Raw genomic sequence first — 53,893 nt, 5'->3', positions numbered from 1 at the left:
ACCGTGACTCGCTAGCTTGGGTTCAGGCCACCCGCCCGGAAGTACCCCGCTCGACGGAGCGGTCTCGTCACTGGGCATCGCAGGACACCTCATGCACGCTTTCCGTCCCTCGTGATCGGAGAACCTCATGCCCACGGCCACCGTAGCGCCGCCCTGGACGTACACCCTCCAACTTCCGCAGGATCCCCGGGCTCCCGGGGTCGCACGGGCCACCCTCCGTAACGTGCTCCGCGTCCACGGCATGGCCGAACTCACCGAAACCGCAGAACTGTTGGCCAGCGAACTCGTCACCAACGCCTACCAGCACTCCTCGGGGCCGTACTCCCTGCGCATGCGCGATGCCGGACGCAGCCGGATCCGCCTCGGGGTCTGGGACACCGAACCGCACATCCCCGCCCCCTTCCGCTGGAGCGCGAAGGGGCCCGACGAACTCAGCGAGCGCGGGCGAGGGTTGTATCTCGTCACCCTCTACGCCGAGAGCTGGGGCGCCTGCCCCCTGCGAGCCGGACTCCCGGGGCAGGGTGGCGGCAAGGTGCTCTGGGTGGAATGCGTCGCCAAGCCGGATTGTCAGTGGGACGACCTACTGTAACTGTGTGTAGTGGCGTTGGTGGCTTTCCGGCAATTGGGGGCGTGATGTCCGAAGCGTATGAGTGCCTCTCGCAGTGCGGTGAGACCGCCGCTGGGCGCGGTTCGAGACCCTCTCCGCGTGCGTGCTCGGCAGGTGCCGCGCCCGCTTCGCCGAGACGGAGGCCGAGACCTATGTCCGTTCCGCGACCACTGCGCCCACGTCCGGGAAATCTCCGTGACATCGCCGAGCAGATCGAAGAAGCGGCGGGTCTGCGGGCGCAGGTCCTGGGAGGGAGTCTCATGATGTCTCCGACTCGGCGCGGTAAGCACGCGGGAACGATCAGGCGGCTCCGTCGCCAGTTGGAGCCCACGCTGCCGCCGGGCACCGGAGCGTATGAGGTGACGTCGGTCGGTATGCCCGATGACCCGGACGGCTATGCGACGCCGGACCTCGTGCTGCTCCCCGACGAGTGGGACGAGGGCGACGCGTGGTTGGCCGACCCGGCGGATGCGGTGCTCGCCGTCGAGGTGATCTCACAGTCGGAGAAGGCGCGCGACATCAGTCAGAAGAACGACTCGTACGCCGTCGCCGGGGTGGCGGTCCTGTTGGTCATCGATCCCCGGCACGGGACGTGGGCTCTGCACAAGCGGCCCGAGAGCGGCTCGTACCAGGAGAGATCGGCCGGAAAGTTCGGGGAGGGTATCCCGTTGCCCGATCCCCTGGGCCTTGTCGTGGCGACGGACTCGTTCCCCCGGTACGGGACCGAGGCCATGGGGTGAGCCGTGCCTCCGAGGATTCGAACCGGCGCATGCTGCGGGCCCGGGACGCGATGGACCGGGCGTTCGCCCAGCCGCTCGACGTGTCGGCCCTCGCCCGGCTCGCCCATGTGTCCGAGGCGCACTTCTCTCGCACCTTCCGGGCCACGTTCGGTGAGACGCCGCACCGCTACCTGCAGCGGCGTCGCGTCGAGCGGGCGATGTTCCTTCTCCGGGAGACCGGCCGCAGCGTGACGGACATCTGCTTCGAGGTCGGCTTCGGCAGTACGGGGACGTTCAGCCGGACGTTCCGGGAGATCGTCGGCCGGTCTCCCCGCACGTACCGCAAGGAGGCGTTGGCGGTGAACGTCCCGACGTGCTTCGCGATGGCGTGGACGCGGCCGAGCTCCTGAGCGGTCGCATGGGCGTTGATGATGAGGCCGGGTGGCGGGGCGGCGCTCCCGGCCATCAGGACGCGGGGGATTGCCGCAGTCCTTGGATGAGGACGGCGATCAGGCGTCGGGGGTCGTAGCGGGGGTCGTTGTCGTGGCCGATGCAGAGATTGCCGATGCCGCGCATCAGCTCGTAGGGCTGGATGCCGACCCGGATCTCACCGGCCTCGGCCGCGGCGTCGAGCAGGTGGGCGCAGACGGGCAGCAGGCGGTCGAGAAAGTAGGAGTGCAGGGCGGCGAAGCGGTCGCTCTCCGACTGCAGCGCATCGGCGAGTCCGTGCTTGGTGACCAGGAAGTCGACGAAGAGGCCGATCCACTGACGCAGCGCGTCGAGCGGTGAGTCCGCGCGGGCCAGCAGGTTCGGGCCGGCCTCGGCGCACTCCTCGATCTGGTGGCGGTAGACGGCGGTGACCAGATCCGTCCGGGTCGGGAAGTGGCGGTAGACCGTGGCCACCCCGACGCCCGCCCGCGCCGCGATCCGGCGGATCGGCGCGTCTACGCCCGAGGTGACGAACACCTCGGCAGCGGCCGCGAGCACGGTCTGCTGGTTGCGCTGGGCATCCGCCCGTCTGCCTCGGGGCGCGGGCTCCCCTGTGGGGTCCTCAGCGGGGTCCTCGGTGGGCATCGACCACGCGCCTCCTCTCCGGTTGACAAAGTGGAACATCGTTCCGGATACTAAATGGAGCGACGTTCCGTTTAGGTTAGCCGACACGGGACGCCCCTGACCACCGTGCTCCTCGCCGGTCACTGGAGACCCGCAGGAGGCACGTGCCGTTGCACAGAAGGAGCCCTCGCCGTGAGCACATCCGCATCCGCATCCGCGTCCGCATCCGCCACCGACCCCGCAGCCGTCGGCGGCCCCGCTTCCGAGGCCCTGGGCGCGCCCGCCCCGGTCCTGTCCTTCAGCCCCGTAACCCTCTCCGTGCCCGACCGGCCCGTGGATCTCCAGGTACGGGTCTCCGCACCCGCGACCGGAACCGCACTCCCGGTCCTCCTCCTCTCCCACGGCCACGGCTTCTCGAACAACCTCTCCTCCCTCAACGGCTACGCACCGCTCGCCAACTTCTGGGCCGCACACGGATTCGTCGTCCTCCAGCCCACCCATCTCACCTCCGCGACCCTGAGGCACCTGGTCGCCGACGCCCCCGGGGCCCCCGACTTCTGGCGCTCCCGTGCAGAGGACATGACCCATGTCCTCGACCGGCTCGACGTGATCGAGGAGGCCGTGCCGCAACTCGCCGGGCGGATCGACCACAGCAAGATCGCCCTCGCCGGGCACTCGCTGGGCGGCTTCACCGCCGCCCTCCTGCTGGGCGCCGGGATCACCGACCCCGGCACCGGGGACGTGGTGCACCTCGTCGAACCCCGGATCAAGGCCGGCGTACTGCTCGCCGCACCCGGCCGGGGCGGCGAGGTCTTCAACGGGCCCATGGCCGGGCAGTGGCCGATCATCGGGGCCGTCGACTTCTCCACCATGACCGCACCGGCTCTGGTCGTCGCCGGGGACAAGGACGATTCCCGGCACTTCACGGAGATGGGGCCGGAGTGGCACGCCGACCCCTACACCCTCGCCCCCGGCCCCAAGGACCTGCTCACCCTGTTCGACGCGGAGCACGGGCTCGGCGGGATCGCGGGATACGACGCCGCCGAGACCACCGACGAGAGCCCCGAGCGCGTAGCCGCCCTCGCCCGGCTCACCGCCGCCTACCTCCGGACCCGGCTCCACCCCGGCGATCCGGCGTGGCAGATCACGTCCGAGGCGCTGACGACCGGCCCCGACGCGGTGGGACGGGTCACGTCCAAGTAGGTTCCCCGGCCGGACGGTCGGGCAGCCGATTGAGCAGTTCCGGATAAGTTTTCGCGCGGCCGTCCCCGTAGCGTGAACGTCATGTTCAACGCCATCACGCACTCGCAGATGTACGTCCTCGACCAGGACGAGGCCCTCGACTTCTACGTCGGCAAGCTCGGGCTGGAGGTGGCAGCCGACGTCGATCTCGGGTTCATGCGCTGGCTGGCCGTCAGCGTCCCGGGTCATCCGGAACGTCAGATCCTCCTGGAGAAGCCGGGCGCTCCGGCCATGTCCGAGGAGACGGCGGCGCAGGTCCGCGACCTGGTGACGAAGGGGGCCATGGGCGGCTGGCTCATCCTCACCACGGATGACTGCCGCAAGACGTACGAGACGCTGCTGGCCCAGGGCGTCGAGTTCACCGAGGAGCCCACTGAGCGTCCCTACGGTACGGACTGCGGACTCCGTGACCCGTTCGGCAACCGCATCCGCTTCACGCAGCCGAAGCAGCAGGCCGGCTGAGCTCGGCGGAACGGTAAAGCCTCCCGACGGCCACGGTGGTCGTCGGGAGGCTCGGGGGTGCGGGGTGGGGCCGGGGGTGCGGGGCGGGGCCGGGGGGTCAGGACTTCGAGTCCGCCTGCTTCATGGAGTCCACCGCGTCGGCCACCGTGCCGCTGTACAGGCCCAGCTTCGGGTCGAGGACCTTCACGTCGGGGCCGAGCGGGAAGTTGAGCTGCTCCGCGTTGGGCATGTGGTCGCCGTCGGCCAGCACGTTCAGCTCGTTGATCCAGGTCAGGGCGCCGCTCGCACCGCTCGGGTTGAGGTCGATCACGGCGATGGCGGCGGTCTTCGGCTTGACCGGGTAGGCGGGGGCGCCGCCCAGGCCGCTCGGGACGAGGGGCGTGACGTCGCCGCTGTGGTCGGCGGCGTCCGTGGCGCCCAGGCTGACGCGGGGGAAGTAGCTCAGGCCGCACGCGTTCGTGCCGGTGTTGTTGACCTCGATCACGTGCTGGGTGGCCGAGCCCTCGCGTGCGTACACCCGGACCGACAGGTCCTCGCTCTTGCACGGGTGCTTGTAGGCGTAGCTGTCGCTGGTGTCGCCGCCGGTGGTCGTGCCGGTCTTGGCGGTGCCGCCCTTGGACGTGCCCGTGCTGGAGGTGACCGTCTTCGCGGAGCCGCCGGTCGTCGCAGTGTCCGTGGTCTCGGCGGAGCCGGCGGGCTGCGAGGCGGCGCCCTTGGCGGAGTTGTCCGCCGGGCCGGCCGACTTCGTGCCGCTGCCGTCCCCACCGCAGGCGGTGAGGGCCAGGGCGAGTACGGCGGTCACGGCGGCGCCGAGGGTGGCGGTGCGCTTGCGGGTGTGGATCGTACGCATGTGAGTTCCCCGAGAAGGTGGCGGTCGAGTGGGCGGAGCTGCCGAGGCCCGGAACTTGCGGCGAACCGCTCCCCCTCCTGACCTGCTGACATGTGAAGCTTCCCGCCCGCCGCTCATGTTCTGCTAACGCCTCCCTGACGTCCCGCTGACGTTCCCCGGAATGGCGCTCGGCGCAGGGCCCCGAGGGGGCCGGCGTGATTGTGCCCCACGTCACGCGTGACTTTCGCGGTCTGATCACCGTTAGATGTGATGTGCCCAAGCCTGCCTTTTCGGCCGAGACCGCTGCCGTGTCGCCTCCGCCTCCCGCGCCCCTGCCCTTTCTGCTGACGCCGCGACAAGGGGAAGCGGCGCGTGAGCTCCTCTCGTACGTGGCCGGTCTGCCGCTGACCACCGTCGATGCGCAACTCCTCGCCGTCGTGGTGGCGATCCGTGCCGCGCGGGCAGGGGTCGGGAACCTCACGGGTACCGACCTGCGGTCGCTCCGGCTCGACCAGCCGGAGCAGGCGGTGGGCGAACTGGTCGCCGCCGGATGGCAGGTGCCCGACTCGCTGCTCAACGGGGACCCGGACAAGCCGGCCGGGATCATCGTCCCGGACATGGCGCCGGGGCCGGACCACGCGATGCCTCTGGGCAAGGGCACGCGGTCGAAGGTCTCGGGATGGGCCATGCGTACGCGGCTCGCCAAGCCCGTGAAGAAGGGCTCGCCGGCCGCGCGGCTCGCTGCGCTGTTCCTGGCGGCGTACTGCACCGACGAGCTCGTCGGCGAGGCACCCGCCGAGCTGCCCATCGCCTGCTACGCGGCCGTGCCCGCCCTTCTCGAGAAGGGGTTCCTGGCCGAGGTGTCCGGGCCGACGTACCGGCTCGGCCCGGCGGTGCGGCACCTTTCCGGTCTGTTCCGTACCCCTGAGGAGATCGCGGAGATCGCGGCCGAGGAGGCCGTGCGCAGGGCGGCGCGGGAGGCGGCGGCCGCCGCCGAACTCGTGGAGGTCACGCCGGCCCAGTGGTCGGAGTGGAAGTCCGGTGTGAGTCCGGCGCTGCTGCGGCACGTGGAGGCCGTGGAGCAGTGCGCGTCGTGCCGGTGCTCCTTCGGGCGGGTCGCGAAGGCGTTCATGTCCTCGCCCTCGCCCGTCCCCGCGCCCCGGCCGGCGGTGAGCGACCACGACACGTGGCGGGACGCGCACCCGGACTGCGGACGGGAGGCGGCCGAGTTCACCGTGGCCTTCCGGGCGGAGCACGGCCACGGGCCCTCGTACGGGCAGTTGTGCAAGGGGCTGGGCTGGAAGAAGCTCTCGCGCGCGCTGCGGGGGCAGGTCGTGAGCGGGATCCTCGCCGACGGCTGGCTGGCCGAGACCTCGCCCGTGCCGTGGACCCTGCGCCCGGGGAAGGCCGCCCAGGCACAGGGGATCGTGCTGCCGGGGCAGGCTGCGGCGGCCCGGAGCACGCGCTGAGGGTTTTCAGGAGTCCGGCGTGCTGGGGGCGCCGGTGACGCCGGGGGCCCCGGTTGTTTCGCTTCGCGCCGCCAGGATCAGCGTCGCGGCGATGAGGAGCGCGGTGATGATGCCCGTGACGAGGACCGGGGAGGGCGCGAACGTGGCGGCGAGGACAGCCACGACCGCCAGGGGGTGAAGTGCGTCGGCCGCGCGGCGCAGCCCGCCGGTGCGGTGGTGCAGCAGCCACACGAGCGTCACGAAGACGGCGACCGGGATGGTGTACGCCGCTGCTGCGGCCCGGTCGGAGAGGTGGCCGTGGCCGGTCGTGTGGGCCACGTTGACGGCGAGACCGGCGCCGACGGCTGCCGCGGACGCGAAGACCAGGTAGTGCCCGTAACCCCACAGCAGTGCCATGCGCAGGGTGGTGAGCCGGTCGTGCACGCTGGCACTGCGCGCGAAGTAGAGCCACCACAGGGCGAAGACGGTCAGGATGCCCCCGACGACCAGGGCGGCGAGGTCGCCGAGTTCCGCGTGGGAGTCGAGTGCGGCGCGTACGGCTCCGGTGGCGGCGGTGATGGACTCGCCCAGCACGATCAGGGTGAACAGGCCGTAGCGCTCGGCGATGTGGTGCGGATGCCAGGGAGTGGTGGCCGTGCGTTCCGCCCAGACGGGGACGGCGATCTCGGCCAGGACGAGGAAGGCGAAGGTGGCGAGGCCGGTGTCCTCGGGCAGTGTCAGGCGTACGACCCAGCCGACCTGGACGACGAAGACGCCGATGGCGTAGCGCAGGCAGGTGCGGCGTCGTTCGGGGTCGGACCGGGCGGCGCGCAGCCACTGGGTGACCATGGCCAGCCGCATGATCACGTAGCCCCAGGTGATGACCGTGAAGTCCTCGTGCTGCAGGGCCTGTGACGCCCCGGCGGCGAGGACGAGGGCGCCGGTGATCTGGACGAGGGTGAGCAGCCGGTAGGGCACGTCGTCGGTGTCGTACGCGGAGGCGAACCAGGTGAAGTTCATCCACGCCCACCAGATCGCGAAGAAGACCATCGCGTAGCCGAGGACACCGTGGCCGATGTGCCCCTCCGCGAGTTCGTGCTCGAACGCGGTCGCGGCCTGGGCCACGGCCGTGACGAAGCAGAGGTCGAAGAACAGCTCGAGCATGGTCGCGGTGCGGTGCTGCTCGTCGGACAGGCGGGCGACCATGGGCCGGTGCCAGGAGGTGGGGGAGGGGTGCGAATGGCTCATGGGCGCGCATTCTTCCGGCTGTTGCGGCTGGGGGTGGTGGCTCCGCTGCGCGGGTGCGGCGTGGGTCCGGAGGGCGGTGCCCCGCCCGGGGACGTACGGGCGTGGCGCCCGGTCCATCGTTCGGGTGATCTCCCTCGGGGGGCGATGCGTTGGGAGGCCCGGGGAGAGGGGGCTGGGCCGCAGGCCTGCGTACGGGTGCTCGGCGTGTCGTGGTTGCCGGGTTTGGCACAGTGCCGCTCCACGATCAAGGAACGGGGCGAGCGGTGAGCGGTGTGCGGCAGAGGCTGAGCGATCTGGCCGGTGGCGGGGGCGGCCCCGTCGGCGGGGGCCAGTTGAGGCACAGCGACGGGGCGTGGCTGCGGGCAGCCGGGGGTGCGGAGGGGATGGGGTTGCACCTCGGCCCGGTCAGGACGGAACTGGCGACCGCGCACGAGGGGTTGCTCGCGGGGACCGTCGGCCTGAGTGCGCTGGCCGAGCTGGGTTCCGTACGCGAGTCGTGGGAGCGGCGCTTCGAGACCGCGCGCCATGAGTGCGGTTCCCTGGCCGGCAACCTTCGGGCGGTCGCCCGGGCGCAGGGCGAGACGAACGAGACCGTGAAGTCGTCCTTCGCGCCCGTGGCGAGGCGGACGCGGGGGGTCGAGCGATGACGACGGGGACGGGGACGGGGGCCTCCGGGCTGACCTGGGCCCAGTTACGGGACCTGAAGTGCGCCGAGCTGGAGGGTGCGGCGGACGGCTGGGGCAAGGCGAGCAATCGGGCCGATGCGGGGCGGGACCGGATCGAGAAGCAACTGCTGAACGGTCTGCGGGAGACCCAGCAGGGTGCGGCGGCGGACGCGGCGGTGGGCAGGCTGCGGCAGCTGAGCCGGAACCTTCAGTACGTGTACACGGAGTGCGGTCTCGTCCGTACGACGCTGAACAGCCTCGCGCACGAGATGAAGGCCCAGCAACGCTTGTTGCGGGAGGCGCTGGAGGATGCGGAGGCGCTGAGGTTCACGGTGCACCCGGACGGGTCGGTGACATATCCGGAGGCAGGGGAGGGCCTGATCGACGGGAAGCCGCTGGCGGGCGGGACGGCGTCGGTGAGGACGGCGCCGGGGCTCCTGCAGCCGTCGGGGCTGGTTGCCCCGAACCCCAACACGGCCAAGGCGCAGGACATCGCGGACCGGGTGGCGAAGGCGGTGCGGACGGCGGCCGAGGTCGACTGGCGGTTCGCCCGGATCCTGCGGAAGCTGAAGGCCGAGGAGGGCCTGAAGGTCCCGGACCGGACGTGGACGGACGCGGCGGGGGATGCGGCAGCGGTCCGGGACGCGGCGGGCGGCTACCTGAAGTCGGCCATCCCGCACGATGCGAGTCCGGCGGCGCGGCGGTTGTGGTGGGCGGGCCTGACGGACGAACAGCGCGAGGAGTACCTCGCGGTGTACCCGGACCAGATCGGCAACCTGGACGGAATCCCGGCCCTGGTCCGCGACACGGCGAACCGGGACAACCTGCAGTTGCTGATCGGCAAGCTGGAGGGGCAGGGCGGTGAAAGGGCGGAGACGCAGTTGGCGGGGCTGCGGGAGATTGATCGGCAGTTGCAGGCGGGGAAACAGCCGCCGATGTATTTGCTCGGCATCGGCGATGAGGGGAACGGGCGGGCGATCGTTTCGTATGGGAACCCGGATACGGCGCGGAATGTTTCGGCTTATGTGCCGGGGTTGAATACGTCGTTGGATGCGGATTTCGCTAAGAATGACCTTAAGCGGGCTCGCGATACTGCGATCGGCGCTAAGGAGATGGACCCGAGCTCCTCGTCTGCTTCGATCGTCTGGCTTGGCTATGATGCGCCCCAAACCTCGGGAGGTGACCCGATGGGAAGTTTTGATGTTATGGGTGAGACGAACGCCAGGGCTGGTGCGTCGGCCTACAACAGTTTCATGGCCGGAGTCTCTGCAACAAATCAGCACGGAGATCCGCACGTGACGGCGATTGGGCATTCTTACGGTTCATTGACTGTTGGTCTCGCGGCTCAGGAGAGAGGCGGGATCCCCGGAGCGGATGATGTCGTTTTGGTCGGCAGTCCGGGTACGGGTGCGCACTCGGCTGACGAGCTTGGTGTGGGGAAGCAGCATGTGTTCGTGGGGGCAGCCGAAAACGACCCTGTGACCAAATTGCCAAATAGTCGGGAAGCGAGCGGACTGGGCACAGGGGTGGCGGGGGGCGCATCGACAGGGTTTGTGCTGGGGCTGGGCGCAGGGCCGCTCGGTGCAATCGTTGGAGGGGCCGCGGGAGGTATTGCCGGTGGGGCAGCCGGATATGCCGCCCAAGATGCCCAGTCCGAAGAAAGCGACGTGTGGTTTGGTACCGATCCGGCACATCGAGACTTTGGCGCCAATCGTTTTGCTGTGAGCGACGGGCCTCAACTGTTGGAGCGAGGGCACAGTCCGACTGAGGCGCATTCGAACTATTTTGACCCGGCCAAGGATCAAAGGTCTGCTGACAATATTGCAAGAATTGTAGCCGGAAAATCGGGGGAGATCGAACGGGAGCGGCCCAGATGAAGAGCAATATTATGACCGTGTCGATGGCTGTATTTCTTATTTCGGGCTGCGCCTTGTCGTCCGATTCGCAAACGCAGAGAAACGGCGAGGGCGGAGGGAATATGAACATGCAGGAAGCTGCAGATCGAGCAGACGCTATCCTGGATGAAACATTTTTGGGTATCAAGCCGTCGGTTCAATGGGTGCACGGTGAGTCAACGGAGGGCTCCTGTGATGTGTCTCGAAGGCGGGCAGTCATTACTATGATTTCAGAGAAGCGCAGGGGAAGCTTTCTAGGAGTCGTGGAACGAGAATGGGAGGGAGCCGGCTATCATCGGATCGGGGTCAACGCGAATCTGGTCAGTCCGGCAACCTACTTCGAGACGCCGGATGGATTCCGGGTAAGGCTCCTCATTGGTGGAGGCGGGCAGGCCTTCTTCGAAGTTGCCACACCGTGTGTGGATGAGTCTCCAGTCTCGATGCCAGCACCGCAGCCTGGCGGGGCGGATCACGTAGGCGAGCCGGTGCCAATCCCCAACGTCCACTCCGACTTCTGGTCCACCGGCGCATCCTGATGGCACATCAGTGACCCCGATGACTCGTACACACCGTCGAAAACACCCATGAACCCCTCCCCGATGGGGGATGGTTGAGGGGTGCGGAAATACTGGATGGCAGGTGGGATCGGCGTCGGCGTCGCCATGTGCTTCGTCGCGCTGCTCGTCGTCGGTACGTACTCCGCCGCCGCCGGCCTCGTCGGCGGCGGTGGTGGCGGGGCCGTGGCGTTGGCCAAGGGGGCCGTGCCGGCCAAGTATCAGCCCCTTGTGCAGAAGTGGGGCAACCTCTGCCCGGCCATCAACCCCGCCCTCCTCGCCGCCCAGCTCTACCAGGAGAGCGGCTGGAACCCGCGTGCGCAGAGTCCGGCCGCCGCTCAGGGCATCGCGCAGTTCATCCCCGGGACCTGGGCCTCGCACGGGGTCGACGGGGACAAGGACGGGGACCGGGACGTCTGGGATCCCGCCGATGCGATTCCGTCCGCCGCCTCGTACGACTGCGAGCTGGCCGGGTACGTGAAGAAGGTGCCCGGGGATCCGACCGACAACATGCTGGCCGCCTACAACGCGGGCGCGTACCGGGTCATCAAGTCCGGTGGGGTACCCGCCATCGCGGAGACGCAGAACTACGTCAAGATCATCCGGTCCCTGGAGAAGAGCTTCGCCCGGCCCGTCGGGCGGGTGCAGCCCTCGCAGCAGGCCGCGGGCGCCATCTACTTCGCTCAGAAGAAGCTCGGTACGAAGTACCTGTGGGGCGGCAACGGCACCCCGGAGCAGGGCGGGCGGTTCGACTGTTCGGGGCTGACCCAGGCCGCGTACCGGACCGTCGACATCGAGCTGCCACGTGTGGCGAACGACCAGTACAACGCGGGGCCGCACCCCTCGCGGGACGAGCTGCTGCCCGGGGACCTGGTGTTCTTCTCCGACGACCTGAGCAACTCGCGGGCCATTCACCACGTCGGTCTGTACGTCGGGGGCGGGTACATGATCAATGCTCCGTACACCGGTGCCGTCATCCGGTTCGACAAGATCGACACTCCCGACTACTTCGGTGCGACACGCGTCACCAAGGACGGTGCCGCGGCCCTTCCGACCGCGCAGCCGGCGGCCTGACGTTCCGGCGTCGGTGGCCGGAACTCTCTGTGAAGCCTGGGCCCTGAGCTGCGACGATGAGTCACTCTTCGATAACGTCATGGTGATCATTCGGTAGAGAGTGGAACGTACGCACGGGACACGTCGTTCTCTGGTTGGACCGGGGGCGCAGCCACTGACCTGGCGTCGGCCGAGGCACGTAGTGATCGAACCGAACACGGGGGTTCGTCATAGCGGCGCACATGGGTGTGTGCCGCAGCAGCAGACAAGGCAAGGGGCCGCGGCAGATGGCTGGACTCGCACTGGATGGGTCGAACCCCGATGTCAGCCTGCTCTACGACATCAACGGGCTCGCGAAGTCCGCTCCCACCTGGTTCGACCGGGTCATGGAGTTCGTCGGTGAGTACGGGATCATGCTGGGGATGGTCCTGGTGGTCCTGTGGTGCTGGTGGAGTGTCCGTCGGCGCGGCACGGCCGAGGACTCGGTGAGCGCTGTCGCCGGGCTCGTCTGGGCGCCGCTCGCGGCCGGGATCGCCCTGCTGATCAACATCCCGATCCGTGGATTCGTGGAACGGCCGCGGCCGTTCAGGGACCACCAGGGACTGGACGTCCTGGTCGACGGGAAGAACGACTTCTCCTTCGTCAGTGATCACGCCACCATGGCGATGGCCCTCGGCGTCGGGCTCTTCGTGGCGAACCGGAAGTTCGGCATCGCGGCGATCGCGCTCGCCCTGCTGGAGGGCTTCTGCCGCATCTACATGGGTGTGCACTACCCGACCGACGTCATCGGCGGCTTCGCCCTCGGTACGGCCGCCGCGCTGCTCCTCGCGCCGCTCGCGATGATGCTGCTGACACCCCTGGTGGGCGCCGTCTCACGCTCGGAACTGCTGGGCAGGCTCGTGCGGTCGCGCAGCCCGCTCGCGGCAGCGGCCGGCGGCGGCGAGGCGCTCGGGATCCCCGAGCCGCGACCCGGTTCGGGCGGCGGCTCGGAAGGTGAGAAGGGGTTGGCTGCATAGGGCTGCTGCGGGCCGGGTGGACAGGTCCCCAGCCCGGGGGCGTACGTCACAGTGACTGCGGGTACGTGAAGAGTCCCTCCGGGTCGTACCGCTTCTTCACCTCGCCGAGGCGGGCGGCAGCCGTGCCGTAGTAGGCCTTGCGCCAGTCCGTCAGGGCCGGGTCCGCGTAGTTCTGGTAGGCCGCCCCCGAGGCGTATCGGCGCAGCGCGGAGTGGGTGTCTTTCAGCCACTTCTGCTGAGCGGTGCCGGTCGTCCCCGCACGCCACGCGCCGATGTACTGGGCGAGCATCCGCGAACCGCGGTGGACGAACGCGGTGGCCTGCGGGTCGACCCGGTTGATCGCGCCGCCGAGGGCGGTGAGTGCGACCGAGCCGCCGCCGCCCTCCTCCACGCCGAGCCGGGTGAACGCCTCGGTCCGCTCCAGCAGGGCCTGGACGCCCGCCGGGGGCAGTGAGCGGTCGTAGAAGTCGGACGCCGCGGCGTACGTCTCGCGCTGGAGCGAACCCTGCGGATCGCGGCCCGGTGTGGTGCCGGGCAGGTGGCACTGGGCGTCGGTGATGCCCGAGCAGCCCGCGTACACGAGCATCGCCTCCTGGTAGCTGCGGCGGCGCAGCGATACCGAGGAGGCGGACGCGCCGATCCGGTCGGCGAGGCGGTCCACGGCGTTCTGCAGGGCGCCGTACGTGCCGAGGCTGAACGCCGACACCGACACCGTCGGGTTTCCGCCGCCCGGCCCCGCCGCGACGTGTGCGGCGGACCAGATCTCGTCCGGCTGGTCCGGGCCCCACTCCTGCCACGCCGTCACCACGGCCCGGGCGCGCGACCACGGCCAGGACATGTAGGCGGAGACGGTCTGCGGGGCGGGGCGGGTATGGAAGCGGAGCTCGGTGACGACGCCGAAGTTGCCGTTGCCCGCGCCGCGCAGTGCCCAGAAGAGGTCGGGGTCGTGGGTGGCGTCGGTGGTGAGCGTCCTGCCGTCGGCGGTGACGATCGTCGCGCCGGTGAGGCTGTCGCACGTCAGGCCGTACGCGCGCGAGGCGACACCGTGACCTCCGCCCAGGGTCAGGCCGGAGATGCCGACGGTGGGGCAGGAGCCGCCGGGGATCGTCAGGCCGTGGGCGGCGAGGCCCTGGTAGACGTCGAGGAGCCGGGCCCCCGCACCGATCGCGCCGTCCCGGTCGACGTCCTTCAGTGACGAGACGTCAACGACCAGCCGGCCGTCGCCGCTCGACCAGCCGCCGTAGGAGTGTCCGCCGCTGCGGATGGCGACGGGCACGGAGCTGCGGCGGGCGAACGCCAGGCACTCGCGTACGTCCGCCTCGTTTCGGACGTACGCGACCGCGGCCGGTTTCTGGCCGTCGTAGCGGGTGTTGTAGAGCTGACGGGCGGTCGGGTAGGTCGCGTCGTCCGGTCGTACGAGGGAACCGGCGAGGCTCCTGCCCAGGGCCGGCCAGTCCGCCGGGCCCGCGGGTGAGGTCTTCGACGGTGTGGCGGGGGCCGTGGCGGCGGTGGTCGACGACGTGGCCGGGGTGGGGCCGGCGGCCGGGGTGCCCGGGCCCGTGTCGTCGCACGCGGTGGCGGCGGTGAGTACGGCTGCGGCGCCGGCGCTCAGGACGGTGCGCCGGTTCGGCAGGGTCATCGGACCTCCGGGGTGGGGGGAGGGAGAAGGAGTGGAGGGCCGGTGGTCAGGTCACCGATGTGCGGTGGCCGGCGGCGTCCGTGCGGGCCAGGTCGCGGGACCGGCGGGCCGGTCCCGACCAGCCGCAGCTGCAGCGGGCGGTGCAGAACGAGCCGCGTTCGACGGTGGTGGCTTCGTGGGCGGGGCGGGCCGGTGGAACGGCCGGCGGGCCTTCGGCGGTGTGTTGGTCGTACACGCGTCCACGGTACTGGGCGGGGCCGTCAGGCGGTGAGGGGTGTGCGGGCCGGGTTACGGCCTCGACCGCGAGGGGCAGCGGCGCCGATCGCGGGTGAGGTCGTTACGAGGGGGAGGACCTGTCGTTATGCGGGACGGGTGGGGGGCTCGGGCAGCGGTCGGCGTTGGGGGTTGGCAGGCGATGGTGGTGCAGCAGCACAGGTCCGGAGGCGGGACGCGCGCTGTGTGCGCCCTCGCCGTGGTGGGCGTGATGGTGGCGGCCGCCGGGTGCGCCGGGGGCGGGGCAGGCGGGGAGCGTGCCGGGGCCGACGGCCGGTCGGGGCCCGGCGCCGTCGAGACGGTGCGGAGGGCCGCGGCGGTGCTCGTGGGAACGGGGGCCGGGCCCGTGGCCGGAAGCGCGGAGGTGGTCACGTCGATGGAGACGGCGGCCGGTGGCACCCGGGTGACGATCAGGGGCAAGGGGACGTACGACTTCCGTACCCAGTCCGGCCGGCTCAAGGTCGTGCTGCCGCAGGACCCGGCGGGCGAGGACGAGCACCGGCCCATCACGGAACTGCTGGCCCCGGGCGCGCTCTACATGATGAACCGCGGCGCCGGGGTCCCCGCGGACAAGTGGGTCAGGATCGACACGACGGCGCTGGCGGACGGCAATCTGGTGACCGGCGGGGTCACCGATCCGATGGCCGCGGCCGAACTCCTCGGCGGGGTGAGCGCGGTGACGTACGTGGGCGAGACCGACCTGGCCGGGGTGACCGTGCGGCACTACCGGGGGACCACCGACATCGGGAGGGCCGCGAGGCGGGCCACGGCTCGTTCGAAGGGTGCGCTGACGGCCGCGGCGAAGGGGTTCCGTACGGTCTCGGTCCCGTTCGACGCGTATCTGGACGAGCAGGGCCGGCTGCGCAAGGTGCGGCACCGGTTCAGCTTCGCCAACGAGGGGCCCGCGAGGGAGGTGGTGTCGACGACGCTGCTGTACGGGTTCGGGGTGGCAGTCTCCGTACCGCTGCCGGACGCGCGCGACATCTACACCGGGGAGATCGAGCAGGGGCGGCGGGAGTGACCGCCCCGGGGCCCATCATTTCCGGCCCCCTCCGGACGGGGCCTAGGCATCTGGCGGCCGGCGAAATGGTCCGTCCGTGCCATGCGCGGTGTGTGCCGCGGTCCCTACCCTGGGAAGTCGGCGACGGCAGTGAGAGGTGAGTGACGTGGTGACGCTCAGCCCGCGGACCGTATCGGACCATGTGGCCCTCGCCGAGATCGAGCTCTGCGGAGAGCTGATGATCGCGGCGTCCGCGGCCATCGGGGAGCGGCTCAGCGCGGACCGTATCGACGAGGTGCTCGATGTGAAGGTGGTCACGGAGCGCACCACCGTCCCCCGGCAGGCGGAGCACCGGGGCTGACGGGTGGGCGGCGGGTGCGGGCCGGGCCTGGCGATCAGGTGCGCAGCAGGCGGGCGATGGCCTTGGTGGCCTCCTCGACCTTCGCGTCGACCTCCTCGCCACCCTTGACCGCGGCATCGGCGACGCAGTGGCGCAGGTGCTCCTCCAGCAGTTGGAGCGCGAAGGACTGGAGCGCCTTGGTGGACGCCGAGACCTGCGTGAGTATGTCGATGCAGTAGACGTCCTCGTCGACCATGCGCTGCAGGCCGCGGATCTGGCCCTCGATGCGGCGCAGACGCTTGAGGTGCTCGGCCTTCTGGTGGTGGTAGCCGTGTATCCCGCGGTCGTGGTCGGTCACGATCGCTTCGGCGGGAGCGGCGGCGCCGGCCGTGCCCGCGCCGTCCGCCGCGTCCGACGACCGATCCGCCTCGGTGGCCTCGGTAGTGGTCATTGCTGCCTCCCGTTTTCCCTTTACCCTGCCGTTTATATACCCCTGGTGGGTATATCTTAACGAATTCGTCTGAAACGTGACCGGGGCCCCGTGCTGATCACTGTGCCTGATGCGCGACACTGAAGAATGCCGGTTAGCCGTGGCCGGATGATGCGCCTAGCATCAGCCTGACCGAATCCAAAGCACCCCGAGGACCCCACGTGCGCTTTCGTCTGACCCCCAGGGAGACGAGCTTCTACGACATGTTCTCCGCATCCGCGGACAACATCGTCACGGGCTCGAAACTCCTGATGGAACTGCTCGGGGCGGATTCTGCCTCCCGAGTCGAGATCGCGGAGCGCATGCGGGCAGCGGAGCACGCGGGGGACGATGCCACCCACGCGATCTTCCACCAGCTGAACTCCTCCTTCATTACGCCGTTCGACCGCGAGGATATTTACAATCTCGCCTCGCAGCTCGACGACATCATGGACTTCATGGAGGAGGCCGTCGACCTGGTCGTTCTGTACCAGGTCGACGAGCTCCCGAAGGGTGTCGAGCAGCAGGTCGAGGTGCTGGCGCGGGCGGCGGAGCTGACAGCCGCGGCCATGCCGAACCTGCGGAGCATGGACAACCTCACCGAGTTCTGGATCGAGGTCAACCGCCTGGAGAACCAGGCCGACCAGATCCACCGCAAGCTGCTCGCCCAGCTCTTCAACGGCAAGTACGACGCCATAGAGGTGCTGAAGCTGAAGCAGATCGTGGACGTGCTGGAAGAGGCCGCGGACGCGTTCGAGCACGTCGCGAACACGGTGGAGACCATCGCGGTCAAGGAGTCCTGAACCACGTGGACACCTTTGTACTGGTCGTGACCATCGGCGTCGCGCTCGGTTTCACGTACACGAACGGCTTCCACGACTCGGCGAACGCCATCGCCACGTCGGTCTCCACCAGGGCTCTCACCCCACGTGCCGCACTGGCGATGGCGGCGGTGATGAACCTCGCCGGCGCGTTCCTCGGCAGCGGGGTCGCCAAGACCGTCAGCGAGGGCCTGATCGCGACGCCCACGGGCGACAAGGGGATGGGAATCCTCTTCGCCGCCCTGGTCGGCGCGATCATCTGGAACCTGGTCACCTGGTACTTCGGCCTGCCGTCGTCGTCCTCCCATGCCCTGTTCGGCGGCATGGTCGGCGCGGCGCTCGCGGGCGGGACGCTGGTGCACTGGAGCGGGGTGCTCGACAAGGTCGTCATCCCGATGTTCATCTCGCCGGTGATCGGCCTGGTGGTCGGCTATCTGGTGATGGTCGCCATCATGTGGATGTTCCGGAAGTCCAACCCGCACAAGGCCAAGCGCGGATTCCGGATCGCGCAGACGGTCTCGGCCGCGGGCATGGCGCTCGGTCACGGTCTGCAGGACGCGCAGAAGACGATGGGCATCGTGGTGATGGCCCTGGTCATCTCCGGCCACGAGACGTACAGCGACCCGATCCCGGTCTGGGTGAAGCTCGTCTGCGCGCTGATGCTGTCGCTCGGTACGTACGCCGGTGGCTGGCGCATCATGCGTACGCTCGGCCGGAAGATCATCGAGCTGGACCCGCCGCAGGGCTTCGCCGCGGAGACGACGGGGGCCTCGATCATGTTCGGTTCGGCCTTCCTGTTCCACGCGCCGATCTCGACGACGCACGTGATCACCTCGGCGATCATGGGTGTGGGCGCGACCAAGCGGGTGAACGCGGTGCGCTGGGGTGTGGCGAAGAACATCATCCTGGGGTGGTTCATCACGATGCCGGCTGCGGCGCTGGTCGCTGCCGCGAGCTACGGGGTTGTCGTCCTGCTGTTCGGCTGACGGGGCCGGGGCGGGTGCGCCCGGCGGGCGCCTTGTCCTTAATCGCCGGACGGGCTGAAAGATGTCCTCAAGCGCCGGACGGGCTTGATCTGGCCGGCGCTGGCCCTTGCGTTGATGCTTGATTTGGCTGGGCCCTGGCCCTGGCTTTGATGTGGGTCCGCCCCGCTCTCCTCATGGAGAGCGGGGCGGACCCTTCGCCTTGTGGTGGCACCGCCATGCAGCACCCCAAGGCCGTCTGGGGAGGCTCAGCCGAAGCGGCCGGAGATGTAGTCCTCCGTGGCCTGGACCGAGGGGTTGGAGAAGATGCGTTCCGTCTCGTCGATCTCGACGAGCTTGCCCGGCATGCCGACCGCCGCGAGGTTGAAGAACGCCGTGCGGTCCGAGACCCGGGCCGCCTGCTGCATGTTGTGCGTCACGATGACGATCGTGAAGCGCTCCTTCAGCTCACCGATCAGGTCCTCGATGGCGAGGGTGGAGATCGGGTCCAGGGCCGAGCACGGCTCGTCCATGAGCAGGACGTCGGGCTCGACCGCGATGGCGCGGGCGATGCACAGACGCTGCTGCTGACCGCCGGAGAGACCGGAGCCGGGCTTGTTCAGCCGGTCCTTGACCTCGTTCCAGAGGTTGGCGCCCCGAAGCGACTTCTCCACGATGTCGCCCAGGGCGCTCTTGCGGTACGAGCCGTTGAGCCGCAGGCCCGCCGCGACGTTGTCGAAGATCGACATGGTGGGGAACGGGTTCGGGCGCTGGAAGACCATGCCGACCGTGCGGCGCACGGTGACCGGGTCGACGTTCGATCCGTACAGGTTCTCGTCGTCCAGCAGCACCTTGCCCTCGACGCGGCCACCGGGGGTGACCTCGTGCATCCGGTTCAGGGTGCGCAGGAAGGTGGACTTGCCGCAGCCGGACGGGCCGATGAAGGCGGTCACGGAGCGGGGCTCCACGGTCATGGAGATGTCGTCGATCGCCTTGTGGGCGCCGTAGTAGGCCGACAGGCCGCTGATGTCGATGCGCTTGGCCATCTGAATCACTGCTTTCCGTGGCCTCAGCGGCCGGTCTTCGGGGCCTTCCAGCGGGCGATGCCGCGGGCCACCAGATTGAGGATCATGACAAAGGCGATCAGGACCAGGGCCGCTGCCCAGGCGCGGTCGTAGGACGCGGCCTCCCCGATCTTGTACTGCTCGTAGATGTAGAACGGCAGTGACGACTGGGCGCCTTCGAAGGGGTTCGGGTTGATCAGCTGGCTGCCGAAGACCAGCAGGATGATCGGGGCGGTCTCGCCCGCGATGCGCGCGACGGCCAGCATGACGCCGGTGGCGATGCCGCCGATCGCGGTCGGCAGGACCACCTTCAGGATGGTGCGCCACTTCGGGATGCCGAGGGCGAGGGAGGCCTCGCGGAGCTCGTTGGGGACGAGCTTCAGCATCTCCTCGGTGGAGCGGACCACGACCGGGATCATCAGGATCGTCAGGGCCAGGGCGCCCATCAGGCCGGAGGGCTCCAGCCCCGCGATCAGCATGATCGAGAGGATGAACAGACCGGCGACGATGGACGGGATGCCGGTCATCACGTCGACGAAGAAGGTGACGGCCTTTGCGAGTGCACCCTTGCCGTACTCCACCAGGTAGACCGCGGTGAGCAGGCCGAGCGGGGCGGAGATCAGGGTGGCGATGCCGACCTGCTCCAGCGTGCCGATCAGGGCGTGGTAGACGCCGCCGCTGGCTTCGGGGCCGAGGACACCGGCCATCGAGTGGGTCAGGAAGTAGCCGTCCAGGCGTTCCGAGCCGCGGCTGATGGTCGTCCAGAGCAGGGAGGCCAGCGGGACGACGGCGATCAGGAAGCAGACCCAGACGAGGCTGGTGGCGAGGCGGTCCTTGGCCTGGCGCTTGTTCTCCACGATGCTCGTCGCGACGTACGAGATCGTCAGGAAGAGCAGCGCGGAGAGCAGGCCCCACTGGACGCGGCTGTGCCAGCCGGCGGCCGCGCCGATGCCGACGCCGAGGGCGATCGAGACGACGGCGAAGCCGAGCGGGGCCAGGCGGGGCAGGGTCCGGCTGCTGAGGGTGCCCCTCGGTGCGGGCGGTGTGGGCACCGGGCGGTCCTGGACGCTGGTGGATGCGTGGCTCATGCGTTGGCCCCCGAGTACTCCTTGCGGCGGGCGATGATGAGCCGCGCGGCGCCGTTGACCAGCAGGGTGAGGACGAAGAGGACCAGGCCGGAGGCGATCAGGGCGTCGCGCCCGAACGCGTCGGCCTCGCCGAACTTCGCGGCGATGTTCTGGGCGAACGTCCCGCCGCCCGGGTTGAGCACGTGCAGCGAGATGAGGAAGCTCGGCGACAGGACCGTGGCGACGGCCATCGTCTCGCCGAGTGCGCGGCCCAGGCCCAGCATCGAGGCGGAGATCACGCCGGAGCGGCCGAACGGCAGCACCGAGAGGCGGATGACCTCCCAGCGGGTGGCGCCGAGGGCGAGCGCGGCCTCCTCGTTCATCTTCGGGACCTGGAGGAAGACCTCGCGGCTGACGCTCGTCACGATCGGCAGGATCATGATCGCGAGCAGGATGCCGACGGTGAAGAGCGAGCGGGCGACGCCGATCTCGGTCTTCTCGAAGATGTACGTCCAGCCGAAGAACTGGTCGAGCCAGAGGTTCAGGCCTTCGAGGTACGGCACGAGGACGAGCGCGCCCCAGATGCCGTAGATGATGCTGGGCACCGCGGCGAGCAGGTCGATGACGTACGCGATCGTGCCGGCGAGCTTGCGCGGTGCGTAGTGCGAGATGAACAGGGCGATGCCGACAGCGATCGGAACCGCGATGACCATCGCGATGATCGAGCTGACGACGGTCCCGAAGAGCAGGACGGCGATGCCGAAGACGGGCGGGCTGCCGGCCGGGTCCCAGTCGAAGGTGGTGAAGAAGTTGCCCTCGTCCTTGGAGATGGCGATCGCGGCGCGGTAGCTGAGGAACACGGCGATCGACGCCATGACCACGAGCAGCAGGATGCCGGATCCGCGGGAGAGGCCCAGGAAGATCTTGTCACCGGCGCGGCCGGTGGACTTGGCGCGGGTGCGCCTGCCCGGCGGGGCCGGTGGAATTTCTGTCTGTGTGGTGGAAGCCATTGGTCTTTCCGGTCTGTGTGGGGGAGTCCCTCTGGGGCTCCCCTGGCGGCGGTGCACCGGATGGGTCGGGGTGGCGGGTCCGGTCCGGAGGGGTGCGCCGGACCGGACCCGCCTGTTGCGTCGTGCGTCGTACCGGGTGTGCGGGTTACGAGAGGCCGGCGACCGTCTCGCGGACCTTGGCGTTGATCGCGTCGGGGATCGGGGCGTAACCGGCCTCGGTGAGGAGCTTCTGGCCGTCCGCGGAGGCGGTGTAGGTCAGGAAGGACTTCACGGTGCCGAGGGTGTCGGCCTTGTTGCCGGTGTCGCAGACGACCTCGTACGTCACCAGGACCAGCGGGTACGCGCCCTCGGCCTTGGTGGTGTAGTCGAGGCTGAGCGCCAGGTCCTTGCCGGTGCCCTTGACCTTGGCGGCGGCGATGGCCTTGGAGGCGTTCTCCGAGGAGGCCTTGACCGGGGCGGCGCCGCCGGTGTTGATGTCGACGGTGGTGATCTTCTGCGAGGCGGCGTACGAGAGCTCGAAGTAACCGATCGAGCCGTCGACCTGCTTCACCTGGCTGGCGACACCGGACGAGCCGGTAGCGCCCTGGCCACCGGGGGCCGGCCACTTCTTCTCGGCCTCGTACTTCCAGTCGGACGGGGCGGCGGCGCTCAGGTACTTGCCGAGGTTCTGCGTGGTGCCGGAGTCCTCGGAGCGGTGGAAGGGCTGGATCGCCTTGTCCGGGAGCTTGGCGCCCGGGTTCAGCTTGGCGATCGCCTCGTCGTTCCACTTCTTGATCTTCGTGTCGAAGATCTTGGCGAGGGTGGGGGCGTCCAGCGTGAGGCTGTCGACACCGTCGAGGTGGAAGCCGACCGCGATCGGACCGCCGACCATCGGGAGGTTGATGCCCTGGCCGGTCTTGCAGATCTTCTTGGAGTCGGCGACCTCCTCGGGCTTCAGCGCCGAGTCGGAGCCGGCGAAGCCGACGGTGCCCTGGTTGAAGGCGACGATGCCCTCGCCGGACGAGGAGGAGTTGTAGTTGATCTCCACGCCGGAGCAGGCGGCCATGTACTCCTTGACCCAGAGGTCCATGGCGTTCTTCTGTGCGCTGGACCCGGAGGCACGCAGCTGACCCTTGGCGCCGTCGCACTTGACGTTCGAAGCGGCCTTGGTCTGACCGCCGCTCCCGCCGGTGTCGCCGCCGCTGTTGTTGTCCGAACCGCACGCCGTGAGGACCAGGGCGCCGGAGACGGCGAGGGCACCGAGCGCGGTGGCACGAAGCCGGTTCTTGCGCTGAAGCTTCACTTTCGGGTGTTCCTTCCAGGAGCCGCCGTGGTGTTTCGGTCTACGACGGCGTGCGAGGTGGTGGGTGGTGCGGGAGTCCTGTCCGGTGCGGTGTGTTCCTCGCACCGTGCACTGTCGAAATTAGGCAGAACAGGTGAAGTGGCTTGCGGGGGTGAGTGAACGGGAGGTGAACCGTGTCGGGCGGCCTGGTTCCGGGGTGGTACGCCACTTCAGCCCGTCCGGCGTTTGAGGACGGAACCTCCGCCTGGACCGGGCCGCCCCCCCACGTGAGCGCCCACCCCAGGGCACCCAGGGCCCGGCTACGCGCGCGGCAGGGTGCGCAGGGCCGCGTCCAGCAGATCGCGGTCCCGGGGCTGGGTCAGGCGGGCGCGGGCGTCCGCCGGGCCGAGCCACAGCACGTCGTCCACCTCGCTGTTCGGCACGAAGACGCCCGCCGTGGCCTCGGCGGACCAGTAGGTGACCTCTTTGGGCCGGCCGTTCGCGACGTACCGGACCATGGGCAGCACCGCACCCGGCACGCAGTGGTGGCCCGTCTCCTCCAGGACCTCGCGCAGGGCGGCGTCCCGCGGGGACTCGCCGCGCTTCAGCTTGCCCTTCGGGAACGACCAGTCGTCATAACGAGGCCTGTGTACGAGGCAGAGCTCCACGCCCCCGCCGCCGAAGGATGCGGACGCGGGCGGGCGGCGCCACAGCACGCAGCCCGCAGCGCGCACCGTGCCGCCCGCCGTCCGGGTCATGGCCGGGTCGCCGCCGTGGCGTACGGCCAGCTCTCCCGGAAGACCGCCCGCGCCGCCCCCACCTCATGGCGCTGGTCGGCGTGGAGCACCCCCAGGGCGTACGCCGTCGGCGGCGCGATGCGGGGGGTGCGGGCGGCCGCGGAGGCCGCCGAGGCCGCCTCCGCGGCGTCCCGGTGCAGATCGAGCGCGTGACCGGGGCCGGCCAGGACCGGATCGGGGGTGCCCCGAACCACCTCGTGGGCGTACCGGTGCAGGCGCAGCAGCAGCCGGGTCTGGTGCCAGGGCGCGTCGTGCGCCTCGTTGTACGGCTCGGCCGCCTCGCACGGGGGGAGCGCCGAGACGGCGCCCAGCAGCCGTTGCTCCGCCCGCTGCGCCGGTTCGTGCAGCAGCTCACCGGCGGGTTCGGCCGCCGCAGCGGACAGCGGGACCTCGGAGGCGAGCAGCGCGACAGCGTCGGCGACCGCGTGGAAGCGGGACGAGCCGAGGGCCTGGAGCGCCGCTGAGTGCGCGCGGGTCCGGGCGAGGGTCAGCTGTCGTTCCAGCAGTGCGCCGGCGCGCGCCGCGCCGACGCCGAGGACGGCGCGTTCCTTGTCCGCAGGGATGCGGCCGGCCTCGGCGCGGGCGGCCGGCAGCGGCGACCCCGACAGGCCGTGCAGCGCTTCGAGGAGCCGGTCCAGCCGGTCCGCGTACGCCCGCTCACGGGCGAGCGTGCCGGACAGCCAGGCCAGTTCGGTGCGCAGTTGCTCGGCCCAGAGCGGGTCGAGCGCGGCCCGGAAGGTGTGCAGGGTGCCGCTGATCCGGCGGGACGAGCGCCGGAGCGCTCCGGCGGCCTGTTCGGCGGCCTGCGGCCCGGCGTCCGTGGGGGCACTGTTCTCGCGGTGCAGACGCAGGCTGCGCAGGAAGTCCGCGGCCTGTGTCCGCAGATACGGTGCGAGCACCGCTCCCGCGGTCACGTCCGTCTGTGTCTGGTGGTCAGGGCGTCGCACGCCGGCGCCTCCGGGCGTCAATGAGCATTTCCTGTACGTGGCGCAGTGGCCGGCCCTCCGCGTCCGTGGCGTGCCGGGTCCAGTCCCCGTCGGGGCCCAGGTGCCAGGAGGAGGTGGTGTCGGCCATGCCGGTCTCCAGGAGCCGGCTGAGGGCGGCCCGGTGGGCGGGGTCGGTGACCCGGACCAGGGCCTCGATGCGGCGGTCGAGGTTGCGGTGCATCATGTCGGCGCTGCCGAACCAGACCTCGGGCTCGCCGCCGTTGCCGAACGAGAAGACGCGGGAGTGCTCCAGGAAGCGGCCGAGGATCGAGCGCACCCGGACGTTCTCGGAGAGGCCGGTGACGCCGGGGCGGATCGCGCAGATGCCGCGGACCCAGATGTCGACCGGGACGCCCGCCTGCGCGGCCCGGTAGCAGGCGTCGATGATCGCTTCGTCGACCATCGAGTTGACCTTGATGCGTACGTAGGCGGGGCGGCCGGCCCGCTGGTGCGCGATCTCCTTGTTGATCCGGACGATCAGCCCGTCGCGCAGCGACTTCGGGGCGACGAGGAGGCGGCGGTAGGTCTCGCGGCGCGAGTAGCCGGAGAGCCGGTTGAAGAGGTCGGAGAGGTCCGCGCCGACCTGCGGGTCGGCGGTGAGCAGGCCGAGGTCCTCGTAGAGCCGGGCCGTCTTGGGGTGGTAGTTGCCCGTGCCGACGTGCGAGTAGCGGCGCAGCGTGTCGCCCTCCTGGCGGACGACGAGCGAGAGCTTGCAGTGCGTCTTCAGGCCGACGAGCCCGTAGACGACGTGGCAGCCCGCCTCCTCCAGCTTGCGCGCCCACTTGATGTTGGCCTGCTCGTCGAAGCGGGCCTTGATCTCGACGAGGACGAGGACCTGCTTGCCGGACTCGGCGGCGTCGATGAGGGCGTCGACTATCGGGGAGTCGCCGGAGGTCCGGTACAGCGTCTGCTTGATCGCGAGGACGTCCGGGTCGCCGGCCGCCTGTTCCAGGAAGGCCTGGACGGAGGTGGAGAAGGAGTCGTACGGGTGGTGCAGCAGCACGTCGCGTTCGCGCAGGGCGGCGAAGATGTCGGGCGCGGAGGCGGACTCGACCTCGGCGAGGTCGCGGTGCGTGCCGGCGATGAACTTGGGGAACTTCAGCTCGGGCCGGTCCAGGGACGCTATGCCGAACAGCCCGGTGAGGTCGAGCGGCCCGGGCAGCGGGTAGACCTCGGCGTCGGACACCTTCAGCTCGCGGACCAGCAGGTCCAGCACGTACGGGTCGATGGACTCCTCGACCTCCAGGCGGACCGGCGGGCCGAAGCGGCGCCGCATCAGCTCCTTCTCCAGGGCCTGGAGGAGGTTCTCCGCGTCGTCCTCCTCGACCTCCAGGTCCTCGTTCCTGGTGACCCGGAACATGTGGTGCGCGAGCACCTCCATCCCCGGGAAGAGCTCCTCCAGGTGGGCGGCGATGACGTCTTCGATGGGGACGTAGCGCTGCGGCGAGGCCTCCAGGAAGCGGGTCAGCAGCGGCGGGACCTTGACCCGGGCGAAGTGGCGGTGGCCGCTGACCGGGTTGCGTACGACGACGGCGAGGTTGAGCGAGAGCCCGGAGATGTACGGGAAGGGGTGCGCCGGGTCCACGGCGAGGGGGGTCAGCACGGGGAAGACGCGCTGGCGGAAGAAGGTGAACAGGCGGGCCTGCTCCTTCTCGGTCAGCTCCGGCCAGCGGATCAGCTGGATGCTCTCGTCGGACAGGGCGGGCGCGATGTCCTGCTGGTAGCAGGCGGCGTGCCGGGCCATGAGTTCGCGCGAGCGGGTCCAGATCAGGTCGAGGACCTCGCGGGGCTGGAGACCGGACGCGGACCGGGTGGCGACGCCCGTCGCGATGCGGCGCTTGAGACCGGCCACCCGGACCATGAAGAACTCGTCCAGGTTCGAGGCGAAGATGGCGAGGAAATTAGCCCGTTCGAGGAGCGGTGTCGCCGGGTCCTCGGCCAGTTCGAGCACACGTTCGTTGAACGCGAGCCAACTGCGTTCCCGGTCCAGGAACCGGCCCTGCGGCAGCTCGTCCCCGTCGACGTCGGGTTCGTACGCGTCGACGTCGGCGTCGATGTCGGGGTCCAGGTCGGCCGCGGTGGACAGGGCGGCGGACGAGGACGACGGGGTGGCTACGGCGTGCGGCCGGTGTGCGGCGAGGGAGCCGACGGACGGCTGGGCGGCGGGCTGGACCGGGACCTCGGAGCTGGGCTGCTGGCTCATGAGCCCATTCTTCCGCGCGGAGTGCTCCGGGGGCGCGTCGGAGGGGGATGAGATCGCGGAGATCGCGTGGTCGGCGCGCTCTCCGCCGGGAATTCTCCCGTTGCGGGGGGTCGGCACAGCTGGCTGCATTGTGTGAGGGTCGCAAGACCGTCTGAATGGCCGGTAACGGCGACATGACATGCAGGAAGCGGTGTGGCCGTGCCCGGGGGTCCGCGTGAACCTCTGGGCACGGCCGGTTGCTCAGGCGTGGCGACGGCGCAGGACGCGGAAGGCGAGGGCGACGGCGACGGCGGTGAGGACGAGGACGATGCCCGTACCGACCAGCTGGAGCGGCCAGAAGTGCGAGGCGGGGTGGTAGTCGACGTAGGTGCCGGTGACGTGGTGGTCGGCCAGGCAGCGGTCCACGTCGGGTACGGAGTCGCAGGGGCCGCCGGGCAGCCGCTGGTCCCCTGCCATCAGGCCTCCGCCGACCCACAGGCTGTCGCCGGGCTGGCCGCCCGTCGTGGCGTTCAGCGGCGTGATGACCGTACTGACCGTCCACAGGCTGCTGCGTACGGTGGCGAGCGTGAGCGCCACCGCCCCGTAGACCAGGGCCGTGATGCCCATGGCGAGCAGCGTGCGCCGTACCAGCAGCGCGGCGAGCGCGCCGATGGCGATGGCGAGCAGGGCCGAGGCGGTGGGCAGGGTGCCCAGCGCGGCGTACACGCTCGTGTCGTACCAGGCCATGCGGTCGGTGTCGGGGGCGGTCCGGCACCAGGTGTAGAAGGCCGAGGCGGCCGGCACGGCCACCACCGTGATCGCCGCCGGAACGGCGAGCTTGGCGAGGAGCCAGCGGGCGGGGGAAACGGACTGGGACCAGGCCAGCCGGTAGGTACCGCTCTCCAGCTCCCGGCCGATCAGTGGACCGGCGACGAACATGCCGATGGCAGCGGGCAGCACCATCATGGCAATGCCCGTGTACCGCAGCACGTCCCTGAGCCATGCCTGGTGGTCGAGCATGTCGCGGAACGCCGTGACGCAGCGCGGGGAGGTGTCCATGAACGCGCACCCGCTGTCCGCGTACGTGTCCGCCGTGCCGGAGTTCCACCACACGGAAGCGGCCAGCAGGACGATCCCGGCGAGCGCGAACGCCCCCGCGATCCACAGGACGCGGCGGTGCTGGAGGACGATGACGCGGGCCGGGCCGCGCAGGGCGAGGGCGCTCATGCCGCGCTCACCGCCTCACGGGTCCGGGCGTCCGCGCTCGGGGTGAGCAGCGCGGGGGCGTCGGGCGAGCGCAGGTGCGCGAGCAGCAACTCCTCCAGAGACGGCTCGGCGGTTTCCCAGTCGGAGCACGTGTCCACCGGGCCCTCCCTCCGGACGAGTGCGGTCAGCTGACGTCCCGTGGTGCGGGACTCGACCACGGTGTGCGGGGCGAGGTCGCGTACGGGGCCGGTGAGCAGGGTGTGCGCGGCGATCAGGTCGTCCGTCTCGCCGCCGAGGCGGACGCGGCCGCCGTCGACGAGCAGGAGGTAGTCGCAGGCGCCCTCCAGCTCGGTGAGGATGTGCGAGGACATCACGATGGTGGTGCCGTGCTCGGCCGCTTCCGCCATCAGGGCGCCCATCAGCTGGTGCCGGCCGAGCGGATCGAGGTCGGCCATCGGCTCGTCGAGCAACAGCAGCTCGGGCCGCTTGCCCAGCGCGAGGGCCAGGGCGAGGCGGGTGCGCTGACCGCCGGACAGGGTACGGACCTTCGCGTCGCCGGGGAGCGGCTCGGTGATGCGTTCGGCGGTGGCCTGGTCCCAGGTCGTAGGGTTCAGCTCGGCCCCCGCCCAGAGCGTCTCGGCGACCGTCAACTGCGGGTACAGCGGCTTGTCCTGGGCCACGTACGCCATCCGGCCACGGGCCTCGCCGGGCGTCGAGCCGAGTACCTGTACCGTCCCCTCGGCCGGCCGCAGGAACCCCGCCGCGATGCCCAGCAGGGTGGACTTGCCCGCACCGTTGGGGCCCACGAGGGCGCACACGCGCCCTGCGGGCAACCGGAACGAGCAGTCGCGCAGCGCCCACCCCCCGTCTCTGCCCCGGTACTTCATGCCGAGGCCGTCGGCCTCGATCGCAGCGCCTGTCATCCGGTCTGATCCCCCTCGAAAGTCTTGTTCAGTACGGCGGTGAAGAGCGCGCTCACGTCGTCCTTCTCCAGGCCGGCGGTACGGGCCCGGCGGGCCCAGTCGGCGAGTTCGGCGCGCAGCGGGGCGTCGTCGGCGGCGGCCGCGCCACCGAGGGCCCGGGTGACGAAGGTGCCGAGTCCGCGCCGCGCCTCGACGAGCCCTTCGCGCTCCAGCTCCCGGTAGGCCTTGAGCACGGTGTTCGGGTTGATGGCGGTGGCCTCCACGACCTCGCGGGCGGTGGGCAGCCGGTCGCCGGGCTCCAGTAGTCCCAGGCGCAGGGCCTGTTTGGTCTGCTGGACGATCTGGAGGTATGTGGCGACGCCGCTGCGCCGGTCGATGCGGAACTCGACCGCTGCGGACTGTGCCATGTTCACCCCTTTCACTAATTGAGTAGTGAAAGGGTGTCGTAAAGAAGGGGCGGCGTCAAGCGGCGCCGCCCCCCATGGTCTTGACGACTGCTCAGGACTCCGTGCGGTACATCAGGTCGACCTCGTGCGTGGTGAAGCCCATCCGCTCGTAGACGGCCACGGCCACGGTGTTGTCCGCGTCGACGTAGAGCATCGCGGTGGGCAGCCCCTCGGAGGCGAGGTGGCGCAGCCCGGTCGCGGTGAGCGCCTTGCCCAGGCCGCCGCCCTGCGCGTCGGGCCGGATGCCGACCACGTACACCTCGCCGAGCTGCTCGTCGGCGTGCACCTTCGTCCAGTGGAAGCCGATCAGCTCGCTGCCCCCGCCCTCGGTCTCGCGCTCGGCGAGGAAGAACCCCTTCGGGTCGAACCAGGGCTCGGCCTTGCGGTCGTCGAGGTCGCGCTGGGTCAGCGAGCCCTGCTCGGGGTGGTGGGCGAACGCGGCGCTGTTCACGGCGAGCCAGGCGGCGTCGTCCTCGCCCGGCACGAAGGTGCGGACGGTGACGCCGGGCGGCAGCACGGGCTCCGCGATGTTCAGCGGGCTCAACGGGCGCCGCAGCTGACGCAGTTCGCGGAAGAGCGACAGGCCGAGCACCTGCGCGAGGTGGCGCGCCGCGGACTTGCCGCCGTGCGCCCAGACCCGCAGCCGCTTCCCGGTGGCGGCGAGCAGCGCCGCCCCGAGCGCCCGCCCGTGCCCGTGCCCGCGGTGCGCGGGGTGCACGACCAGCTCGGCGGCCGGAGCCTCGACGGGGTCGGTGTCCTCCAGCTGCGCGTACCCGACCAGCGTGCCGCCGGCGGTCAGCAGGAAGTGCCGCACCCCTTCCCGGTGCCCGCCCCGCAACTGCAGCCGCCCCTGCTCGGACACGGCCTGCCGGCCGTCGGACTGCGCGGCCTCGGCGAGCAGCTCGGAGACGGCGACCGCCTGGTCGGGGGAGAGGGTGTCGAGGGTCTGGATCTCGCGTCCGGGAGCGGGGAGGGGTGCGTCAGTCGTCATGTGTACGAGCGTACGGGGGGTGGGGTGGGGGGCGGGGGTGCGTGGCCCTTCGACGCTCAGCTGTTGGGCTCCGGCGGGTTCAGCACGCCGTCGGCGATGCGGGAGAGGTCCTCGGCGGCGGGCAGCAGTTCGCGTACCCGGTCGGGCAGGCCCGCGTACGTGCTGACGGCGAGGGGCTGGTTGTACCCGCGCAGCGCGTACTCGACCACCGCCCGGTCGCGGCTCTCGGCGATGAGAATGCCGAGGGTCGGCCCGTCGTGGTCCTTGTCCCGGACCAGGTCGTCGACCACCGAGACGTAGAACCCGAGCTGGCCGAAGTGCTCGGGGTGGGCCTTGCGGGTCTTGAGCTCCAGGACGACGTAGCAGTGCAGCTTGCAGTGGTAGAAGAGCAGGTCGATGCGGTATTCGCTGTCGCCCACAACGATGGGGTACTGGCGTCCGACGAAGGCGAAACCGACACCCAGCTCGGTCAGGAACCGGACCAGTTGGGCAACGAGAGCGTCCTCCAGATCGCGCTCGGCGGGACGGCCCGCCAGCTCGGTGAAGTCGAGACGGTAGGGGTCCTTGAAGATCTGTTTCACGGCGTCGGAGCCGGCGGGCAGCGTGACGTCGAAGTTGTTGGCCGCGGCGCCTTCGGCGAGGTGCAGCTTCGTGTGGATCATCGAGCCCAGGTAGTCGCGGGACCAGCCGTGATGGACGGCGTGCTGAGCGTAGAAGTCCCGCTCGAAGGAGGTCTTGCACTTGCTCATGAGGGTGACGATGTGGCCCCAGGGCAATTGTCCAACGGCTTGTTGGACAATCGAGTCCGGCCACGTCCTGGCCATCTGCTGCATGTAGTGGAGGTTGGATCGGCTGAACCCCCGCTGGTTCGGGAACTCCGTCCGCAGCTCGGTGGCGATCCGGTCGATGACCTTCGTGCCCCACCTCTCCCCGCGCTGCCGCGCCAGGATCGTCCGCCCGATCTCCCAGTACATCTGGAGCATCTCGGTGTTCACCTTGAGCTGTGCGCGCACATGCGCGCCCCGCACGATCGACTTCAGGTCGTCGATCATCTCGTGGAAGCCGGGAGGCAGTCCTGCCCCCTGCTGAGCGGGGACGACGGCCTTCGGTGTGGTGTCGCTGTCCATGGCGTACAGATTTGCGCCCTTGATGCAAGCGGTGACGTTTCTGCTCTCATATGTACGCCATATGAGTGAATGGCCCCGTTCCGCTCGGGCGGCAACCTATTCGTAACCCCAGACATCTGTCGCGCTACGCGCGTTGACTCTAGGCTGCGGCACGCAGTCTCCAGACTTGTCACCACCCTCACACCACCCGCTGAACCCACAAGGGGACCGATGTCAGCGTCACCACAGAAGAACCGCGCGTCCCGGCGGGTGCTCGCCGCCGCGGCCGGTCTGGCCACCGTCGGCGCCCTGGTCGCCGCCATGCCGGCCGGCGCCCAGGGGCACGGCAAGGGCCACGGCCACCACACGCCGGCCCGGACCGTCGACGTGCAACTGCTGTCCTTCAACGACCTGCACGGCAACCTGGAGCCGCCGGCCGGTTCGGCCGGATCGGTCACCGAGACGCAGGCCGACGGCACCACGAAGGCCGTCCCGGCCGGTGGCGTGGAGTACCTCGCCTCCTCGCTGCGTGCCGCGCGCAAGGGCCACCCGTACTCCATCACCGCGGCCGGCGGCGACATGGTCGGGGCGAGCCCGCTGCTGTCGGGCCTCTTCCACGACGAGCCGACCATCGAGGCGCTCAACAAGATCGACCTCGATGTGACGACCGTCGGCAACCACGAGTTCGACGAGGGTGCCACCGAGCTGGGCCGTCTCCAGAACGGCGGCTGCCACCCGGTCGAGGGGTGTTACGAGCAGGGCAAGAAGTTCGAGGGCGCCGACTTCCCGTACCTCGCCGCCAACGTGACGGACGAGAAGACCGGCAAGCCGATCCTCAAGCCGTACACGGTGTGGAAGAAGAACGGGGTCAAGATCGGCTTCATCGGGGTGACCCTGGAGGGCACGCCGAACATCGTGACGGCCAACGGCGTCAAGGGCCTGAAGTTCCACGACGAGATCGAGACGGTCAACAAGTACGCCAAGGAGCTGGACCGGCAGGGCGTGAAGTCCATCGTCGCGCTGATCCACGAGGGCGGCGCCCCGGCCTCGACCTCGTACAACTACGACTGCGACAGCCCGGCTGCCGGTGACGGGATCTCCGGACCGATCACCGACATCGCCAAGGGCATCTCGCCGAAGGTCGACGCGCTGGTCACGGGCCACACCCACCAGGCGTACGTGTGCACGATCCCGGACCCGGCGGGCAACCCGCGCCTGGTCACCTCGGCCTCGTCGTTCGGCAAGCTGTACACGGACACGACGCTCACGTACGACCGCCGCACCAAGGACATCGTGCGCACCGCGGTGAAGACGTCCGCGAAGCACCACCCGGCGCCCGCGAACCCGGTCTCGGCGAACCACATCGTCACCCGGGACCAGGACAGGGCCACCGACATGACGGACCTGATCGCCCGCTGGAACACCCTCGCGGCACCGATCGCCAACCGCCCGCAGGGCTTCATCTCCGCCGACATCAACGGCCGCGGTTCCACGGCCCCCGAGAAGCCGCTCGGCAACCTGATCGCCGACGCGCAGCTGGAGGGTCTGGCCCCGGCGGACAAGGGCGGGGCGGTCGTCGCGTTCATGAACCCCGGCGGCATCCGTGCCGACCTGGTCTACAAGGCGACCGGCAGTGAGGGCGACGGCGTCGTGACGTACGGGGAGTCGTTCACCGTGCAGCCGTTCACCAACATGATGAACGTCGTCGACCTGACCGGTGCGCAGCTGGTGTCCGCGCTCCAGCAGCAGGTCAGCGGCTCGAACGAGGCCAGCCCGAAGATCCTCCAGATCTCGAAGGGCCTCACCTACACCCTGGACATGACGAAGGCCGGTGCCGCCCGCGTGGTCACCGACACGATCAAGCTGAACGGTGAGGCGATCGATCCGGCCAAGTCCTACCGGGTCGCGATGAACGAGTTCCTGGCGGGTGGCGGCGACGGCTTCGCGGCCCTCGGCGCGGGTACCAACAAGCTCGTGGGCGCCTCCGACCTGGACCTGTTCAACACCTACCTGGCCGCGCACTCCACGGCCGCGGCGCCGCTGGCCCCGCCGGCGACGGACCGGATCACGGTCCTTCAGTAGCTCTGGGCAGTGCGCGCGCAGTGCGCAGGCGAGTGGGGCGGCGGGCCGGTGGCTCGCCGCCCCACTCGCGTGTCATGTGCGGTCCTCGTCGAGGGGCAGGGCGGCGGCGGACGGGTGCCGTGGCCTCAGCAGGAGGTGTTCGGCCGGGAAGTGCACCTTGTGGGGATCGAGACAGGCGACCAGTTCGAGCAGCAGCGTTCTGAGGCCGGTCAGCCGCGAGGACGCTGTGGTCCTCGACGCCAGTTCTTCGATGTCCTCGTCGAGCCGGGCGAACCAATCCGTGAACACGGGGTCGGTGTCCAGGCGTCGGCAGAACTCTGCGTATCCGATGCAGGCGTCGCCGTCTTCGGTGGTCATGATTTCGCCGATCGCGCGTTGCTCCGCGCGGTAGAGGAGAAGACAGCTGTCGTGCGCGTCGGAGGCCAGCTTCGCGCGGGTCCGCAGGAGCAGGTCGACGACAATGCGGTTGTGTGTGTCCGCGCCCAGGTCCAGAAAGCGGATGCGCCGGCGGATGATCTCCACCCAGCAGAGGTATTCGGCGAAGACGAACAGCGTGCTGGTGCGGGCGTACGCCCGGTCGCGAGGTGTGCCCTCAAGGTAGTGCGTCGTCAGGAAGCCCCTCTGCCGGTCCGTGATGTTCTCCAGGCGGGACTGGAGGTCGAAGGCGGCCATGAGCAAGGGGTCGCGGTACCCGCTCATGAGGTCCTGCCGCCGTTCGTGCTGGGAGCGCTGGGCGGAGCTGTACTCCAACTGCGCGGCAAGCAGAGCCTGTCGTCGTGCGCCCCTGCCGCTGAGAGCGATGCTGCCGAGGGCAACCGCACCGGAGAGGCACGCCACGATCAGTTCGATGCTCATGCGGCGATTGTGGCGTGCGCCGGCCTGAACCCGCCAGAGCCCGGTGCGCGGGCATCCGGCACCCTGTCCTTGGTGACGTGCACCGGTCATACTCTGACCGCTGACCCCACACGGCACCCGGAGGCGTCCCCGTATGAGCCCGTTCAGCCCGTACACCGCGAACCGCAGACACTTCCTGGCCGGAGCGCTCGCCGTCTCCGCCACCGCCCTCGTCGGCACGGCGCCCGCGCGCGCCGAGGCCCGGCAGGCCCTCACCGTGCAGGACTGGATGCGCGGCATCGCGGACTCCACCGCGCTCCAGCGGCTCACCATCCCCGGCTCGCACGACTCCGGCGCCCGCTACGGCGGCCCCTGGACCGAGTGCCAGAACACGACGATCGCGGAGCAGTTGAACAGCGGGCTGCGCTTTCTCGACGTACGGTGCCGGATCACCGGTGGCTCCTTCGCGATCCATCACGGAGCCTCGTACCAGAACCTGATGTTCGGTGATGTGCTCGGCGCCTGCTGGGACTTCCTCGCGGCGCACCCCACCGAGACCGTGCTGATGCGGGTCAAGCAGGAGTACTCGGAGGAGAGCGACGCGGCGTTCCGTGCGGTCTTCGACGACTACCTCGACGGCAGGGGCTGGCGCCCGCTGTTCCACATCGACTCCGCGCTGCCGACGCTGGGCGGGGCCCGCGGCAAGGTGGTGCTCCTCGCCGACAACGGCGGTCTGCCAGGGGTGCGGTACGCCGATCCGGGGCTCTTCGACATCCAGGACGAATACATGGCGGAGCCGTTCGCCAAGTACCCGAAGATCGAGGCCCAGTTCCGCAGGGCGGCCGAGCAGCCGGGCAAGCTGTTCATGAACTACGTGAGCACGGCCGCCCTGATGCCGCCCCGCTGGAACGCCGACCGGCTCAACCCTCAGGTCCAGTCGTTCCTCGACGGCTCGGGAACGGCCGGCTGGACCGGGCTCGGCATCGTCCCGCTGGACTTCCCGGCGACCCGGTCCGGACTGGTGGAGTCGCTGATCCGGCACAATCCGGCTGCCTGAGCCACCGTCCAGGGTCAGGTCCGGGTTCCGGCGGTGCGTGCGGCCCGTGCGACGGCGTAGGCGCACAGCCGGGTCCCGTAGAGGTCCAGGGCGTCGTCGGGATCGGCGTCGTAGTGCGCGGCCACCTCGTACCAGCGGTCCCACGCGTAGAGCCGGGCGTGGCGGCGGTCGTCGTCCGTGCGGGCCGGTTCTTCGGTGCGGCGGTTGTTCAGCCACTGCTGCCACTCCGGGTGCGTGGCGGGGTCGGCCGTGAGTTCGGTGTCCGCCGGGTGGCCCGGTTCGGTGGGGTGGTCCCGGGCGAGGCACGCGGCGATGTACGCGGCCGGGCGCTCGGGGCGCCAGGCGACCGACATCCCGAGCAGTTCGGCGGCGATGTGGTGGGCCTCCAGGCCCCGGTCGATCAGCGGGCGCAGCGCGAAGGCCAGGCGACGAAGCCCCTCCGGCCGGGTCCAGCCGACGAGCGGCCTGACCTGCCGTGCGATGCCGATGTCCCGGGCCACTTGCGTCGGACTCCTGTGCGCGGTCGCCCTCGCGCGCGGCGCGCGCGTGCGCGAGGTGTAGTGGAAGCACCCGTCCAGATCTACGGTAGGTACGTGGTGGTGCCGCCCAGGAGAATGGGGTGCAGGCTCGGCGCAACCACGCGTGCGAAGCCGCCCGTTGTCCACAGGGTGTGGATGCGAACGGGCTGCGGCCCGCACCGCGAGCGCCCACCCCTCGTCCGTCACTCCGGCCACCCGGGCCCGGTACCCGGAGCCGTCGATCCTGTGCCCCATCGCCTCGTCGTACGCGGCCGGGACCGTCGCCGCGTAGATCGTCGCTGTGGCCGTGTACGGGCGGCCCGGGAGCCGAAGGTTCTTCTTCGTGCCGTGCCGGTGCCACGCCAGCGCGCCCAGCTCCCGCAGGACCCGGACGTGGCGCTTCACTGTCGCCGTCGACACTCCGCATCGGTCGGCCGTGCCTTCGAGGTCGTACAGCACGAGCCCCAGCCGGTAGTCCATCCGGCCCGCGAGGTCCTGTGCCACGGCCAGGGTCGTTGCCGTTGCGCGCGGGTGCAGACCGGCGTTGATCAGCCATGTCACGGCAGGCAGCCATGCGTGCGGCCGGGCACGCCGGGCAGCGGTCGAGTCGACCTCCTGCGAGGTGCGGGGTACGGGGGTCCATGCCGGATTCGGGCATGGCGAAGCAGCGCGGCGCGAGGCCGCGCCGGTGGTGCGGCGCATCATGGTCCGTCGGAGCAGGGCAGGCCGAGGACGGGCCTGCGGGTGGATCTGGGCGGGCGGCCGGGCGGGGGCCGTCAGGCGGTGACGCCCGCCTCCCCGGCGAGGGTGAACCACACCGTCTTGTGGCGCGGGGAGCAGCAGCCGCAGACGTCGGATCCCCACGCCGAGGCGAGCTCCTCCAGGAGGAAGAGCCCCCAACCGCCCTCACGGTCACGGCCTCCGGGCCTGCGACCCGGCGCAGGCGCGGTCCACGGCCTGTCGTCGGAGACGGCGAAGGTCACGTGCTCCAGGTCCACGGTCACATGGACACCGATCAGCGAAGTACGGGTGTGGCGGTGGGCGTTGGCCACCACTTCGGTGACGCAGAGCCGGGCGTCGTCGACGATGCCGCTGTGCGGGCTGCCGGTGAGCAGCGACGTGACGAAGTCGCGGGCGATTCCCGCCGAACGCGCGGTGTTGGGGAGGGAGAGCCGGTAGCTCTCACCGTCCCGGTGGTGCGGCGATGTGGCGGGTGCGATGGCGTTGACGCTGGTCATGGCGTTCTCCCCACGTGGTGCGCTTCGAACCGGTGCGCTGCTCGTTGACCTTGGTGGTGGCCGTACGGGCGCGCCTGTCGCAAGTGGCGCTGATACGACTGCACTTCGGTCGGCGGCATGCGGTGCGGTGATAGAGCGACCCTAGTGCGTCACCTCACATGTTGGGTTGAAATGGGCAACATGCTGGGTCAAGTGAATCCTGTCGAGTGACGAGTCACACTGGGGCTCGATAAGGAGGGGAGTCCATGGCATCGAGGAAGGCGCCCACCGCGCGCCAACGTCGGCTGGGCACGGAACTGCGCAGACTCCGGGAACGCACTGGCCTGTCGCTCAATGCAGCGGCTGCCGTACTGGGCACTGACCGCACCACGGTCAGTAACAGTGAAGCGGGACGATCCGGAGTGAGTTCCCAGCGCGTGCGTGCATGGGCCGCGCACTACGAGTGCCCGGACACCGCGTACGTCGACGCCTTGGCCGGCATGGCCGAGGAGCGCACGAACGGGTGGTGGGAGGAGTGCCGGGGCGAACTGTCCAGCGGCGCGCTCGATCTGGCGGAACTGGAGCATCATGCCACGGCCATCCGGTCGGTGCAGATCATGTATATGCCAGGGCTGTTGCAGAACGAGGAGTATGCGCGTGCCGTTTTCGCCGAGGCCGTGCCGCTTCTGAGCCCGGAACGCCTCCGGCGCCTGCTTTCGCACCGGCTGAGGCGCCGCGATGTTCTGGACGGGTCGGGAGCACCGACGTGTACGTTCCTCATCCATGAAGCCGCGTTGCGGATGACGTACGGCGGTCCCGGGGTTGCCCTGGGCCAACTCGGCCATCTCCTGGAGGAGTCGGAGCGGGACAACGTCACGGTCCGGGTGATCCCCTTCGCGGCAGGCGGTTTCCCGGAGATCGGCAGTTCGACACAATACGTCCGCGGACCGGTCCCGCAGCTCGACACCGTACAGACCGACACGGCGACGGGCCCTACGTTCATCGATGCTGAGGCCCGCCTCGTGAACTACCGGGCTGTGCTGGACCGGATCGAGAGCCGGTCCCTCGATGCGCAGGGCTCGCGGGACTTCATTCGCGGAATCACACAGAGCATGAAGGCATGAGGATCATGGAAATCCAGTGGCGCAAGTCCTCGAAGTCATCGGGAGCCGAGGGGAACAACTGCCTCGAACTCGCCGCGCACGACGGCGAGATACTCCTCCGCGAGAGCGACAACCCCGACGTGGTCGTCCGTACCACCCGTGCCAAGCTCCGCGCCTTCCTCGGCGGGGCGAAGGAGGGGGAGTTCGACGATCTCGCGTGATGGACCGGCGGGCCCACCAGTGAAGTTGAGAGAGAAGTAGGCGCGACAGATACGGCTGGGGCCGCCTCAAGGGCGTGCGTGAGCGCCTGCTTCCCTCTCAACTCCGGGGTGCGAAGCGGAGCGGTGGTAAGGCCCCGTTCACAGCCCCGCCAGGAACTCCCGTACCGCCTGCGCGAATCCCTTCGGGTCCTGGAGCTGCACGAAGTGGTCCGCCTCCAGCGTGACGAGTGACGTGCGCGGGCGCAGTGACGCCATCGCGGCGGCCTGTTCGGCGGGCAGGGCCTGGCTGGTGCGGCCGTTGATCACCAGCGCGGGGCAGTCGCTCGCCAGCCACTGCGCCCAGTGGTCGCCGTGCACCTGCCGTTCGGAGGCGAGTGTGTCCTGCGGGTGGAACGGCAGCCGCCAGCCGTCGCCGCCCGGCAGCGGCCGGAGCAGGGGCCCCACCATCGGGCCCACCGGGCCGCAGGCGGCGATCAGTTCCTCCCGGGTCGGGGCGGTGTACGGGAAGCCCGCGAGGAACGCCAGCGGGCCCGGGTCCTGGTGCGGCAGGTCCACCGGTGCGTCGGTGTTGACGAGGGCGGTGACCGCGGCCGGCCGGGCGGCCGCGAGGTACAGCGCGTTGATGCCGCCGAGCGAGTGCCCGAGGGCGACGACCGGGCCGGGGTCCAGGTGGTCGAGGAGCGCGGTGAGGTCGCAGACGTAACCCTCGCGGCTGTAGTCCGCCGCGCGGTCGGAGTCGCCGTGGCCGCGCTGGTCGGGGGCGATGACCCGCCATTCCGGGCCGAGTTCGACGGCCAGGTCGTCGAAGGAGGCGCCCTCGGAGAGATGGCCGTGCAGCGCGAGGAGCGGGCGGCCGGTGGCGGGGCCGTGGTCGAGGTAGGAGAGGCGGGGCCGTCGAGGGTCAGTTCACGTCGGGATGCGGCGGTGCGCTGCTGCGTCATGACAGGAGCTGTACGCCCGTATAGATCGATTGCACAATACGTTTGTATAGATCGCTTGCCCAAGTGGCGGAGCCGTACGATCCCGGGCACGGGAAACCGCGAGGATCTGCTGGCCGGAGCGAGGTGCTGCCTGGGGGGCAAGGGCTACCTCCGCACCACCGTGCGCGACATTGCCACCGCCTCCCGGGTCTCCATGGCGGCCATCGGCTACCACTTCGGCTCCCGCGAGGCCCTGCTCAACCAGGCACTGTTCGCGGCCATCGACGAGTGGGGTCGGGGGATCGGTGCGGAGTCCGGGGTGGGCGACGGCTCGGCTGCCGAGCGGTACGCGGACCTGTGGGCGCGCGAGATCGCCTCGTACCGCACCGACCGCTGGCTCTGGATCGCCTCGGTGGAGGCCTTCGTCCACGCCCAGAGCTCCCCGGACCTGCTGGCCCTCCTGGCCGCCGGTCAGCGCGAGGGCCGCCGGGGGATCGCGGCGCAGCTGACCGGGGCGCCGGAGGCGGAGGTGGCCGAGGCGGATGTGCGGGGGCTCGGGTCGGTGCAGCTCGCGCTGATGAGCGGCGTGATGATCCAGTGGCTGACCGACCCGGACCAGGCGCCGGACGCGGCCGAGATCGTGGCGGGGCTGCGGGCGCTGGCGGGGCGGCTGGAGGGGGCGTAGCCGGTTGCGTTTCTTTCGAATTGCGCGATGCTGGGTTCATCTTCAAAGGAGAGAGAGCCATGCACAGCACCGCTGAAGACCGAACTCTGCTACCTGAGCACCGCGCGGAGATCGCGGAGCTCTGTGCGTTCCTCGACCGGCCCCCACAGGCGGTGGAGCCCGCCTTGCTACGTGGCCCGGACGGCTCGACGAAGACGTTGCCCCCGGAGGTCTACGAAGCGCTGATGGTGGTCGTCCGTGCGCTGTCGGAGGGCAAGGCGGTCACGGTTGCTCCGGTGAACACCACGCTCACCACGCAGGAAGCCGCGAATCTGCTGGGTGTCAGCCGGCCCACCTTCGTCAAGATTCTGGACGAGGGCGAGGTGCCCTATTCCCGGCCGGGCCGTCACCGCAGAGTGCTGCTGGCTGATGTGCTCGAGTACAAGGAAAAGCGTCGCACCCGGAGAAGCCGAGGCCTCGACGAACTGATCGAGCTGACAGAGGACGCCGGACTCTACGGCAGCTGAACCCGATAGGCGCCTGAGTCAGCTGGAGCGATGTGCAGCGCGTGGTCCTGGACACCTGCGTCCTGTTTCCGAACTACCTCAGAGACACCTTGCTGAGGATGGCCGAGGCGGAGCTGTACGAGCCGCGTGGTCGGCCGAGATCTTGGAAGAGCTGAGGCGCAACATCGCCGACAAGGTGTCTGCGGAGAAGGCCAAAGCCCTGGTCGAGACGATGGCAGGGGCGTTTCCCGACAGTCTCGTGACGGGCTACGGCAAGCTGATACCTGCGATGACCCAACAATCCGAAGGATCGCCATGTGCTGGCCGCGGCGGTCCGCGGTCAGCACATGCGGTGGTCACACTGAACGTGAGGGACTTTCCCGCAGACGCAGCGGATCCGTACGAGATCGAGGTGCTGAGGCCCGACGATTTCCTGCTGGACCTGCTCGATCTTGCACCGGTGGACGTGTTCACGGTTCTGAGGGCCCAGGCGCAGAGCTGCCCGCGCGAACCGCGAGATGTGCACGGGCTGCTGGACCGGCTGGCAGCCGGAGGAGCTCCGCAGTTCACAGCGGAGTTCCGGCGGCGCCTCTGAAACCTCGCCCCCTACCCCCGCGGAGCCTCCGGCGGTGGCTGCGGTGCGCCCGGGAGGCGGATCGCCGCCTCCGTGCCGCCGCCCGGGGCGGGGCGCAGGTCGATTGCGCCGCCGGCCTGCTGGACCGTACGCGCCACGATCGACAGGCCGAGGCCGGAGCCGGGGAGCTGACGGGCGGACGGGGAGCGCCAGAAGCGTTCGAAGACGTGGGGGAGCTCGTCGGCCGGGATGCCGGGGCCGTGGTCGCGGACCGTCAGCTCGCCCCGGTGCAGGACGACGTCGATCGTGCCGCCGGACGGGCTGAACTTCACCGCGTTGTCCAGGACGTTGACGACCGCCCGCTCCAGGGCGGCCGGCTCCGCCCGTACGTACCAGGGGGCCAGCTCCGCCGTGATCGTCAGTTCCGGGCCGCGCAGACGGGCGCGTTGCACGGCGGTGCGGGTGATGTCGTGGAGCGCGATCACCTGGAGCGGGCTGGGGTCCGCCGCGTCGGGGCGGGCGAGTTCCTGGAGGTCGCCGATGAGCGAGGCCAGCTCCGTCATCTGCGCCTTCACCGACGCCATCAGCGCCTTGCGGTCGTCCGGCGGGATGGCCCGGCCGGTCTCGTCGCTCCGAGCCAGGAGCTCGACATTGGTGCGGAGCGAGGTCAGCGGGGTGCGCAGCTCGTGGCCCGCGTCGGCGATGAGCTGGGCCTGCCGGTCGCGGGACGTGGCCAGCGAGGCGGTCATCGAGTTGAACGAGCGGGAGAGGCGGGCGATCTCGTCCTCGCCCTCCACGGGGATGCGGACGGTCAGGTCCTCGGTGCGGGCCACGTGCTCGACCGCCTCGGTGAGCTCGTCGACGGGGCGCAGTCCGGAGCGAGCGATCCAGAGCCCGGCGGCGCCGGCGCCGATGACACCGATGCCGGAGACGAGGAGGAGGACCCAGGCGAGGGTGGTGAGGGGCTTGTCGATCTCGCTGAGGGGGCGGGAGATGGAGACGGCGAGGTCTGTCGGCGGCACGCGGGCGCTGATCTGGAACTGCTGTTGGTAGGTGTAGACGCGCACCTTCACGTCGTCGGAATCGGTCGTGGTGTGCAGCGCGCTGCGGTCCTCGCCGGCGGCCACTGCCAGGTCGGCCGCACTCACCGGGAGCTTCGGTGTGTCGGGGGCGATGCAGACCGTTCCGTCGGCGCCCAGGATCTGCACGGTGTCCGCGTTGGAGAAGAGCTTGGGCGGCGGTTGGTTGATGCCCGAGCAGTAACCGTACAGCCTGCTCAGGTAGTCCTTGTCGCCCTTCGTGCTGCGCAGCGTCGTATCCATCTGATGCTCCAGCTGCGCCTTCGTCACGAACCAGCACGCCGCCGCCACCGCCGCCACCGCCACCGCCACCGCGGTCGCGACCAGCAGCGCCAGCCGGGAGCGGAGCGGCAGGGCGCGGATCCGCCGGAGCGGGCCGGTCATCCCTCGCCCCCGCCCGAGCGCAGCGCGTATCCCACGCCGCGGACCGTGTGGACCAGGCGCGGTTCGCCGCCCGCCTCGGTCTTGCGGCGCAGGTACATCACGTACACGTCCAGGGAGTTGGAGCTCGGTTCGAAGTCGAAGCCCCACACGGCCTTGAGGATCTGCTCACGGGTCAGCACCTGGCGCGGGTGCGCCAGGAACATCTCCAGGAGGGTGAACTCGGTGCGGGTGAGCTCGACGCGGCGGGTGCCGCGGGTGACCTCGCGGGTGGCGAGGTCCATTCGCAGGTCGGCGAAGGACAGCACGTTGTCGTCGGGGACGGGGCCCGCCGCGGCCGCGTACGAACTGCGGCGCAGCAGGGCCCGGATGCGGGCGAAGAGCTCGTCCAGCTCGAAGGGCTTGACCAGGTAGTCGTCGGCGCCCGCGTCGAGTCCGGTGACACGGTCGCCGACGGTGTCACGGGCGGTGAGCATCAGGATGGGCGTGGTGGTGCCCGTGGAACGGATGCGGCGCGCGGCGGTCAGCCCGTCCATCCGCGGCATCTGGATGTCGAGAACGATGAGGTCGGGGGCGTACGACTCCGCCTTGGTGAGGGCGTCGAGACCGTCGACGGCGACCTCGGTGCCGTACCCCTCGAACGCGAGGCTGCGCTGCAGGGCCTCGCGCACGGCGGGCTCGTCGTCGACGATCAGGATGCGCTGGGGATCGTCTTCGGCGGGGCTCATCGCTGCTTCGTCCTCTTCTCGTTCCGTGCGGGGCCGGGCGCACCGCCGATTTTCTCAGCCTCGCACGGCCGTGGCGCGGCGTCGCGCGGCGCGGCTCAGGAGCTGTCGCCGGCCCGCAGCGTGTCGAGGTCGGCCTTGAGGGTGTTCACCGGGATGGCGAAGCCGAGGCCGACGCTGCCCGCACTGGAGCTGTTGGAACCGCTCGACGAACTGGCCGAGTACATCGCGGAGTTGATGCCGATGATCTCGCCGTCCATGTTGATCAGGGCGCCACCGGAGTTGCCCGGGTTCAGCGAGGCGTCGGTCTGGAGGGCCTTGTACGTGGTGGTGGAGTCGCCGGTGTCGCCGTTGAACTGCTGTCCGCCGAACTCGAACGGCCACTGCTGTCCGCCGCCCTGTCCCTGGCCCTGACCTTGTCCCTGGCTGCTGTCGGCGTTGGCGTCGTCCTTGGCAACCGTGACATCGCGGTCGAGCGCGGACACGATGCCGCTCGTGACCGTGCCGGTGAGGCCCTCGGGCGAGCCGATCGCGACGACCTGGTCGCCGACGGCCACCCTGGAGGAGTCGCCGAGGGTGGCCGTCTTCAGGCCGCTCGCGCCCTGGAGCTTGATCAGCGCGAGGTCCTTGTCGGGATCGGTGCCGACGACGTCGGCGGTGTACGTCTTGCCGGTGCTCAGCGTGACCTTGATGGACGAGGCGCCGGCGATGACGTGGTTGTTGGTGACGATCTCGCCGTCCGACGTGATGACCACGCCGGAGCCGGTGGACTGGCCCGCGGTCGAGGTCGCGCCGATCTCGACGATCGTCGGCGAGAGGGCCGCGGCCACGCCGGAGACGGTGCCCTTGCTGCTCTGCGAGACGGTGGTGCCGGGGATGACGCTGCCGGCCGTACCGCCGGTGCCGTTGTCGGTGAGCTGCCCGATCACGGTGGCGGTGCCGCCCCCGACGATCGCGGCCGCGATGGCCACCGCCGCGAGGAGCGCGACCGGCCGGCGGACCCGGCGGCGGGGGGCGGACGGTTCGGGCGCCGGCTGCGGCAGCCCGTGGACGCCGTCACCGCCGTGACCCGCACCGCCGGTGTACGCGTCTGCCGTGCCGGGGGCGGGCCACACGGTGGTCCCGGGGCCCATCGCGACCGGCTGGACGGGCTGGTATGACGGCGGCGGCGGGTAGGCCGCGTCGCCGTTGCCGTACGAGGGGTACATCGGGTACTCGCCGCTCGGGCGCTGGCTCTCTGTCATGTCTACGAGAGTGTCCAGCGAACATGAGAGGACCCTGAGTCCCTGCTGAGAAGCCCGGCAGAACCTCGTATGCCCGATATAAGGATCCTCCGCACAGGCCCCGCGCAGGGATCCTCCGCACCGGCCCCGCTTCGCCTCAGCGCACGGTGATGACCAGCTTGCCTGTGGTGCGGCCCGTCTCCCCCCGGACGTGGGCCCGGGCTCCTTCGGCGAGAGGGAAGGTGCCGGAGACGTGGGCGCGGAGCCTGCCCCGGTCGACGAGTTCGGCGACGGCGCGCATTCCGGCGTGGTCGTGCTCCACGAGCAGGACGACAGCGCGGACCTGTGCCTTCTCCGCTGCGGCCCGGGTGTCCTTGTCGCCCGGCAGCAGGGAGACGAGGACGCCGCCGGGACGGAGTACGCCCACGGAACGGGTGGCCGTCTCACCGCCGAGGGTGTCGAGGACGACGTCGTAGAGCTCCTCCGTGTCGGTGAAGTCCTCGGAGCGGTAATCGATGCAGGCATCCGTGCCGAGCTCGCGCAGGAAGTCGTGCTTGGGGGCACTCGCCGTCCCGGTGACGTGTGCGCCGCGTTCCTTGGCGATCTGTACGGCGAGATGACCGACACCGCCCGCCGCGGCGTGGATCAGCGCCCGCTGCCCGGCCCGGAGGCCCGCGGTCTCGACGAGGGCCTGCCAGGCGGTGAGCGCGGCCAGCGGCAGAGCGGCCGCCTGGACGTGGTCGATCCCGGCGGGCTTGGCGGCGAAGGCGCGGGCGGGGCCGGTCACGTACTCCGCGTGGGAGCCGGCCCCGTACGGGTAGGGCAGCATGCCGAACACCTCGTCACCGGGCCGGAAGAGGGTGACGCCGAAGCCGGTCTCCACCACGGTGCCGGAGACGTCCCAGCCGAGGGTCAGCGGCGGGGGCGGCAGGAAGACAGTCAGGGCGCGGTGCTTGAAGTCCGTGGGGTTGAGGCCGGCCGCGTGCACGGCGACGAGGATCTCCCCGGGGCCGGGCGCGGGCCGCGGAAGCTCGGTCAGCCGAAGGACCTCGGGGCCGCCGAGGGCCGTCTGGTGCAGGGCGAGCATCATCGGGGCGCCCTCGGGGGGAGCGGGGTTCGCGGAGTCCGGGGAGACGAGGTTCTGAGGAGTGTCCGTCGAAGTCATGCCTCGATCCTGGCCCGTACGCTCCGGTCCGGACGATGGCAAGAAGGTCAGCATCCGATACATTTCTGCCATGCCTTGCGACCCTGCGGCCCGCCGCGTTCCCGACGCCTCCGGCACTCACGCCGCCTGTGCGGCGTCCGCCCGGCCGCCCCGGGCCCGTGATCGTGCCGACCGCGCCGATTGCGCCGACCGCGCGGCCGAAGCGGGCAGTCGGCTGCGTCCGGGCCTGCGGTCCGGCGCCCACAAGGTCGTCGTTCTTGCCCTCGACGGCGTCTACCCCTTCGAACTCGGCATCCCGCACCGGGTCCTGGGTTCCGCCGACGGCCGCTACGAGGTGCTGTCCGCGAGCGTGGACGGGCAGTCCGTGCGTACCGATTCGGACCTGACCGTCACCCCCGGGCACGGTCCCGCGGTGCTGGACGAGGCGGACACCGTGGTCATCCCGCCGTACGCGATCTCGCCGGTCTCGGCTGCGGCCCCGGACCCGAAAGCTCTCGCCGCTCTCTCCCGCGTCCGCCCCGGTACTCGTCTGGTGTCCATCTGCACCGGTGCCTTCCTGCTGGCCGCCGCCGGTCTCCTCGACGGGCGCCGGGCCACCACCCACTGGGCGCTCACCGACTACTTCCAGGAGCTCTTCCCCCGGGTCGAGGTCGACGCCGGGGTGCTCTTCGTCGACCACGGTGACGTGCTGACCTCCGCGGGGGCGGCGAGCGGCGTCGATGTCTGCCTGCACCTGGTACGCCAGGACCACGGCAGCGAGGTGGCCAACCATGTCGCCCGCTGCTGCGTCGTGCCGCCGTACCGGGACGGCGGGCAGGCGCAGTACATCGAGCGGCCGCTGCCGCCGGCGAGCGGAACCGGCACCGGGCCGACCCGCGACTGGGCGCTCCAGCGGCTTGAACTGCCGCTGTCGCTGGGCGAACTGGCCACGCAAGCGGCGATGAGCACCCGCACCTTTGCCCGGCGCTTCCAGGAGGAGACCGGTCTGAGCCCCGGCCGCTGGCTGACCCAGCAACGGCTGCGGAGGGCACGACACCTGCTGGAATCCACCGACCTGCCGGTGGAACGTGTCGCCCACGAGGTTGGCTTCGCCACCGCCACCTCGCTGCGGCGGCACCTCGCGGCGGAGGCGGGGGTCGCCCCGTCCGCGTACCGGCGCACTTTCCGCGCCGCGGGCCCGTCTGCGGGCCCGACCGCGGGCGACGGCAGGAACACCAGGACCGACCTGGGGCTGAAGGGCTCGTAGCGCGCGTCCCGCCCTTCTCCGCGCTTCTCAGCGCTTCTGCCCGTGCCTGCCGTCAGGCAGGCTCTCAGCCGCGCTGCGCAGCCGGCGGCTCTCCGCAGCCGCACGAGCGCCGGACCACCAGCGCCGAGGGGAACTGCTTCAGCCGCTCCCGCCGCGAGCCCGACACCCGCAGCGAGTCGTCCAGCACCAGGTCGACCGCGGCCCGCGCCATCGCCGGGCGGTCGGAGAAGACCGTCGTGAGCGGCGGATCCGTCAGACCGGCTTCCTTCACGTCGTCGAAGCCCGCCACCGCGAGCTCACCGGGCACGTCGATCCGCAGCTCGCGCGCGGCCCGCAGCACCCCGATGGCCTGGTCGTCCGTCGTGCAGAAGATCGCCGGGGGACGGTCGGGGCCCGCGAGGAGCCCCAGGGCCACCTGGTAGGCGTCGTAACGGTTGTACGGGGCCTGGAAGAGCCGGCCCTCGGTCGAGCGGCCCGACTCGTGCATCGCCCGGCGCCAGCCCTCGACGTGGTCGGCGACCGGGTCGCCGACCGCCGGGGTCGACTCCATGCCGCCGAGGCACGCCACGTACGCGTTGCCGTGTTCCAGCAGGTGGCGGGTGGCGAGCTGGGCGCCGCCGACGTCGTCCGTGACGACCGCGACGTCGTCGATCGCCTCGGGCCGCTCGTGCAGCAGCACGACCCGGGCGTCCCACGCCTCTATCTCCGCCGCCGCGCGCTCGCTGGGGCCCTGGCTGACCAGGATCAGGCCGGAGACCCGCATGCCGAGGAAGGCCCGCAGATAGTGGACCTCGCGCTCGTCGCGGTAGTCGGAGTTGCCGACCAGCACCATTTTCCCGCGCTCGGCCGCGGCCTGTTCGACCGCGTGTGCCATCTCCGCGAAGAACGGCTGCCGCGCGTCCGGCACGATCATCCCTATGAGATCGGTCCGCCGCGAGGCCATCGCCTGGGCGACCCGGTCGGGCCGGTAGCCCAGCTCCTTGATCGCGGCGAGCACCCGCTCGCGCGTGGCCGGGGCGACCGGCCGGGGTCCGTTGTTGATGACGTAACTGACCACTGCGGTCGACGTCCCCGCCAGTCTCGCCACATCGTCCCGCGTCACCTTGGCCACGCGCGGCAGTCTACGCGGATATACCTACCTCTTGGCAGGCCGGACCGGGGCTTCTTCCGTCACCTCGGCAACCTCCGGCTGCTCCGAACGGGTGAGGGTTTCGGTGGCTGCCTTCGCGGCGGCGGCCTTGGCCTCCTCCGCGGCGGCACGCTCGACCTTCTCCGGTGCGACGAAGCGGTAGCCCACGTTGCGGACGGTGCCGATCAACGACTCGTGCTCGGGTCCGAGCTTGGCGCGCAGCCGCCGTACGTGGACGTCGACCGTCCGCGTACCGCCGAAGTAGTCGTAGCCCCAGACCTCCTGGAGCAGCTGGGCGCGGGTGAAGACCCGGCCGGGGTGCTGCGCCAGGTACTTGAGCAGTTCGAATTCCTTGAAGGTCAGGTCCAGGACCCGGCCCTTGAGTTTCGCGCTGTAGGTCGCCTCGTCCACCGAGAGATCACCGTTGCGGATCTCCATCGGGGAGTCGTCGGCGGTGATCTGCTGCCGGCCGGTGGCCAGCCGCAGTCGCGCCTCGACCTCGGCGGGGCCCGCCGTGTCCAGCAGCACGTCGTCGATGCCCCAGTCCGCGGTGACGGCCGCGAGGCCGCCCTCCGTGACGACGAGGATCAGCGGACAGCCCGGTCCGGTGGACCGCAGCAGCTGACAGAGCGAGCGGACCTGCGGGAGGTCGCGGCGCCCGTCGATGAGGATCACGTCGGCACCAGGGGTGTCGACCAGAGCGGGGCCTTCGGCGGGAGCCACCCGCACGCTGTGCAGCAGGAGGCCGAGGGCGGGAAGCACCTCCGTCGACGGTTGGAGGGCATTCGTCAGGAGCAGCAGTGAACTCATCGCCGCCCACCTGCCTGGGTAGTCGGTCGATGATCGTGCACGGTTGGCTCGCCCATTACGTCGGTCCTCCTCGTTCCCTGCGAGAGGGGCACTCCCGGGTCGGACCCGGGGGAGTATGCGGCACTGCTTCGTACGCTGATTGGTGCGTGGTCGTACGACTTTCGTCATACGGCCTTTACCGGTGCGGCCCCGCGCCCGGGACCGCTGAGCTTGTCGAAACGTCGTCGTAACAACGCGCGGAAAGCACAAAAGGACCCGGGGGCTGCATTGCCCGGATCCTCTTCCCAGCAGAATAGCCCACATGACTTCTGTGTCCGAGGGGCGATTTCGGAGTTCCTCTGTTCCCTTGATCACGCGCGGGCCGCTGCGGACCACATTGCCGACCGATGACGGGACCCGTATCGAGGCGGTGTACGAGCCGTGTACGGCGGATGCCGGCGCGGCCGCCGAGGGGGGCGGCGCCGGCCCGGTGATCGTGGTCGCGCACGGATTCACCGGTTCGGCCGACCGCCCCGCGGTGCGGCGCGCCGCGCGGGTGTTCTCCCAGCGTGCGGCGGTTGTCACGTTCTCCTTCCGTGGGCACGGGCGCTCGGGCGGACGGTCCACGGTGGGTGACCGCGAGGTGCTGGATCTGGCGGCCGCGGTGGCCTGGGCGCGGTCGCTCGGGCACACGCGGGTCGTTACGGCCGGGTTCTCGATGGGCGGTTCCGTGGTGCTCCGGCACGGGGCGCTGTATACGCGTCCCGGCGCGGAGGGAGAGGCCGGGGGGCGCACGGAAGCGCATGGGGAGGCGCACGCGGACGCAGTAGTGTCCGTGAGCGCGCCGGCGCGCTGGTACTACCGGGGGACGGCGCCGATGCGCCGCCTGCACTGGATGGTCACCCGCCCCACCGGGAGGCTGGTCGGGCGGTACGGGTTCGGGGTCCGGATCGATCGCAACGACTGGGACCCCGTCCCGCTCTCCCCGGTCGAGGCCGCCGGCCGGATCGCCCCGGCCCCGCTCCTGATCGTGCACGGCGACCAGGACCCGTACTTCCCGCTCGACCACCCGCGGATGCTCGCCGACGCGGCGGGCGGGGCCGCCGACCTGTGGCTGGAGCCCGGCATGGGCCACGCGGAGAACGCGGCGGACGAGACCTTGCTCACCCGCATCGCCGACTGGGCGATGACGCGGTGAACCATGATGGACAGCTGACGCGAGACGAAAGGAGTGCCGCCATGCCTGCGGGAACGATCCGCTACTGGGCAGCCGCCAAGGCCGCGGCCGGAACCGCGGAGGAGCCGTACACCGCTGCGACGCTCGAAGAGGCGCTCGACGCGGTGCGGGAACGGCACCCCGGCGAGCTGAGCCGCGTACTGCAAAGGTGCTCGTTCCTCATCGACGGTGACCCCGTCGGGACCCGGAGCCATGAGACCGTACGCCTTGCCGAGGGCGGCACGGTCGAGGTGCTCCCGCCGTTCGCAGGAGGGTGAACCGCAGAACATGAGCAGCAGCGATCAGCAACAGCCGTACCCGCCGCAGCAGCATCCGCAGTATCCGTACGGGCAGGAGCCGCAGCAGCAGCAACAGCCCTACGGGGATCCTTCGTACGCCGACCCTTCGTACGGTGACCCGTCGTACGGCGGTCAGGCGCATCCCGGGCAGGGATACGCGGACCAGGGGGGATACGCGGACCCCTCGTACGGGCAGCAGACGCCCTACGGGGGGGACGCGGCGCCGTACGGGACGCCGCAGGGCGGGTACGACCCGAACCCGCCCCAGCAGGCCGTCGCGTACCCGCAGCAGGGTCCGCCCGCCCCGCAGGTCCCCCAGGCGCAGCCCGGGACCGGCTGGCCGGCCGGTGACCAGGGGGTCGCCCAGACCTGGGAGGGCCAGACCTGGGACACCCAGTACCAGCCGACGATCCGGCCCGCTCAGCCCGTGCAGCCCGCTCAGCCCGTGCAGGCTGCCGCAGACGACACCGCGTACCTGTCGCCGGTGCAGCCCGCACCCCCCGTGCAGGCTGCCGCGGACGACACCGCGTACCTGTCGCCGCCGCAGGGCGCGTCCGGCTCGTACCCGCTGCCCCCCGAGGCCCAGGCCGCTCCCGCCGCGCCCGCCCCGGCCGCAGCCCCCGCAGCCCCCGTGCAGGGCGAGGACGGCTACAGCGCGCCGACCACCCTGGGCAACAGCCGCATCACCGACGCCCAGCGCGCCCGCGCCGAGGGCCGTTCGCCGGTCATCGCGCCCGGGATGCAGCCGGCCGCGATCACCGCGGGGCTCGGGCTGCTGCTCGCGCTCGGCGCGGCCGTCGGGCAGTACGCCCTGGTTGTCCCGCTGGTGCTGCTCCAGGCGGTGACCGCCGCGGGATGGTTCCGGCTCAACGGCATGTGGCCGGCCCGCCAGGGCATCGCGCTCGCCTTCGCCGGCGGCTTCGTCGCCGATGTGGCGCTGCTCGCGGCCGGCCGGGAGAACGGCCCCGCCGCGATCCTGGGCACCCTCGGTGTCTGGGTGCTGCTCACCGTCGTGCTCCAGCTGCGCAGCCGGGCCGGTGCCGACGAGCGGATGCAGGGGCTGATGGCCACCGTCGCCTCGGCCGCGCTCGCGGTCCTCGCCGCCGGGCACCTCGCTGCCGTCCCGGACGCCGTGACGGTCGGCGGTGTGGCCGTCGCCGCGGCCGTGGTCGTCCGGGCGCTGCCGCTGCCCGGACCGGCCTCCGTCGTGGCGGCGCTGGTCGTCGCGGCGGGCGCCGGTGCGGTGGCTGGCGCCGTCACCGACCTGGGGGCCAAGGGGGCGCTGCTCGGCTTCGCCGCCGGTGGCTGTGCGCTGATCGGGCTGCGGGTGGCCAGCTATGACTACCCGTCACGCTTCGTGCACATGACGGCGGGAGTGGCGCTGCCGCTCACCGCGGCCGCCCCGGCCGTCTATCTGATCGGGCGCGCGCTCACGTAGATCCGTACCGCGTCGCCGGCATGCCGAAGCCCTCCACCGGGAACCGATGGGGGGCTTCCGCTCGTCGATCACCCGGGGCGTGACGTGCGGCCGCAGTAGGCTCACCGGCGCCAGGGTCCGGATGGATGTGGCGCGGGGGAGGACAGGCGTGCGTGCACTGCGAATACTGCTGATCGTCGTAGTGGTTCTGGCCGGGGTGTTCATCGCCGTGGACCGTGCGGCGGTGTACCTCGCAGAGTCGGAGGCGGCGGACCGGGTGGTGGTCTCCGGAGCGCGGATCGGGTCCACGGACGTCTCCATCAAGGGCTTCCCGTTCCTGACCCAGGTCGCCGGATCGGAACTCGACGAGGTCGACGTGAAGATCACCGGAATCGAGGCGACCGCCGCCGGCCGCACGCTCCGGATCAGCAGCATGGACGCGGAACTGCACCAGGTGCGGCTGACCGACGGCTTCTCCGGCGCCACCGCCGCCCGTGCCACCGGCACGGCCGTCATCTCGTACGAGGACCTGACCGAGGCCGCCGCCCAGGACGTCGCCGTCGAGTACGGCGGCAACGGCAAGGTGAAGGTGACCGGCACGGTGACCGTCCCCGTCATCAACCGGACGATCTCGCGCAGCGTCCTGTCCACCGTCACCCTGGTCGACGGCCACACCGTCCGCGTCCACGCGGACAAGGTGCCGGGTGAGGGCATCCCCGGCCTCGAAGGGCTCGTCCGCGAGAAGACCGACTTCGAGCGCGAGGTCGGCACACTGCCGAACGGCCTGAAGCTGCAGAAGATCCAGCCGACCGCCGCCGGACTGGAGATCTCCGTGACGGGGACCGACGTCCGCCTCGCCGGATAACACCCACCGCAGCCGGGTAGTGGGCCCCCGTACGGGCCGGGCCGCCACATACTGAGACGGTCGAGTCCGTCCCGTAGATGCTCGGCGGCTTCCGCGCCCGGGACGGCTTGCTCCCGGAGCCTCGGCACCCTCGCGCATCTCACCCTTCGGACGATCGTGTCTCAATATACGACACAACGGTGACATGTCCGCCCGTACGTCCCTACGATCGGTGCCATGCAGTGCTCTATTAGCGGTCTCCCACAGCGGGGACGGGCGGATCTCACGAAGCGGCGGGCAGTGGACCTGTGCCGCGTCGCCGCCATGCTCTGTCGCACTGTCTGAGCGGGATCCGTCGAGTTCCCGCATTCCCGGCCCTCCGACCGCTCGTCGGGGCCATCCCGCGTGGCATCCGTGCACGCGCCGAATCCGCGCCGCGCACATCCGGATCACCCCGCACCATCGCGCACCACTCGCATCATCTCGCCGCAGACTGCCCCGGAGGAGAACAGAATGAGCCGCAGTGACGTCCTGGTAGACGCCGACTGGGTCGAGGCCCACATCGACGACCCGAAGGTCGCCATCGTCGAGGTCGACGAGGACACCTCCGCGTACGAGAAGAACCACATCAAGAACGCGATCCGGATCGACTGGACCAAGGACCTCCAGGACCCGGTCCGCCGTGACTTCATCGACCAGGCCGGCTTCGAGGAGCTGCTGTCGAAGAAGGGCATCGGCAACGACACCACGGTCGTCCTCTACGGCGGCAACAACAACTGGTTCGCGTCCTACGCGTTCTGGTACTTCAAGCTCTACGGCCACCAGGACGTCCGCCTGCTCGACGGCGGCCGCAAGAAGTGGGAGCTCGACTCCCGCGACCTGGTCGACGGCGACCAGATCCCGTCCCGCCCGGCCACCCAGTACAAGGCCCAGCCGCAGGACGAGTCGATCCGCGCCTACCGTGACGACGTCGTCGCCGCGATCGGCAACCAGAACATCGTCGACGTGCGGTCGCCCGACGAGTTCAGCGGCAAGCTGCTCGCCCCGGCCCACCTCCCGCAGGAGCAGTCGCAGCGTCCCGGCCACGTGCCGAGCTCGCGCAACATCCCGTGGTCGAAGAACGCCAACGACGACGGCACCTTCAAGTCGGACGACGAGCTCAAGGCCCTCTACGAGGACGAGCAGGTCGACCTGGCGAAGGACACCATCGCGCTGTGCCGCATCGGTGAGCGTTCGGCCCTGACCTGGTTCGTGCTGCACGAGCTGCTCGGCGTCGACAACGTCAAGAACTACGACGGCTCGTGGACCGAGTACGGCTCCCTCGTGGGTGTGCCGATCGAGCTCGGCGCC

At 70.4% G+C, this 53,893-nt stretch carries 57 protein-coding genes (1 of these 57 cut by a window edge); 29 read left to right on the top strand and 28 right to left on the bottom strand.

Annotated elements, in window-relative coordinates; genetic code table 11:
• Positions 1 to 127: 127 nt before the first annotated feature.
• Genes ACIBJG_RS23610 through ACIBJG_RS23600 form a run of 3 tightly spaced genes read left to right on the top strand, consistent with a single transcriptional unit; the run spans position 128 to position 1,736 of the window.
• Positions 128 to 589 (top strand): ATP-binding protein, encoded by a 462-nt coding sequence (locus tag ACIBJG_RS23610; protein ID WP_399310129.1) that lies wholly within the window; start codon positions 128 to 130, stop codon positions 587 to 589.
• Positions 547 to 1,347 carry a Uma2 family endonuclease gene (locus tag ACIBJG_RS23605; RefSeq protein ID WP_399310128.1) on the top strand — a complete coding sequence of 267 codons (801 nt, stop codon included), beginning with the start codon at positions 547 to 549 and terminating at the stop codon, positions 1,345 to 1,347. The genes ACIBJG_RS23610 and ACIBJG_RS23605 overlap by 43 nt, the downstream gene beginning before the upstream one ends.
• The gene (locus ACIBJG_RS23600; RefSeq protein ID WP_399310126.1) at positions 1,344 to 1,736 is read left to right on the top strand and encodes a helix-turn-helix domain-containing protein; all 393 of its coding nucleotides are present in this window, start codon (positions 1,344 to 1,346) and stop codon (positions 1,734 to 1,736) included. The genes ACIBJG_RS23605 and ACIBJG_RS23600 overlap by 4 nt, the downstream gene beginning before the upstream one ends.
• Positions 1,737 to 1,791: 55 nt before the next feature.
• On the opposite strand, the gene ACIBJG_RS23595 is transcribed toward ACIBJG_RS23600, so the two are convergent.
• Positions 1,792 to 2,400 carry a TetR/AcrR family transcriptional regulator gene (locus tag ACIBJG_RS23595; RefSeq protein ID WP_399310124.1) on the bottom strand — a complete coding sequence of 203 codons (609 nt, stop codon included), beginning with the start codon at positions 2,398 to 2,400 and terminating at the stop codon, positions 1,792 to 1,794.
• Positions 2,401 to 2,649: 249 nt separating this feature from the next.
• Here ACIBJG_RS23595 and ACIBJG_RS23590 point away from each other — a divergent pair, with 249 nt between their 5' ends.
• Together ACIBJG_RS23590 and ACIBJG_RS23585 are read left to right on the top strand one after the other, a co-directional pair.
• Positions 2,650 to 3,582, top strand: a complete 933-nt coding sequence (locus tag ACIBJG_RS23590; RefSeq protein ID WP_399310181.1) for an alpha/beta hydrolase family protein — start codon at positions 2,650 to 2,652, stop codon at positions 3,580 to 3,582.
• Positions 3,583 to 3,663: 81 nt separating this feature from the next.
• Entirely contained in the window at positions 3,664 to 4,083 is a 420-nt protein-coding gene (locus ACIBJG_RS23585) for a VOC family protein (RefSeq protein WP_399310122.1), read from the top strand.
• Positions 4,084 to 4,180: 97 nt separating this feature from the next.
• Here the strand turns inward: ACIBJG_RS23585 and ACIBJG_RS23580 are convergent, their stop codons facing one another.
• Complete coding sequence (locus tag ACIBJG_RS23580) at positions 4,181 to 4,933, bottom strand: DUF4232 domain-containing protein (RefSeq protein ID WP_399310121.1); 753 nt, start codon at positions 4,931 to 4,933, stop codon at positions 4,181 to 4,183.
• 287 nt (positions 4,934 to 5,220) lie between these two features.
• Here ACIBJG_RS23580 and ACIBJG_RS23575 point away from each other — a divergent pair, with 287 nt between their 5' ends.
• Positions 5,221 to 6,381, top strand: a complete 1,161-nt coding sequence (locus ACIBJG_RS23575; protein ID WP_399310119.1) for a hypothetical protein — start codon at positions 5,221 to 5,223, stop codon at positions 6,379 to 6,381.
• 6 nt (positions 6,382 to 6,387) lie between these two features.
• Here ACIBJG_RS23575 and ACIBJG_RS23570 read toward each other — a convergent pair whose 3' ends face one another.
• A complete protein-coding gene (locus tag ACIBJG_RS23570; protein ID WP_399310117.1) occupies positions 6,388 to 7,608 on the bottom strand; it encodes a low temperature requirement protein A in 1,221 nt (406 codons plus the stop codon).
• A 263-nt stretch (positions 7,609 to 7,871) separates the two neighbouring features.
• Between ACIBJG_RS23570 and ACIBJG_RS23565 the strand changes: the two genes are divergently transcribed.
• From ACIBJG_RS23565 to ACIBJG_RS23545, 5 genes are all read left to right on the top strand, one after another.
• A complete protein-coding gene (locus ACIBJG_RS23565; RefSeq protein WP_399310115.1) occupies positions 7,872 to 8,255 on the top strand; it encodes a hypothetical protein in 384 nt (127 codons plus the stop codon).
• Positions 8,252 to 10,150 carry an alpha/beta hydrolase gene (locus ACIBJG_RS23560; RefSeq protein ID WP_399310113.1) on the top strand — a complete coding sequence of 633 codons (1,899 nt, stop codon included), beginning with the start codon at positions 8,252 to 8,254 and terminating at the stop codon, positions 10,148 to 10,150. Before ACIBJG_RS23565 ends, ACIBJG_RS23560 begins: the two co-directional genes overlap by 4 nt.
• Positions 10,147 to 10,704, top strand: coding sequence for a hypothetical protein (locus tag ACIBJG_RS23555; RefSeq protein ID WP_399310111.1), 558 nt, complete (start codon positions 10,147 to 10,149; stop codon positions 10,702 to 10,704). The genes ACIBJG_RS23560 and ACIBJG_RS23555 overlap by 4 nt, the downstream gene beginning before the upstream one ends.
• Positions 10,705 to 10,800: 96 nt before the next feature.
• Positions 10,801 to 11,796: an NlpC/P60 family protein gene (locus tag ACIBJG_RS23550; protein WP_399310110.1), complete on the top strand. Its 996-nt coding sequence runs from the start codon at positions 10,801 to 10,803 to the stop codon at positions 11,794 to 11,796.
• Between the two features lie 266 nt (positions 11,797 to 12,062).
• Entirely contained in the window at positions 12,063 to 12,791 is a 729-nt protein-coding gene (locus ACIBJG_RS23545; RefSeq protein ID WP_399310108.1) for a phosphatase PAP2 family protein, read from the top strand.
• 46 nt (positions 12,792 to 12,837) lie between these two features.
• Here the strand turns inward: ACIBJG_RS23545 and ACIBJG_RS23540 are convergent, their stop codons facing one another.
• Together ACIBJG_RS23540 and ACIBJG_RS23535 are read right to left on the bottom strand one after the other, a co-directional pair.
• Positions 12,838 to 14,430 carry an FAD-binding oxidoreductase gene (locus tag ACIBJG_RS23540; RefSeq protein WP_399310106.1) on the bottom strand — a complete coding sequence of 531 codons (1,593 nt, stop codon included), beginning with the start codon at positions 14,428 to 14,430 and terminating at the stop codon, positions 12,838 to 12,840.
• Between the two features lie 46 nt (positions 14,431 to 14,476).
• The gene (locus ACIBJG_RS23535) at positions 14,477 to 14,665 is read right to left on the bottom strand and encodes a hypothetical protein (protein ID WP_399310104.1); all 189 of its coding nucleotides are present in this window, start codon (positions 14,663 to 14,665) and stop codon (positions 14,477 to 14,479) included.
• Between the two features lie 180 nt (positions 14,666 to 14,845).
• Between ACIBJG_RS23535 and ACIBJG_RS23530 the strand changes: the two genes are divergently transcribed.
• Entirely contained in the window at positions 14,846 to 15,724 is an 879-nt protein-coding gene (locus tag ACIBJG_RS23530) for a hypothetical protein (RefSeq protein ID WP_399310102.1), read from the top strand.
• A gap of 145 nt (positions 15,725 to 15,869) precedes the next feature.
• On the top strand, positions 15,870 to 16,064 hold the full coding sequence (locus ACIBJG_RS23525; protein WP_399310100.1) for a hypothetical protein: 195 nt from the start codon (positions 15,870 to 15,872) through the stop codon (positions 16,062 to 16,064).
• Between the two features lie 34 nt (positions 16,065 to 16,098).
• Here the strand turns inward: ACIBJG_RS23525 and ACIBJG_RS23520 are convergent, their stop codons facing one another.
• Entirely contained in the window at positions 16,099 to 16,494 is a 396-nt protein-coding gene (locus ACIBJG_RS23520; RefSeq protein ID WP_399310098.1) for a metal-sensitive transcriptional regulator, read from the bottom strand.
• Between the two features lie 200 nt (positions 16,495 to 16,694).
• Here ACIBJG_RS23520 and ACIBJG_RS23515 point away from each other — a divergent pair, with 200 nt between their 5' ends.
• Together ACIBJG_RS23515 and ACIBJG_RS23510 are read left to right on the top strand one after the other, a co-directional pair.
• On the top strand, positions 16,695 to 17,315 hold the full coding sequence (locus ACIBJG_RS23515; protein ID WP_399310096.1) for a DUF47 domain-containing protein: 621 nt from the start codon (positions 16,695 to 16,697) through the stop codon (positions 17,313 to 17,315).
• A gap of 5 nt (positions 17,316 to 17,320) precedes the next feature.
• Positions 17,321 to 18,319: an anion permease gene (locus tag ACIBJG_RS23510; protein WP_399310095.1), complete on the top strand. Its 999-nt coding sequence runs from the start codon at positions 17,321 to 17,323 to the stop codon at positions 18,317 to 18,319.
• Positions 18,320 to 18,564: 245 nt separating this feature from the next.
• Here ACIBJG_RS23510 and pstB read toward each other — a convergent pair whose 3' ends face one another.
• The 12 genes from pstB to ACIBJG_RS23450 all read right to left on the bottom strand — a co-directional run bounded on the left by pstB (position 18,565) and on the right by ACIBJG_RS23450 (position 31,355).
• Positions 18,565 to 19,341 (bottom strand): phosphate ABC transporter ATP-binding protein PstB, encoded by a 777-nt coding sequence (pstB, locus tag ACIBJG_RS23505; RefSeq protein ID WP_399310093.1) that lies wholly within the window; start codon positions 19,339 to 19,341, stop codon positions 18,565 to 18,567.
• Between the two features lie 23 nt (positions 19,342 to 19,364).
• Complete coding sequence (gene pstA / locus ACIBJG_RS23500) at positions 19,365 to 20,447, bottom strand: phosphate ABC transporter permease PstA (RefSeq protein WP_399310092.1); 1,083 nt, start codon at positions 20,445 to 20,447, stop codon at positions 19,365 to 19,367.
• Positions 20,444 to 21,436: a phosphate ABC transporter permease subunit PstC gene (pstC, locus tag ACIBJG_RS23495; RefSeq protein ID WP_399310091.1), complete on the bottom strand. Its 993-nt coding sequence runs from the start codon at positions 21,434 to 21,436 to the stop codon at positions 20,444 to 20,446. The genes pstA and pstC overlap by 4 nt, the downstream gene beginning before the upstream one ends.
• A 145-nt stretch (positions 21,437 to 21,581) precedes the next feature.
• The gene (gene pstS, locus ACIBJG_RS23490) at positions 21,582 to 22,718 is read right to left on the bottom strand and encodes a phosphate ABC transporter substrate-binding protein PstS (RefSeq protein WP_399310089.1); all 1,137 of its coding nucleotides are present in this window, start codon (positions 22,716 to 22,718) and stop codon (positions 21,582 to 21,584) included.
• 299 nt (positions 22,719 to 23,017) lie between these two features.
• On the bottom strand, positions 23,018 to 23,455 hold the full coding sequence (locus ACIBJG_RS23485; RefSeq protein ID WP_399310087.1) for an NUDIX hydrolase: 438 nt from the start codon (positions 23,453 to 23,455) through the stop codon (positions 23,018 to 23,020).
• Positions 23,452 to 24,441, bottom strand: coding sequence for a CHAD domain-containing protein (locus ACIBJG_RS23480; protein ID WP_399310085.1), 990 nt, complete (start codon positions 24,439 to 24,441; stop codon positions 23,452 to 23,454). Before ACIBJG_RS23480 ends, ACIBJG_RS23485 begins: the two co-directional genes overlap by 4 nt.
• Positions 24,428 to 26,683, bottom strand: coding sequence for an RNA degradosome polyphosphate kinase (locus ACIBJG_RS23475; RefSeq protein ID WP_399310083.1), 2,256 nt, complete (start codon positions 26,681 to 26,683; stop codon positions 24,428 to 24,430). Before ACIBJG_RS23475 ends, ACIBJG_RS23480 begins: the two co-directional genes overlap by 14 nt.
• 240 nt (positions 26,684 to 26,923) lie before the next feature.
• Positions 26,924 to 27,889 (bottom strand): hypothetical protein, encoded by a 966-nt coding sequence (locus ACIBJG_RS23470; RefSeq protein WP_399310082.1) that lies wholly within the window; start codon positions 27,887 to 27,889, stop codon positions 26,924 to 26,926.
• A complete protein-coding gene (locus ACIBJG_RS23465) occupies positions 27,886 to 28,791 on the bottom strand; it encodes an ABC transporter ATP-binding protein (RefSeq protein ID WP_399310079.1) in 906 nt (301 codons plus the stop codon). Before ACIBJG_RS23465 ends, ACIBJG_RS23470 begins: the two co-directional genes overlap by 4 nt.
• Positions 28,788 to 29,198: a GntR family transcriptional regulator gene (locus tag ACIBJG_RS23460; RefSeq protein ID WP_399310078.1), complete on the bottom strand. Its 411-nt coding sequence runs from the start codon at positions 29,196 to 29,198 to the stop codon at positions 28,788 to 28,790. Before ACIBJG_RS23460 ends, ACIBJG_RS23465 begins: the two co-directional genes overlap by 4 nt.
• Before the next feature lie 91 nt (positions 29,199 to 29,289).
• Positions 29,290 to 30,228 carry a mycothiol synthase gene (gene mshD / locus ACIBJG_RS23455; RefSeq protein ID WP_399310076.1) on the bottom strand — a complete coding sequence of 313 codons (939 nt, stop codon included), beginning with the start codon at positions 30,226 to 30,228 and terminating at the stop codon, positions 29,290 to 29,292.
• A 56-nt stretch (positions 30,229 to 30,284) separates the two neighbouring features.
• Entirely contained in the window at positions 30,285 to 31,355 is a 1,071-nt protein-coding gene (locus ACIBJG_RS23450) for a YhcG family protein (protein WP_399310074.1), read from the bottom strand.
• A 210-nt stretch (positions 31,356 to 31,565) separates the two neighbouring features.
• On the opposite strand from ACIBJG_RS23450, the gene ACIBJG_RS23445 reads away from it, so the two are divergent.
• On the top strand, positions 31,566 to 33,416 hold the full coding sequence (locus tag ACIBJG_RS23445; protein WP_399310073.1) for a bifunctional metallophosphatase/5'-nucleotidase: 1,851 nt from the start codon (positions 31,566 to 31,568) through the stop codon (positions 33,414 to 33,416).
• Between the two features lie 72 nt (positions 33,417 to 33,488).
• Here ACIBJG_RS23445 and ACIBJG_RS23440 read toward each other — a convergent pair whose 3' ends face one another.
• Positions 33,489 to 34,271 carry a hypothetical protein gene (locus ACIBJG_RS23440; RefSeq protein WP_399310072.1) on the bottom strand — a complete coding sequence of 261 codons (783 nt, stop codon included), beginning with the start codon at positions 34,269 to 34,271 and terminating at the stop codon, positions 33,489 to 33,491.
• A gap of 133 nt (positions 34,272 to 34,404) precedes the next feature.
• Between ACIBJG_RS23440 and ACIBJG_RS23435 the strand changes: the two genes are divergently transcribed.
• Positions 34,405 to 35,307, top strand: coding sequence for a phosphatidylinositol-specific phospholipase C (locus ACIBJG_RS23435; RefSeq protein WP_399310070.1), 903 nt, complete (start codon positions 34,405 to 34,407; stop codon positions 35,305 to 35,307).
• Between the two features lie 14 nt (positions 35,308 to 35,321).
• On the opposite strand, the gene ACIBJG_RS23430 is transcribed toward ACIBJG_RS23435, so the two are convergent.
• Positions 35,322 to 36,386 (bottom strand): cell wall protein, encoded by a 1,065-nt coding sequence (locus tag ACIBJG_RS23430; RefSeq protein WP_399310068.1) that lies wholly within the window; start codon positions 36,384 to 36,386, stop codon positions 35,322 to 35,324.
• A gap of 215 nt (positions 36,387 to 36,601) precedes the next feature.
• Complete coding sequence (locus tag ACIBJG_RS23425; protein ID WP_399310066.1) at positions 36,602 to 37,063, bottom strand: ATP-binding protein; 462 nt, start codon at positions 37,061 to 37,063, stop codon at positions 36,602 to 36,604.
• Between the two features lie 245 nt (positions 37,064 to 37,308).
• Between ACIBJG_RS23425 and ACIBJG_RS23420 the strand changes: the two genes are divergently transcribed.
• Both ACIBJG_RS23420 and ACIBJG_RS23415 read left to right on the top strand, forming a co-directional pair.
• The gene (locus ACIBJG_RS23420; protein ID WP_399310065.1) at positions 37,309 to 38,166 is read left to right on the top strand and encodes a helix-turn-helix domain-containing protein; all 858 of its coding nucleotides are present in this window, start codon (positions 37,309 to 37,311) and stop codon (positions 38,164 to 38,166) included.
• A gap of 5 nt (positions 38,167 to 38,171) precedes the next feature.
• Positions 38,172 to 38,366, top strand: coding sequence for a DUF397 domain-containing protein (locus ACIBJG_RS23415; protein ID WP_399310179.1), 195 nt, complete (start codon positions 38,172 to 38,174; stop codon positions 38,364 to 38,366).
• 138 nt (positions 38,367 to 38,504) lie between these two features.
• Here the strand turns inward: ACIBJG_RS23415 and ACIBJG_RS23410 are convergent, their stop codons facing one another.
• Positions 38,505 to 39,164 (bottom strand): alpha/beta fold hydrolase, encoded by a 660-nt coding sequence (locus tag ACIBJG_RS23410; RefSeq protein WP_399310178.1) that lies wholly within the window; start codon positions 39,162 to 39,164, stop codon positions 38,505 to 38,507.
• Between the two features lie 198 nt (positions 39,165 to 39,362).
• On the opposite strand from ACIBJG_RS23410, the gene ACIBJG_RS23405 reads away from it, so the two are divergent.
• The 3 genes from ACIBJG_RS23405 (at position 39,363) to ACIBJG_RS23395 (ending at position 41,051) form a co-directional block, all read left to right on the top strand.
• The gene (locus ACIBJG_RS23405; RefSeq protein WP_399310062.1) at positions 39,363 to 39,971 is read left to right on the top strand and encodes a TetR/AcrR family transcriptional regulator; all 609 of its coding nucleotides are present in this window, start codon (positions 39,363 to 39,365) and stop codon (positions 39,969 to 39,971) included.
• Positions 39,972 to 40,030: 59 nt separating this feature from the next.
• The gene (locus ACIBJG_RS23400) at positions 40,031 to 40,477 is read left to right on the top strand and encodes a helix-turn-helix domain-containing protein (RefSeq protein ID WP_399310060.1); all 447 of its coding nucleotides are present in this window, start codon (positions 40,031 to 40,033) and stop codon (positions 40,475 to 40,477) included.
• Between the two features lie 142 nt (positions 40,478 to 40,619).
• On the top strand, positions 40,620 to 41,051 hold the full coding sequence (locus ACIBJG_RS23395) for a PIN domain-containing protein (RefSeq protein ID WP_399310059.1): 432 nt from the start codon (positions 40,620 to 40,622) through the stop codon (positions 41,049 to 41,051).
• A gap of 11 nt (positions 41,052 to 41,062) precedes the next feature.
• Here ACIBJG_RS23395 and ACIBJG_RS23390 read toward each other — a convergent pair whose 3' ends face one another.
• The 4 genes from ACIBJG_RS23390 to ACIBJG_RS23375 form a co-directional block, all read right to left on the bottom strand.
• On the bottom strand, positions 41,063 to 42,493 hold the full coding sequence (locus ACIBJG_RS23390) for a sensor histidine kinase (protein ID WP_399310056.1): 1,431 nt from the start codon (positions 42,491 to 42,493) through the stop codon (positions 41,063 to 41,065).
• Complete coding sequence (locus ACIBJG_RS23385; RefSeq protein WP_399310055.1) at positions 42,490 to 43,218, bottom strand: response regulator transcription factor; 729 nt, start codon at positions 43,216 to 43,218, stop codon at positions 42,490 to 42,492. The genes ACIBJG_RS23390 and ACIBJG_RS23385 overlap by 4 nt, the downstream gene beginning before the upstream one ends.
• A 95-nt stretch (positions 43,219 to 43,313) precedes the next feature.
• Positions 43,314 to 44,459 carry a S1C family serine protease gene (locus tag ACIBJG_RS23380; protein WP_399310053.1) on the bottom strand — a complete coding sequence of 382 codons (1,146 nt, stop codon included), beginning with the start codon at positions 44,457 to 44,459 and terminating at the stop codon, positions 43,314 to 43,316.
• Positions 44,460 to 44,595: 136 nt separating this feature from the next.
• Positions 44,596 to 45,603, bottom strand: coding sequence for an NADP-dependent oxidoreductase (locus ACIBJG_RS23375; protein WP_399310052.1), 1,008 nt, complete (start codon positions 45,601 to 45,603; stop codon positions 44,596 to 44,598).
• A gap of 70 nt (positions 45,604 to 45,673) precedes the next feature.
• Here ACIBJG_RS23375 and ACIBJG_RS23370 point away from each other — a divergent pair, with 70 nt between their 5' ends.
• Positions 45,674 to 46,849 carry a GlxA family transcriptional regulator gene (locus tag ACIBJG_RS23370; RefSeq protein ID WP_399310050.1) on the top strand — a complete coding sequence of 392 codons (1,176 nt, stop codon included), beginning with the start codon at positions 45,674 to 45,676 and terminating at the stop codon, positions 46,847 to 46,849.
• Positions 46,850 to 46,913: 64 nt separating this feature from the next.
• Here ACIBJG_RS23370 and ACIBJG_RS23365 read toward each other — a convergent pair whose 3' ends face one another.
• Positions 46,914 to 47,960, bottom strand: coding sequence for a LacI family DNA-binding transcriptional regulator (locus tag ACIBJG_RS23365; protein WP_148019478.1), 1,047 nt, complete (start codon positions 47,958 to 47,960; stop codon positions 46,914 to 46,916).
• A gap of 24 nt (positions 47,961 to 47,984) precedes the next feature.
• Complete coding sequence (locus ACIBJG_RS23360) at positions 47,985 to 48,788, bottom strand: response regulator transcription factor (RefSeq protein ID WP_399310048.1); 804 nt, start codon at positions 48,786 to 48,788, stop codon at positions 47,985 to 47,987.
• 301 nt (positions 48,789 to 49,089) lie between these two features.
• On the opposite strand from ACIBJG_RS23360, the gene ACIBJG_RS23355 reads away from it, so the two are divergent.
• The 6 genes from ACIBJG_RS23355 to ACIBJG_RS23330 form a co-directional block, all read left to right on the top strand.
• Positions 49,090 to 49,965, top strand: a complete 876-nt coding sequence (locus ACIBJG_RS23355) for an alpha/beta hydrolase family protein (RefSeq protein WP_399310046.1) — start codon at positions 49,090 to 49,092, stop codon at positions 49,963 to 49,965.
• 41 nt (positions 49,966 to 50,006) lie between these two features.
• Positions 50,007 to 50,261, top strand: a complete 255-nt coding sequence (locus tag ACIBJG_RS23350; RefSeq protein ID WP_352125639.1) for a MoaD/ThiS family protein — start codon at positions 50,007 to 50,009, stop codon at positions 50,259 to 50,261.
• 10 nt (positions 50,262 to 50,271) lie between these two features.
• A complete protein-coding gene (locus ACIBJG_RS23345; RefSeq protein WP_399310043.1) occupies positions 50,272 to 51,720 on the top strand; it encodes a hypothetical protein in 1,449 nt (482 codons plus the stop codon).
• A 148-nt stretch (positions 51,721 to 51,868) separates the two neighbouring features.
• Positions 51,869 to 52,564, top strand: a complete 696-nt coding sequence (locus ACIBJG_RS23340) for a DUF2993 domain-containing protein (RefSeq protein ID WP_399310042.1) — start codon at positions 51,869 to 51,871, stop codon at positions 52,562 to 52,564.
• 216 nt (positions 52,565 to 52,780) lie between these two features.
• Positions 52,781 to 52,888, top strand: a complete 108-nt coding sequence (locus ACIBJG_RS23335) for a putative leader peptide (protein ID WP_353962123.1) — start codon at positions 52,781 to 52,783, stop codon at positions 52,886 to 52,888.
• A 168-nt stretch (positions 52,889 to 53,056) separates the two neighbouring features.
• Positions 53,057 to 53,893: the 5' portion of a sulfurtransferase gene (locus ACIBJG_RS23330; protein ID WP_399310041.1), read on the top strand. 9 nt of this gene lie beyond the right edge of the window; 837 of the gene's 846 nt are visible here — the first part of the coding sequence; the start codon lies at positions 53,057 to 53,059; its stop codon lies beyond the right edge, outside the window.

It is taken from the genome of Streptomyces sp. NPDC050422 (assembly GCF_044458665.1).
Lineage (GTDB): Bacteria > Actinomycetota > Actinomycetes > Streptomycetales > Streptomycetaceae > Streptomyces.
The sequence above is the reverse complement of the archived record's forward strand: the minus strand, read 5'-3'. Positions and strand labels throughout refer to the sequence as shown.

What these genes read in the sequence shown, in the direction of transcription:
- ACIBJG_RS23350 (WP_352125639.1), top strand. Translation starts at nt 50,007, where the DNA reads ATGCCTGCGGGAACGATCCGCTACTGGGCAGCCGCCAAGGCCGCGGCC.
- ACIBJG_RS23440 (WP_399310072.1), bottom strand. Translation starts at nt 34,271, where the DNA reads ATGAGCATCGAACTGATCGTGGCGTGCCTCTCCGGTGCGGTTGCCCTC.
- ACIBJG_RS23555 (WP_399310111.1), top strand. Translation starts at nt 10,147, where the DNA reads ATGAAGAGCAATATTATGACCGTGTCGATGGCTGTATTTCTTATTTCG.
- ACIBJG_RS23425 (WP_399310066.1), bottom strand. Translation starts at nt 37,063, where the DNA reads ATGACCAGCGTCAACGCCATCGCACCCGCCACATCGCCGCACCACCGG.
- ACIBJG_RS23580 (WP_399310121.1), bottom strand. Translation starts at nt 4,933, where the DNA reads ATGCGTACGATCCACACCCGCAAGCGCACCGCCACCCTCGGCGCCGCC.
- ACIBJG_RS23445 (WP_399310073.1), top strand. Translation starts at nt 31,566, where the DNA reads ATGTCAGCGTCACCACAGAAGAACCGCGCGTCCCGGCGGGTGCTCGCC.
- ACIBJG_RS23470 (WP_399310082.1), bottom strand. Translation starts at nt 27,889, where the DNA reads ATGAGCGCCCTCGCCCTGCGCGGCCCGGCCCGCGTCATCGTCCTCCAG.
- ACIBJG_RS23345 (WP_399310043.1), top strand. Translation starts at nt 50,272, where the DNA reads ATGAGCAGCAGCGATCAGCAACAGCCGTACCCGCCGCAGCAGCATCCG.
- ACIBJG_RS23360 (WP_399310048.1), bottom strand. Translation starts at nt 48,788, where the DNA reads ATGAGTTCACTGCTGCTCCTGACGAATGCCCTCCAACCGTCGACGGAG.
- ACIBJG_RS23610 (WP_399310129.1), top strand. Translation starts at nt 128, where the DNA reads ATGCCCACGGCCACCGTAGCGCCGCCCTGGACGTACACCCTCCAACTT.
- ACIBJG_RS23605 (WP_399310128.1), top strand. Translation starts at nt 547, where the DNA reads ATGCGTCGCCAAGCCGGATTGTCAGTGGGACGACCTACTGTAACTGTG.
- ACIBJG_RS23460 (WP_399310078.1), bottom strand. Translation starts at nt 29,198, where the DNA reads ATGGCACAGTCCGCAGCGGTCGAGTTCCGCATCGACCGGCGCAGCGGC.
- ACIBJG_RS23420 (WP_399310065.1), top strand. Translation starts at nt 37,309, where the DNA reads ATGGCATCGAGGAAGGCGCCCACCGCGCGCCAACGTCGGCTGGGCACG.
- ACIBJG_RS23375 (WP_399310052.1), bottom strand. Translation starts at nt 45,603, where the DNA reads ATGACTTCGACGGACACTCCTCAGAACCTCGTCTCCCCGGACTCCGCG.
- ACIBJG_RS23595 (WP_399310124.1), bottom strand. Translation starts at nt 2,400, where the DNA reads ATGCCCACCGAGGACCCCGCTGAGGACCCCACAGGGGAGCCCGCGCCC.
- ACIBJG_RS23520 (WP_399310098.1), bottom strand. Translation starts at nt 16,494, where the DNA reads ATGACCACTACCGAGGCCACCGAGGCGGATCGGTCGTCGGACGCGGCG.
- ACIBJG_RS23435 (WP_399310070.1), top strand. Translation starts at nt 34,405, where the DNA reads ATGAGCCCGTTCAGCCCGTACACCGCGAACCGCAGACACTTCCTGGCC.
- ACIBJG_RS23335 (WP_353962123.1), top strand. Translation starts at nt 52,781, where the DNA reads ATGCAGTGCTCTATTAGCGGTCTCCCACAGCGGGGACGGGCGGATCTC.
- ACIBJG_RS23370 (WP_399310050.1), top strand. Translation starts at nt 45,674, where the DNA reads ATGCCTTGCGACCCTGCGGCCCGCCGCGTTCCCGACGCCTCCGGCACT.
- pstB (WP_399310093.1), bottom strand. Translation starts at nt 19,341, where the DNA reads ATGGCCAAGCGCATCGACATCAGCGGCCTGTCGGCCTACTACGGCGCC.
- mshD (WP_399310076.1), bottom strand. Translation starts at nt 30,228, where the DNA reads ATGACGACTGACGCACCCCTCCCCGCTCCCGGACGCGAGATCCAGACC.
- ACIBJG_RS23385 (WP_399310055.1), bottom strand. Translation starts at nt 43,218, where the DNA reads ATGAGCCCCGCCGAAGACGATCCCCAGCGCATCCTGATCGTCGACGAC.
- ACIBJG_RS23545 (WP_399310108.1), top strand. Translation starts at nt 12,063, where the DNA reads ATGGCTGGACTCGCACTGGATGGGTCGAACCCCGATGTCAGCCTGCTC.
- ACIBJG_RS23550 (WP_399310110.1), top strand. Translation starts at nt 10,801, where the DNA reads ATGGCAGGTGGGATCGGCGTCGGCGTCGCCATGTGCTTCGTCGCGCTG.
- ACIBJG_RS23585 (WP_399310122.1), top strand. Translation starts at nt 3,664, where the DNA reads ATGTTCAACGCCATCACGCACTCGCAGATGTACGTCCTCGACCAGGAC.
- ACIBJG_RS23475 (WP_399310083.1), bottom strand. Translation starts at nt 26,683, where the DNA reads ATGAGCCAGCAGCCCAGCTCCGAGGTCCCGGTCCAGCCCGCCGCCCAG.
- ACIBJG_RS23560 (WP_399310113.1), top strand. Translation starts at nt 8,252, where the DNA reads ATGACGACGGGGACGGGGACGGGGGCCTCCGGGCTGACCTGGGCCCAG.
- ACIBJG_RS23540 (WP_399310106.1), bottom strand. Translation starts at nt 14,430, where the DNA reads ATGACCCTGCCGAACCGGCGCACCGTCCTGAGCGCCGGCGCCGCAGCC.
- pstA (WP_399310092.1), bottom strand. Translation starts at nt 20,447, where the DNA reads ATGAGCCACGCATCCACCAGCGTCCAGGACCGCCCGGTGCCCACACCG.
- ACIBJG_RS23380 (WP_399310053.1), bottom strand. Translation starts at nt 44,459, where the DNA reads ATGACAGAGAGCCAGCGCCCGAGCGGCGAGTACCCGATGTACCCCTCG.
- ACIBJG_RS23355 (WP_399310046.1), top strand. Translation starts at nt 49,090, where the DNA reads ATGACTTCTGTGTCCGAGGGGCGATTTCGGAGTTCCTCTGTTCCCTTG.
- ACIBJG_RS23400 (WP_399310060.1), top strand. Translation starts at nt 40,031, where the DNA reads ATGCACAGCACCGCTGAAGACCGAACTCTGCTACCTGAGCACCGCGCG.
- ACIBJG_RS23450 (WP_399310074.1), bottom strand. Translation starts at nt 31,355, where the DNA reads ATGGACAGCGACACCACACCGAAGGCCGTCGTCCCCGCTCAGCAGGGG.
- ACIBJG_RS23570 (WP_399310117.1), bottom strand. Translation starts at nt 7,608, where the DNA reads ATGAGCCATTCGCACCCCTCCCCCACCTCCTGGCACCGGCCCATGGTC.
- ACIBJG_RS23390 (WP_399310056.1), bottom strand. Translation starts at nt 42,493, where the DNA reads ATGACCGGCCCGCTCCGGCGGATCCGCGCCCTGCCGCTCCGCTCCCGG.
- ACIBJG_RS23465 (WP_399310079.1), bottom strand. Translation starts at nt 28,791, where the DNA reads ATGACAGGCGCTGCGATCGAGGCCGACGGCCTCGGCATGAAGTACCGG.
- ACIBJG_RS23415 (WP_399310179.1), top strand. Translation starts at nt 38,172, where the DNA reads ATGGAAATCCAGTGGCGCAAGTCCTCGAAGTCATCGGGAGCCGAGGGG.
- pstC (WP_399310091.1), bottom strand. Translation starts at nt 21,436, where the DNA reads ATGGCTTCCACCACACAGACAGAAATTCCACCGGCCCCGCCGGGCAGG.
- ACIBJG_RS23530 (WP_399310102.1), top strand. Translation starts at nt 14,846, where the DNA reads ATGGTGGTGCAGCAGCACAGGTCCGGAGGCGGGACGCGCGCTGTGTGC.
- ACIBJG_RS23485 (WP_399310087.1), bottom strand. Translation starts at nt 23,455, where the DNA reads ATGACCCGGACGGCGGGCGGCACGGTGCGCGCTGCGGGCTGCGTGCTG.